At 63.4% G+C, this 55,818-nt stretch carries 55 protein-coding genes and 1 tRNA gene (1 of these 56 only partly in view); 29 read left to right on the forward strand and 27 right to left on the reverse strand.

Annotation, left to right across the window (positions count from 1 at the left end):
• Nucleotides 1-125 precede the first annotated feature (125 nt).
• A protein-coding gene (locus tag J2X09_RS19000; RefSeq protein ID WP_374726520.1) for an IS3 family transposase occupies nt 126-1,216 on the forward strand; the annotation gives its coding sequence in 2 pieces (ribosomal slippage) (nt 126-318 and nt 318-1,216; 1,092 coding nt in all).
• Between the two features lie 205 nt (nt 1,217-1,421).
• Here J2X09_RS19000 and J2X09_RS19005 read toward each other — a convergent pair.
• Genes J2X09_RS19005 through J2X09_RS19015 form a run of 3 tightly spaced genes read right to left on the reverse strand, consistent with a single transcriptional unit; the run spans nt 1,422 to nt 4,812 of the window.
• Nucleotides 1,422-2,669, reverse strand: coding sequence for an ATP-binding protein (locus tag J2X09_RS19005; protein WP_310309029.1), 1,248 nt, complete (start codon nt 2,667-2,669; stop codon nt 1,422-1,424).
• Nucleotides 2,666-3,367 carry a DUF4194 domain-containing protein gene (locus J2X09_RS19010; RefSeq protein WP_204734846.1) on the reverse strand — a complete coding sequence of 234 codons (702 nt, stop codon included), beginning with the start codon at nt 3,365-3,367 and terminating at the stop codon, nt 2,666-2,668. Before J2X09_RS19010 ends, J2X09_RS19005 begins: the two co-directional genes overlap by 4 nt.
• Entirely contained in the window at nt 3,364-4,812 is a 1,449-nt protein-coding gene (locus J2X09_RS19015) for a Wadjet anti-phage system protein JetA family protein (protein ID WP_204734847.1), read from the reverse strand. The genes J2X09_RS19010 and J2X09_RS19015 overlap by 4 nt, the downstream gene beginning before the upstream one ends.
• A gap of 188 nt (nt 4,813-5,000) precedes the next feature.
• Between J2X09_RS19015 and J2X09_RS19020 the strand changes: the two genes are divergently transcribed.
• A protein-coding gene (locus J2X09_RS19020) for an IS3 family transposase (RefSeq protein WP_310309031.1) occupies nt 5,001-6,097 on the forward strand; the annotation gives its coding sequence in 2 pieces (ribosomal slippage) (nt 5,001-5,253 and nt 5,253-6,097; 1,098 coding nt in all).
• Nucleotides 6,098-6,539: 442 nt separating this feature from the next.
• Nucleotides 6,540-7,763: a DUF1996 domain-containing protein gene (locus J2X09_RS19025; RefSeq protein WP_204734848.1), complete on the forward strand. Its 1,224-nt coding sequence runs from the start codon at nt 6,540-6,542 to the stop codon at nt 7,761-7,763.
• A gap of 47 nt (nt 7,764-7,810) precedes the next feature.
• Here the strand turns inward: J2X09_RS19025 and J2X09_RS19030 are convergent, their stop codons facing one another.
• Entirely contained in the window at nt 7,811-8,530 is a 720-nt protein-coding gene (locus J2X09_RS19030; RefSeq protein WP_204734849.1) for an aspartyl/asparaginyl beta-hydroxylase domain-containing protein, read from the reverse strand.
• Between the two features lie 269 nt (nt 8,531-8,799).
• Here J2X09_RS19030 and J2X09_RS19035 point away from each other — a divergent pair, with 269 nt between their 5' ends.
• A complete protein-coding gene (locus J2X09_RS19035; RefSeq protein ID WP_204734850.1) occupies nt 8,800-9,198 on the forward strand; it encodes a hypothetical protein in 399 nt (132 codons plus the stop codon).
• A 49-nt stretch (nt 9,199-9,247) separates the two neighbouring features.
• Here the strand turns inward: J2X09_RS19035 and J2X09_RS19040 are convergent, their stop codons facing one another.
• The 8 genes from J2X09_RS19040 to J2X09_RS19075 form a co-directional block, all read right to left on the reverse strand.
• On the reverse strand, nt 9,248-10,276 hold the full coding sequence (locus J2X09_RS19040) for a DUF1996 domain-containing protein (protein ID WP_204734851.1): 1,029 nt from the start codon (nt 10,274-10,276) through the stop codon (nt 9,248-9,250).
• Nucleotides 10,277-10,343: 67 nt separating this feature from the next.
• Entirely contained in the window at nt 10,344-10,613 is a 270-nt protein-coding gene (locus tag J2X09_RS19045) for a hypothetical protein (protein ID WP_204734852.1), read from the reverse strand.
• A 42-nt stretch (nt 10,614-10,655) separates the two neighbouring features.
• The gene (locus tag J2X09_RS19050; RefSeq protein WP_204734853.1) at nt 10,656-10,829 is read right to left on the reverse strand and encodes a hypothetical protein; all 174 of its coding nucleotides are present in this window, start codon (nt 10,827-10,829) and stop codon (nt 10,656-10,658) included.
• A gap of 124 nt (nt 10,830-10,953) precedes the next feature.
• A complete protein-coding gene (locus J2X09_RS19055; protein ID WP_204734854.1) occupies nt 10,954-12,174 on the reverse strand; it encodes an MFS transporter in 1,221 nt (406 codons plus the stop codon).
• Between the two features lie 54 nt (nt 12,175-12,228).
• Nucleotides 12,229-12,678 carry a hemerythrin domain-containing protein gene (locus J2X09_RS19060; protein WP_204734855.1) on the reverse strand — a complete coding sequence of 150 codons (450 nt, stop codon included), beginning with the start codon at nt 12,676-12,678 and terminating at the stop codon, nt 12,229-12,231.
• Nucleotides 12,679-12,836: 158 nt separating this feature from the next.
• Nucleotides 12,837-14,021, reverse strand: a complete 1,185-nt coding sequence (locus J2X09_RS19065) for a branched-chain amino acid ABC transporter substrate-binding protein (RefSeq protein WP_204734856.1) — start codon at nt 14,019-14,021, stop codon at nt 12,837-12,839.
• A gap of 207 nt (nt 14,022-14,228) precedes the next feature.
• Nucleotides 14,229-14,666: a DNA polymerase III subunit chi gene (locus tag J2X09_RS19070; RefSeq protein WP_204734857.1), complete on the reverse strand. Its 438-nt coding sequence runs from the start codon at nt 14,664-14,666 to the stop codon at nt 14,229-14,231.
• 14 nt (nt 14,667-14,680) lie between these two features.
• Nucleotides 14,681-16,192, reverse strand: coding sequence for a leucyl aminopeptidase (locus J2X09_RS19075; protein ID WP_204734858.1), 1,512 nt, complete (start codon nt 16,190-16,192; stop codon nt 14,681-14,683).
• 25 nt (nt 16,193-16,217) lie between these two features.
• Between J2X09_RS19075 and lptF the strand changes: the two genes are divergently transcribed.
• The 5 genes from lptF to J2X09_RS19100 are packed head-to-tail and all read left to right on the forward strand — an operon-like array spanning nt 16,218 to nt 20,946.
• Nucleotides 16,218-17,336, forward strand: coding sequence for an LPS export ABC transporter permease LptF (lptF, locus tag J2X09_RS19080; protein WP_204734859.1), 1,119 nt, complete (start codon nt 16,218-16,220; stop codon nt 17,334-17,336).
• The gene (gene lptG, locus J2X09_RS19085; RefSeq protein ID WP_204734860.1) at nt 17,333-18,451 is read left to right on the forward strand and encodes an LPS export ABC transporter permease LptG; all 1,119 of its coding nucleotides are present in this window, start codon (nt 17,333-17,335) and stop codon (nt 18,449-18,451) included. Before lptF ends, lptG begins: the two co-directional genes overlap by 4 nt.
• Before the next feature lie 5 nt (nt 18,452-18,456).
• Nucleotides 18,457-18,822 carry a sirohydrochlorin chelatase gene (locus J2X09_RS19090; RefSeq protein ID WP_204734861.1) on the forward strand — a complete coding sequence of 122 codons (366 nt, stop codon included), beginning with the start codon at nt 18,457-18,459 and terminating at the stop codon, nt 18,820-18,822.
• The gene (locus J2X09_RS19095; protein WP_204734862.1) at nt 18,819-19,763 is read left to right on the forward strand and encodes a CysB family HTH-type transcriptional regulator; all 945 of its coding nucleotides are present in this window, start codon (nt 18,819-18,821) and stop codon (nt 19,761-19,763) included. The genes J2X09_RS19090 and J2X09_RS19095 overlap by 4 nt, the downstream gene beginning before the upstream one ends.
• 4 nt (nt 19,764-19,767) lie before the next feature.
• A complete protein-coding gene (locus J2X09_RS19100; protein ID WP_204734863.1) occupies nt 19,768-20,946 on the forward strand; it encodes a pyridoxal phosphate-dependent aminotransferase in 1,179 nt (392 codons plus the stop codon).
• Between the two features lie 3 nt (nt 20,947-20,949).
• Here the strand turns inward: J2X09_RS19100 and J2X09_RS19105 are convergent, their stop codons facing one another.
• Entirely contained in the window at nt 20,950-21,663 is a 714-nt protein-coding gene (locus J2X09_RS19105; protein WP_204734864.1) for a Rieske (2Fe-2S) protein, read from the reverse strand.
• Nucleotides 21,664-21,936: 273 nt separating this feature from the next.
• Here J2X09_RS19105 and J2X09_RS19110 point away from each other — a divergent pair, with 273 nt between their 5' ends.
• Complete coding sequence (locus tag J2X09_RS19110; protein WP_204734865.1) at nt 21,937-22,893, forward strand: FecR domain-containing protein; 957 nt, start codon at nt 21,937-21,939, stop codon at nt 22,891-22,893.
• Between the two features lie 21 nt (nt 22,894-22,914).
• On the opposite strand, the gene hrpA is transcribed toward J2X09_RS19110, so the two are convergent.
• A complete protein-coding gene (hrpA, locus tag J2X09_RS19115; protein WP_204734866.1) occupies nt 22,915-26,835 on the reverse strand; it encodes an ATP-dependent RNA helicase HrpA in 3,921 nt (1,306 codons plus the stop codon).
• 38 nt (nt 26,836-26,873) lie between these two features.
• On the opposite strand from hrpA, the gene argA reads away from it, so the two are divergent.
• The gene (argA, locus tag J2X09_RS19120; protein WP_204734867.1) at nt 26,874-28,214 is read left to right on the forward strand and encodes an amino-acid N-acetyltransferase; all 1,341 of its coding nucleotides are present in this window, start codon (nt 26,874-26,876) and stop codon (nt 28,212-28,214) included.
• A gap of 26 nt (nt 28,215-28,240) precedes the next feature.
• Here the strand turns inward: argA and J2X09_RS19125 are convergent, their stop codons facing one another.
• Together J2X09_RS19125 and J2X09_RS19130 are read right to left on the reverse strand one after the other, a co-directional pair.
• On the reverse strand, nt 28,241-28,756 hold the full coding sequence (locus J2X09_RS19125; protein WP_310309107.1) for a disulfide bond formation protein B: 516 nt from the start codon (nt 28,754-28,756) through the stop codon (nt 28,241-28,243).
• 91 nt (nt 28,757-28,847) lie between these two features.
• The gene (locus tag J2X09_RS19130) at nt 28,848-29,618 is read right to left on the reverse strand and encodes a ferredoxin--NADP reductase (protein WP_204734868.1); all 771 of its coding nucleotides are present in this window, start codon (nt 29,616-29,618) and stop codon (nt 28,848-28,850) included.
• Between the two features lie 276 nt (nt 29,619-29,894).
• Between J2X09_RS19130 and J2X09_RS19135 the strand changes: the two genes are divergently transcribed.
• Together J2X09_RS19135 and J2X09_RS19140 are read left to right on the forward strand one after the other, a co-directional pair.
• Nucleotides 29,895-30,176: an oxidative damage protection protein gene (locus J2X09_RS19135; RefSeq protein ID WP_204734984.1), complete on the forward strand. Its 282-nt coding sequence runs from the start codon at nt 29,895-29,897 to the stop codon at nt 30,174-30,176.
• A 36-nt stretch (nt 30,177-30,212) separates the two neighbouring features.
• A complete protein-coding gene (locus J2X09_RS19140; RefSeq protein ID WP_204734869.1) occupies nt 30,213-31,451 on the forward strand; it encodes an FAD-dependent oxidoreductase in 1,239 nt (412 codons plus the stop codon).
• Here J2X09_RS19140 and J2X09_RS19145 read toward each other — a convergent pair.
• Nucleotides 31,387-32,205: a hypothetical protein gene (locus J2X09_RS19145; protein ID WP_204734870.1), complete on the reverse strand. Its 819-nt coding sequence runs from the start codon at nt 32,203-32,205 to the stop codon at nt 31,387-31,389. The genes J2X09_RS19140 and J2X09_RS19145 overlap by 65 nt on opposite strands.
• A gap of 166 nt (nt 32,206-32,371) precedes the next feature.
• Between J2X09_RS19145 and J2X09_RS19150 the strand changes: the two genes are divergently transcribed.
• From J2X09_RS19150 to J2X09_RS19190, 9 genes are all read left to right on the forward strand, one after another.
• A complete protein-coding gene (locus J2X09_RS19150) occupies nt 32,372-33,163 on the forward strand; it encodes a sulfite exporter TauE/SafE family protein (protein ID WP_204734871.1) in 792 nt (263 codons plus the stop codon).
• Between the two features lie 22 nt (nt 33,164-33,185).
• The gene (locus J2X09_RS19155) at nt 33,186-34,961 is read left to right on the forward strand and encodes a nitrite/sulfite reductase (protein WP_204734872.1); all 1,776 of its coding nucleotides are present in this window, start codon (nt 33,186-33,188) and stop codon (nt 34,959-34,961) included.
• An 11-nt stretch (nt 34,962-34,972) separates the two neighbouring features.
• The gene (locus J2X09_RS19160; RefSeq protein ID WP_204734873.1) at nt 34,973-35,368 is read left to right on the forward strand and encodes a DUF934 domain-containing protein; all 396 of its coding nucleotides are present in this window, start codon (nt 34,973-34,975) and stop codon (nt 35,366-35,368) included.
• An 18-nt stretch (nt 35,369-35,386) separates the two neighbouring features.
• Nucleotides 35,387-36,010: a phosphoadenosine phosphosulfate reductase domain-containing protein gene (locus J2X09_RS19165; protein ID WP_204734874.1), complete on the forward strand. Its 624-nt coding sequence runs from the start codon at nt 35,387-35,389 to the stop codon at nt 36,008-36,010.
• A gap of 13 nt (nt 36,011-36,023) precedes the next feature.
• Nucleotides 36,024-36,986: a sulfate adenylyltransferase subunit CysD gene (gene cysD / locus J2X09_RS19170; protein WP_204734875.1), complete on the forward strand. Its 963-nt coding sequence runs from the start codon at nt 36,024-36,026 to the stop codon at nt 36,984-36,986.
• Nucleotides 36,986-38,293 carry a sulfate adenylyltransferase subunit 1 gene (locus J2X09_RS19175; RefSeq protein ID WP_204734876.1) on the forward strand — a complete coding sequence of 436 codons (1,308 nt, stop codon included), beginning with the start codon at nt 36,986-36,988 and terminating at the stop codon, nt 38,291-38,293. The genes cysD and J2X09_RS19175 overlap by 1 nt, the downstream gene beginning before the upstream one ends.
• Before the next feature lie 102 nt (nt 38,294-38,395).
• Nucleotides 38,396-38,725, forward strand: coding sequence for a ferredoxin FdxA (gene fdxA / locus J2X09_RS19180; protein ID WP_204734877.1), 330 nt, complete (start codon nt 38,396-38,398; stop codon nt 38,723-38,725).
• Between the two features lie 39 nt (nt 38,726-38,764).
• The gene (locus J2X09_RS19185) at nt 38,765-39,838 is read left to right on the forward strand and encodes an NAD(P)/FAD-dependent oxidoreductase (protein WP_310309045.1); all 1,074 of its coding nucleotides are present in this window, start codon (nt 38,765-38,767) and stop codon (nt 39,836-39,838) included.
• An 88-nt stretch (nt 39,839-39,926) separates the two neighbouring features.
• Nucleotides 39,927-40,002 (forward strand) — tRNA-Asn (locus J2X09_RS19190).
• 97 nt (nt 40,003-40,099) lie between these two features.
• On the opposite strand, the gene J2X09_RS19195 is transcribed toward J2X09_RS19190, so the two are convergent.
• Nucleotides 40,100-41,044: a hypothetical protein gene (locus tag J2X09_RS19195; RefSeq protein WP_204734879.1), complete on the reverse strand. Its 945-nt coding sequence runs from the start codon at nt 41,042-41,044 to the stop codon at nt 40,100-40,102.
• 168 nt (nt 41,045-41,212) lie between these two features.
• On the opposite strand from J2X09_RS19195, the gene J2X09_RS19200 reads away from it, so the two are divergent.
• The 4 genes from J2X09_RS19200 to J2X09_RS19215 all read left to right on the forward strand — a co-directional run bounded on the left by J2X09_RS19200 (nt 41,213) and on the right by J2X09_RS19215 (nt 44,009).
• Nucleotides 41,213-41,563: a VanZ family protein gene (locus J2X09_RS19200; RefSeq protein WP_204734880.1), complete on the forward strand. Its 351-nt coding sequence runs from the start codon at nt 41,213-41,215 to the stop codon at nt 41,561-41,563.
• 30 nt (nt 41,564-41,593) lie between these two features.
• On the forward strand, nt 41,594-42,364 hold the full coding sequence (aat, locus tag J2X09_RS19205; RefSeq protein ID WP_204734881.1) for a leucyl/phenylalanyl-tRNA--protein transferase: 771 nt from the start codon (nt 41,594-41,596) through the stop codon (nt 42,362-42,364).
• Complete coding sequence (locus tag J2X09_RS19210) at nt 42,361-43,098, forward strand: arginyltransferase (protein ID WP_204734882.1); 738 nt, start codon at nt 42,361-42,363, stop codon at nt 43,096-43,098. Before aat ends, J2X09_RS19210 begins: the two co-directional genes overlap by 4 nt.
• A 110-nt stretch (nt 43,099-43,208) precedes the next feature.
• Entirely contained in the window at nt 43,209-44,009 is an 801-nt protein-coding gene (locus tag J2X09_RS19215; RefSeq protein WP_204734883.1) for an IclR family transcriptional regulator, read from the forward strand.
• A gap of 67 nt (nt 44,010-44,076) precedes the next feature.
• On the opposite strand, the gene J2X09_RS19220 is transcribed toward J2X09_RS19215, so the two are convergent.
• The 7 genes from J2X09_RS19220 to J2X09_RS19250 all read right to left on the reverse strand — a co-directional run bounded on the left by J2X09_RS19220 (nt 44,077) and on the right by J2X09_RS19250 (nt 53,407).
• A complete protein-coding gene (locus tag J2X09_RS19220) occupies nt 44,077-45,252 on the reverse strand; it encodes a serine hydrolase (protein ID WP_204734884.1) in 1,176 nt (391 codons plus the stop codon).
• A gap of 178 nt (nt 45,253-45,430) precedes the next feature.
• A complete protein-coding gene (locus tag J2X09_RS19225; protein ID WP_204734885.1) occupies nt 45,431-46,972 on the reverse strand; it encodes a 2-isopropylmalate synthase in 1,542 nt (513 codons plus the stop codon).
• Nucleotides 46,973-47,012: 40 nt separating this feature from the next.
• On the reverse strand, nt 47,013-48,701 hold the full coding sequence (gene leuA / locus J2X09_RS19230) for a 2-isopropylmalate synthase (RefSeq protein WP_204734886.1): 1,689 nt from the start codon (nt 48,699-48,701) through the stop codon (nt 47,013-47,015).
• Between the two features lie 189 nt (nt 48,702-48,890).
• Nucleotides 48,891-49,700, reverse strand: a complete 810-nt coding sequence (pssA, locus tag J2X09_RS19235) for a CDP-diacylglycerol--serine O-phosphatidyltransferase (protein WP_204734887.1) — start codon at nt 49,698-49,700, stop codon at nt 48,891-48,893.
• Between the two features lie 159 nt (nt 49,701-49,859).
• Nucleotides 49,860-50,876 carry a ketol-acid reductoisomerase gene (ilvC, locus tag J2X09_RS19240; protein WP_204734888.1) on the reverse strand — a complete coding sequence of 339 codons (1,017 nt, stop codon included), beginning with the start codon at nt 50,874-50,876 and terminating at the stop codon, nt 49,860-49,862.
• Between the two features lie 143 nt (nt 50,877-51,019).
• On the reverse strand, nt 51,020-51,511 hold the full coding sequence (gene ilvN, locus J2X09_RS19245; RefSeq protein WP_204734889.1) for an acetolactate synthase small subunit: 492 nt from the start codon (nt 51,509-51,511) through the stop codon (nt 51,020-51,022).
• Nucleotides 51,512-51,631: 120 nt separating this feature from the next.
• Nucleotides 51,632-53,407 carry an acetolactate synthase 3 catalytic subunit gene (locus tag J2X09_RS19250; RefSeq protein WP_204734890.1) on the reverse strand — a complete coding sequence of 592 codons (1,776 nt, stop codon included), beginning with the start codon at nt 53,405-53,407 and terminating at the stop codon, nt 51,632-51,634.
• 283 nt (nt 53,408-53,690) lie between these two features.
• On the opposite strand from J2X09_RS19250, the gene J2X09_RS19255 reads away from it, so the two are divergent.
• The 3 genes from J2X09_RS19255 to J2X09_RS19265 are packed head-to-tail and all read left to right on the forward strand — an operon-like array spanning nt 53,691 to nt 55,250.
• Nucleotides 53,691-54,239, forward strand: a complete 549-nt coding sequence (locus J2X09_RS19255) for an RDD family protein (RefSeq protein WP_204734891.1) — start codon at nt 53,691-53,693, stop codon at nt 54,237-54,239.
• Between the two features lie 13 nt (nt 54,240-54,252).
• Entirely contained in the window at nt 54,253-54,642 is a 390-nt protein-coding gene (locus J2X09_RS19260) for a diacylglycerol kinase (protein WP_204734892.1), read from the forward strand.
• Nucleotides 54,643-54,662: 20 nt separating this feature from the next.
• Nucleotides 54,663-55,250 (forward strand): LOG family protein, encoded by a 588-nt coding sequence (locus J2X09_RS19265; RefSeq protein ID WP_204734893.1) that lies wholly within the window; start codon nt 54,663-54,665, stop codon nt 55,248-55,250.
• Nucleotides 55,251-55,260: 10 nt separating this feature from the next.
• Here J2X09_RS19265 and J2X09_RS19270 read toward each other — a convergent pair whose 3' ends face one another.
• Both J2X09_RS19270 and J2X09_RS19275 read right to left on the reverse strand, forming a co-directional pair.
• Nucleotides 55,261-55,599, reverse strand: coding sequence for a P-II family nitrogen regulator (locus J2X09_RS19270; RefSeq protein ID WP_066265986.1), 339 nt, complete (start codon nt 55,597-55,599; stop codon nt 55,261-55,263).
• Between the two features lie 63 nt (nt 55,600-55,662).
• Nucleotides 55,663-55,818, reverse strand: the 3' end of a protein-coding gene (locus J2X09_RS19275; protein ID WP_204734894.1) for an NAD+ synthase. It continues 1,524 nt past the right edge of the window; 156 of the gene's 1,680 nt are visible here — the last part of the coding sequence; its start codon lies beyond the right edge, outside the window; the stop codon is at nt 55,663-55,665.

The following is a 55,818-nucleotide window of genomic DNA, read 5'->3' on the forward strand; positions in this document are numbered from 1 at the left end:
CTGCGTCAACAGGCCGGATATAAGAATGCAGCCCGCCAATACGGCCAACACACAAAGCGCTTGCAACTTGGGAGGCGTCCATATAGGAGCAGATCATTGGCTTCCTGCGCGAGGCCGATGCGGGCATGAAGGTCAAGGACCTGTGTCGCAAACACGGATTCAGTGAGCCGAGCTACTACGCCTGGAAGGCGAAGTTCGGGGGGATGAACGTATCGGACGCGCAGCGCCTGAAGGGCTTGGAGGCGGAGAACACGAAGCTCAAGAAGCTGCTGGCGAACTCGATGCTGGAGATCGATGCGATGCGGGAGGTGCTCAAGGGAAAGTAATGGCCGTGGCGGCGAAGCGCGATTGCGTGCGGCAGCTGCAGGCCAAGGGCCTGAGCGAGCGGCATGCATGCCGGTTGGTAGGCATCAGCACGAGCGTGCTGCGTTACCAGCCGCGCGAAGACGGCAATGAGCCCTTGCGCGAGCGCCTGAAGGAGTTGGCCGGCCAGCACCGCCGCCACGGCTACCGAATGCTACACAGCCGCCTTCGCAACGATGGCAGGCCGATCAACGTCAAGCGCACCTACCGGATCTACCGAGAGGAAGGCCTGATGGTGCGCAAGCGCCGCCGCAAGAAGCTGCCGGTGCCGGACAGGCAGCCGCTGCTGCGACCCCTGCAACCCAACGAGGTATGGAGCATGGACTTCGTGTTCGACGAGCTGGCCAATGGTCGCAAGGTCAAGACGTTGACGGTGGTGGACGACTGCACGAAGGAAGCCGTGCAGATCGCGGCCGACACGTCGATCCCGGCGCTGTACGTCACGCGCGTGCTCGATGCCGTGAAGGCCGAGCGGGGCCTGCCCAAGGTGCTGCGCACCGACAACGGCCCGGAGTTCGCTGGCCGCACGATGCAGGACTGGGCGGCGAGAAACCAGGTGGAGCTGCGATTCATCCAGCCGGGCAAGCCGGTGCAAAACGCCTACATCGAGAGCTTCAACAGCAGGTTTCGCGACGAGTGCCTGTCGCAGCACTGGTTTGGCAGCCTGGGGCACATGCGCAGCGTCATCGACAACTGGCGCGACGACTACAACCACCACCGGCCGCACAGCACGCTTGGCTACGTGCCCCCGGCTGTGTTCGCCGCTCGATGCCGGCAGCATGCTGCCGGCATCGAGCAACACGATCCATCGACTACGATGACAACCCCGGACTCTGGATCAGCGTGTTGCTAAAGCTGGGGGCAGCGCACGATTGCTTCAGCGGCCGAAGCCGTCCGGCAGGGCCGCTACGGTCGGGCACCAAGCAGCGGCTTCCGAAAGACCACCGTCTTCAAGCAGTGGGCTGAGATTTTGGCGGCGATTGACGCTGGCGAACGAAGCCTCCTCAGGTCCCTTCAAGACATGGGATATGCCACCCGTCGCAAGCGTTGAACGGAGTTCACACGCGAAGCGACGCTAGGTCCGCCCACTCCTGGTCAACAAAACGACCGGCGCGCGCCAAAGCCGGTAGCAGAGTCGCATCGGCAAAACTGCACCCGGTACTGGCGACTACTCGTTGCCCGGTCTTGTCCGCAGCGGCTGGCAGGTGTCCGCCACCTTCCTCCAGAACGTTCAAGAGCGCTCGGTACCCCGGCTCCCATGCAACAGCCTCAGGAAAACTCATTCTTAGGCTGGCCAGAATCTGCATGCCCGACCAGTCCAAGTCGCCCCAGAACGCGACAGGCGTGTGCTCAAGCGGACCATCCCGGTACAGCCAGGCCCGCAGCGCCGCGCGCACCTCGCGGGTGTTCGGAGAGGCGTCTGAGAGGTAGAGCGAAGAACCCTCAGGCCGGCGCAGGCGTGCCGCGCTTGCCTTGAATCCGGCCGAATAGAGGAGAACCAGGCCCTGAAGCCCCTCAAACCCGCCGCGGCATGCACGCTCGAAAGTGGCCTGGTTCTCGATGAACAGATAGCCGCGAACAGCTTGGACGGGCAGATGGGCCAGGAGTTGGATGGGCGACTCTGGGAAGGGACACTCCTCCGCTTGCAATAGCGCACACACCAGGTCCTGTTTGCCGTCCAAGACCTTGGACATGCCCCAAAACAACCTAGAGGAGACCTCGCGCAGCAACAAGGGGCTGTCACCCAACCCGCGAAGCTGCGCCAGGCGCCGAACAATGTCTTCTGGTGCGTGACCAGCTACGTCGAGGGGGTAGTCACTGACACGAATTCGCACGTCATCCGGAGCATCCAGATGGTCGGATACGGCCTGTCGCCAACGCTCAAGCGAGCTCAGAGCTCGCAGCGGTCGACCTACCGCGGTACGCACAGCCAGGACATCCACGATAGAAACGCTCACGGCCGTAAACGGTCTGGCCCCAACTTCGCCCGGGTCAGGGTGGAAAACGGCAGCCAGATATCCCTGAGCTCCCGCAGGTCGGGAGAACTTCGAACCTTCTGCGCCAACGATGTAGCTCTCCATCGTTCTCTTGGTCTTCGAGCGGGCGGCACCCTGATTCACTTCATCCTGCGCGGGGTTGAAAACCGCAAGGCTCTTGTGATACCCCGTCATGAGGGCTTGCAACGCATCCAGCAGCGTGGATTTGCCTGCCCCAGTTTCGCCCAACAGCAGCGTCATCTGCCCCAAGGGGTAGTCACCGGGGGCCATCTGGCCCCAGTTCACCAACACCAGCTTGTCGACCTTCATTCTTCGACTCCCTTGTCAGACTCGACAGTGGCACTGTCGGCCGCATCCCGAAGGGCTGCTTCGTCGACACCCTCTTCCTCCACCACGGCGGCAAGCGCCTCGTTCGTCACCACACCAAGAATGAGCGGGCGAATAGCCAGCACCGCGTCGGCATCCGTGGGCGAGAAGCCCGGGGAGAAACGCAGGATGCGGTGTCGCTTGAGCTCTTGCAACAGCGCCATGCGCTCACCCAGACTTGCCGGCAAGGCGCGTTTGAGCTGGGACTGCATGGCAGCGGCAAGGTCCTCGAAACTCAAGAACACCTCGCCGCGGTCGTCCACGCGTCCTTGCGTGAGCCGCTCCTGGTAGATGAAGCGCAGTGCGAGCGCGGCGGCGACGAAATCTACGGAGAGCTTGGCTCGAAGCGATGGGGCCGGAGCGGCATCCCCCTCCCTTACCCCGTCCGCAACCGCGCCTGGCGCGTACAGCCTGAAGTAGCCAGCATTGAGGTCGTGGTGGAGCACCATGCCCGCGACATCGAAATACTCGACGAGAAGCCGCTCGACGCGGCGCGCGTCGTCATAAAGCAGCTGCTCGGTACGGTCCTCGTCCCGGACCACAACGCCGTAAGCCAAGAGTCGGTCCACCAACTCGCGAAAGCGCTCAAAAGGGATGTTGGCAAGGGATAGCTGCTCGCGCAAATACGTGTTCAGGCTCATGAAGTCTTTCTGAATTCGATTTCGTAGTCGTAACCCACGAACACTCCGTTGTCGACCCGACCGGGCAGACGGGTAGCCCGCAGGTCACTGGCACTCGGGCTTCGCACAGCCTCCACCATCTGCATGGCTGCGAGGACATCCAGGGCAGTAGCCACCGGCAAGCCGGAAAGCTTCACCGGGTGTTGGAAAACTCGCAGTTCGGCGCGCATCTTTTGAATGAGCGATATATGGGATACCTCAAAGGCCGTGGCCTGCGCGGTCTCCAACGCGGCCGCCAGGCGTGCTTCGCGAGGTGGGCGCGGTCGCACAGAAACCAGGGAGGCTTTGCGGCGCTGTCCGACGGTTCTCAGTTTGAAGCTGAAGGGGTCGAGCAGACGAACTTCCGCGCTGGCGATGCGTTCCCCAATCCGCGCAAGGATACGGTCCTGACTCGAAGTATCTTGGGAGGCAATGAGAGTCACTGCTCGCATGTAGGCGTGGCGGTCCGAGCCCGTGCGAAGCATCATGGACTGCTGGATGAGGCCCGTGATGCGATTGACGTAGGTGTTCATCGCTCGCAACACACTGGGCTGCTTGAGTCGGTGGGCAGCGTTGACCAGTTCGTCTATGCGCTCAAGCATCCAATCAGTGACGCTTTCACCGCTGTGCTCGGCCACCGCCCATGCGGCCACGTCTTGCAGCTGTTGCTCCAGGCGCTCGAACTTGGCCTGAGACATCTGGGTACGAAGGAGCTCAACCTTGGCGACGATGGCGTTTCGGTTCAAGGTAGCACTGTCAACTGTGAGCTGCTTGGAGAACTCTCGCTGAAAGCGCTTGAGGAACTCCAAGAAATCCTCCCACTGTGCCGTCTCCGCGGACTGCACCATGACCAGTCGGATACGTTCGTTGATGAACTCCAGGGTATCGTTCAGGTCCGAAATCACCCGTTCGGCGTACTCGTAAGCATCCACCAGGTCGTGGGCGTCTCCTCCATCGGCCAACAGCGCGTCAAGTGCGTTGCGGCAGCTGCGCATATTGCGCTGACGGCTTCTGCTGGGACGGTTGAGCGCCCACAAAGCTTCGGCGAAGAGCTTGCCTGGGCGGGTGAAGCGAAAGGCAACCACCAGGCCATTGCGGTCGGGGAACTGCTCAAGCCAACCGTCCCCTAGCAGCACGCGAATGATGAGAGCTACCAGTTGAACGGGGTCTGCGGCCTCTTCCGAGCTCAGTTCGTCACGGTCCTCTGCGTCGAGTTGGTCTAGGTTGCGCTCGTGGTGGTCACGGACGATGGACATCAAGGCATCGCGCAAGCTCTCTCGATTGAGCGTTTCACTCACATCGGCGCCGGGGCCGTGAAGCCGGTCGTACAGCGCACGCAGGCAATCGGCAATCAGCTCCCGGCGAGAGCTGTTGAGGGGTCGAAAGAAGCGCTTGCGTTCGGAGACGAAGAAGATGGATTCGCTCATCAGATGGGGTCCAAAAATCAGCCGCGTCACTCGTTATCCAGTGCGCAAACGGCTCGATGGTCTCCAGTCGTGTGAAGGGCGTTAAGCGCTGAAACTGGTCCAAACAATCTCGCGAGAAACCAGATTGAAGTCTCCTCGAAAACCTGAGCCACGCGGAAGTAGAGAATTCCCCCAGCAGGAGTCTCTACGTGAAGAAATCCAGATTCAATGAAGCGCAGATGGCCGGCATCCTCAAGGAGGTCGAGCTTGGCGCGAAGGTTGCCGAAACGTGCAGGAAGCACGGCATCAGCGAGCCGACGTACTACAAGTGGAAGAGCCAGTTCTCTGGCATGATGGTGTCGCATCTGTCCCAGCTGCGGCAACTGCAGGACGAGAACGCCAAACTCAAACGCATGTACGCCGACCTGGCGTTGATGCACCACGCGCTCAAGGATGTCGTCGACCGAAAGCTCTGACCCCGGAGCGTCGCGAGATGGTCGTTCAAACTCTCGTGGCCGAGCACGGCATGAGCGAGCGACGGGCCTGCCAGGCCAGCGGCATCGCCCGCTCCACGCTGCGTTACCGGCGTGTTGCACGCGACGACTCCGGGGTCATCACCTTCATCCAGTCTCACATGGCACTGAACCCGCGTCACGGCTTCGGGCTGCTGTACGACAGCGCCCGCCACCAGGGCAAGCCCTGGGGCAAGACAGTGCTCTGGCGCGTGTACTGCGAGCTGCGGCTGAACCTGCCTCGGCGGGGCAAGAAGCGGCTGCCAGCGCGCGTCAAACAACCGCTGCAGGCCGCAGCTCAGCCCAATCACGGCTGGAGCTGCGACTTCATGTCCGATGCGCTTTGGTCAGGCCGGCGCTTCAGAACCTTCAACGTTATCGACGAATTCAACCGCGAGGGCCTTCGTATCGAGGTCGACACCAGTCTGCCGGCGGCGCGGGTCATCCGCGCCTTGAACGAATTGGTGGAGGTGCGCGGTGCGCCGCTGTCGATTCGCCTGGACAATGGCCCGGAGTTCATCGCCAACGCACTGGCCCAGTGGGCTCAAAGCAAGGGCATCGCCCTCAATCACATCCAGCCCGGCAAGCCCACGCAAAATGCCTATGTCGAACGCTTCAACAAGACCTACCGCACCGAGGTGTTCGATTGCTACGTCTTCGACAGCTTGAAGGAAGTGCGTGACATGACAGCCGATTGGCTACACCGCTACAACCATCATCGCCCCCATGAAGCCCTCGGCCGCATCCCGCCCGTCGAGTACCGTGTCAAACTGTTCCCCAACCTCTACTTCTGACTGGCTCAGGAATTCGAGGGGACTTCAATCACCTCACAGGCCAATCATCCATTCCAGTTGTGCGTCAAGCTCAATCTCTTCTTTTCACCGCCCTTCATACGCACGCACCATTGCGCACCCTCCTCGTCCCGTTCATCGCCCAAGAGCCAACGGCCATCGATTCTTGCTCTCAAATTTGTAAGCGTTTGATGGCGGCGTGATGTCCTATTGACAGTGTGCAGTGAAGGCATGGATGAGTTTTGCGGGCGAACAATCGCTAACGAAACCACCCTCCACCTGGCTTATCGTTCGCGCGCCGTCAAACGCGGCATTCCGCCTGGCATGGGAACGAATCCTGGCCGGGCTTCGCAGTCCATCCAGCAGCGACGCACTGTCGCATGCGGAAGCGGTGCCATAGCTCCTCGACGCGGGGAATGGGCATCGAAAGACCAGATTGGAAGTCATGAAACACGCATTCCTTGCACTCGCCCTCGTGGCCACCTCCGCACTGGCAGCTGTCACGCTGGTGCCGACCCCGCCGGATGGCCGCAACTGGCAGGCCATGCGCGGGAGCACCATCGTGGGTTCGCCTGTAGCCACGGAGGCGGCCTGCATGGCCGCTGTGCGCGCAGACGCCCAGGCCCGGAAGACTTCGGCCAGCTACCGCTGCGTGAACACCGTGTCTGTGCGTGCAGACTGGACGCCGGATGTGGTGGTTCCCCCGGTCACTCCGCCCGTGACCCCGCCGGTCACGCAACCAGGTGACCCGCACCAGGGTGGCGTTCAGTCGGGCAACATGCCGCGCTACAACCCTGCCACGATCCCTTCAGCAGCAGTCGGCAACTCGGCTTACGACCTGCGTCCGTCGTCGCAGCAGCCGGTCCGCGATCCGGATGGCACGGGCGCCTTCCGCACGGTGTGCACACCATCGCACTACAACCGCGATGACAGCCTGCTCTACCCGGGCCAGGTGGGCCGCGCGCATTTGCACATGTACTTCGGCAACACGGGCAGCAACGCGAACAGCACGCCCGAAAGCATCCGGACCAGCGGAAACAGCACGTGCCGTGGTGGCATCGCCAACCGGTCCACCTACTGGGTGCCCGCCATGATCGACACGGCGGACGGCCACGTGGTCGCCATGGACCGTGCCGATGTCTACTACAAGACGGGTTACCACGGTGTGCGCAACGAGCAGGTGAAGCCGATCCCGCAGGGCCTGCGCATGATCGCCGGCGACATGATGAACTCGGCCAAGGCCTCGTACTTCAGCTACACGGATTTCCGATGCGGTGGCAAGCGCGAGACCGCCATTCCGAACGGCTGCACGTCAGGCACGCTGGAAGTCCAACTCGTCTTCCCACAGTGCTGGGACGGCCGCAACCTCACGTCGCCCGATCACAAGAGCCACATGGCCTATGGCAACAATGGCTGCCCGGCCTCGCACCCGGTACCGCTGCCAGTCATCACGTACATCCTGCACTTCCCGATTCCTCCGGGTCGCAACACCTCGACCTGGCGCCTGTCGAGCGACAACTACGTGGGTGGCCAGGGCGGCAACTCGATGCACGGCGACTGGATCAACGGCTGGGATCCCGCCCTGCCGCCGATCTGGACTTCGCTCATCATCAACCGGGGTCTGTCGAACCAGTCGGTGATCATCGGCGATGGTCGAGCGATGAACTGACCCCCGGGCGCATGACAGGCGGCACTGCGGGTTTCGCGGTGCTGCCGTCAACCGTAGAAGGTGGCTTCCCAGCGCGCCTGATTGCGTGCGGCCACGCGCACGAAAGGTGTGGCGCGGATGATCGCCACCATGCCGTTGTTGAGCCACCTCGGCACCAGCGGCAACGGCCGCAGGAAATCGACGAAGAGCACGATGCGCCAGTGCGGTGTGCGGTTCCAGGCTTCATGCTGGTAGGTGTCGTCGAACACCAGTGCCTCGCCCTCGGCCCATGAGCGCTGGATGCCATCGACGCGGATGGCGCAGGTGTCGTCGCTGGCGGGTATGCGCAGTCCCAGGTGGTAACGCAGAACGCCGTTGTAGGGTCCACGGTGCACCGGCAATTCCTTGCCTGGGGCCAGTATCGAGAAGCACGCCGTGGTCATGCCCGGGATGAGATCGATGGCTTGCGCGGTGCGGGGGCAGCGCTTCCGGTTGCTTTCGCTTTCCACGCCATAGCCCGCAAAGAAGAAGGTCTTCCAGCCCGCGTCGGTCGTCAACATGGTCTGGTCGGGCGAGATGTCCTGGAAGTTCGGCAAGCGCTGCACCTGGGGCAGCAGGGCATCCAGCTCCTGCTGGATCGCCGCTGTGTGTTTGGCGATCTCACGCGTCCAGGGAAAGTCGTCCGGATTGAAGAATGGACGATCTCCCTGCAGGGAATAGCGGCGGTTGAGCCGCTCCATTTCACGAAGCAATCGGAAGAGCGTTCTGCTGACGAGGTTTCGAAGCATGATGGTCTTATGGGAACGCCAAAGGCGACCCGGCCGAATATCCCGCGAAACCTGCATCGCAGGGTGTGCTTGCCGCTGTTTCAATGGGGAAAAACCCAAAAAAGCTCACACTTGAAGGAGCCCGCCGGGGACGTCAAAGGTGGCATGGCGCGTCTGGAAGCTGCTTCGGGCCGCTTCGCCTCCTACAGGGCTCCACGCACTTTTCCTACGAAAAGCACGGGGGCAGTGGGTGAACATAAAGGTTCTTGAAACCCGTTTGGAGGCACATCATGTACATCAAGACCGTCACCGCCATCGCCTTGTGCGCCGCATCTGCGTTCGCATCGGCACAGACCATGACCAAATCCGAATACGACGCGGCCAAGGACCGCATCGAAATGAATCACAAGACCGCCAAGAAGTCCTGCGACGCCTTGAAGGACAACGCGAAGGACGTTTGCAAGGTCGAAGCGGACGGCAAGGAAAAGGTCGAGAAGGCCGAGCTTGAAAACAAGTACAAGGCCACGCCGGGCAACGCCCGCAAGGTCGAGGAAGTCAAGGCGGACACGGCCTACGACATCGCCAAGGAGAAATGCGAAGACCAGGCGGGTGACGCCGAGAAGGTCTGCAAGGCCGACGCGAAGGCGGCTCACGAGCGGGCCAAGAACGCCGCCAAGGGCAAGGCCTGATCGGCCTCCACTCCCCGTCAAAGCCGCCCCGAGGGGCGGCTTTTTTGCGTCATTCCATCACGCGCCCGTCACCGAGCATGTGGGAGCCGCCCGACAACCCGCGATTGATGATGCGTGAAGTCCAGATCGGGGGCAGCTCGGGGTCCCAGCCGTTGATCCAGTCGCCATGCATGGAATAGCCACCCGGCCCGCGCACATAGTTGTCGCTCGACAGGCGCCAGTTGGAGGTGTTTCGCCCCTGCTGGATCGGGAAATGCAGGGTGTAGGTGATCTCGGGCAGCGCGACGGGATGCGAGGCAGGGCAACCCTTGTTGGCGTAGCGCATGTGTGACTGATCGTCGGCGTAAAGGCGCTTGCCGTCCCAGCACTGGGGAAAGAGAAGGATCACCATGAGCTCGCCCGACGTACACCCACCGGGGACGCTGAAAGAGCGCTTGCCGTCGCAGCGAAACTCATAGGGGCCCCACTGCCATTCCCTGGTGCGCAGCATGTCGCCAGCGATCATCCGCAACCCTTGCGGAATGTCCTTCACGTCCTCGTTGCGCACACCGCGGTAGCCGGTCTTGTAGTACACGTCGGCATGGTCCATGTCGATGATCGATCCGTCGGTGGTGTCGATGACCGCCGGTACCCAGTAGGTGGACCGATTGGCAATGCCGCCACGGCAGGTGCTGTTTCCGATGGTCCGGATGCTTTCAGGCGTGCTGTGGGCATCGCTGACCGTGTTGCCGAAATACAGGTGCAGGTGAGCCCTGCCCGGTTGCCCTGGGTACAACAGGCTGTCGTCGCGGTTGTAGTGGGAACGCGTGCACACCGTGCGGAAAGCACCCGTGCCATCCTCGTCGCGGTACGGCCTGGCGTCGGCAGCGCGCACGTTGTAGCCGGAGGAGCCGACGGCTGGCGAAGGGATCGTTGCCACGTTGTAGTGCGGCATATTGCCTGCGTGGTGCCCACCCTGATGCGGATCGGTCGATGCGATGCCCGCCGGGGCCGTCACCGGCGCCTCTGTCTGGGATGACGTGACTGTGTGGGCGACCAGCCCGACGGCAAGGCAGACGAGAAAGGTTGTGCGCTTCATGAATGACCCCGTTGGGGTCGAAGTATGCAGGAGTCATTCCAGTCGGCGCAGCGCGGCCGATCGACTGTCAAGCCGGCGGCGCAGCCCTGCCCCGCCAATGGCGCACCGTGAATGGCAGCATGGGGCGGTGGTCTTTCAAGGCCAGAGCGGCGTCGGGCGTGTGGCCGAGATCGCCCCAACCCACCGCATCCGGGTGTTCACCCCAATGGCGAAAGCCGTGCTGGATGACGCTATGGCTGGCGCCCGGGATGCCCAATGCGGTGGTTTCGTAGACACCCTCCCGGACAGGTGTTCCGTTGTTTTCGATCGTGAACCAGGGCGTGATCTCTGTGGACATGGCTGACCTCTGCAAGATTCGAAGTTTCGACGCGCCAGACGCTCAGCACATCTGGCGGCTGCCCAGTTGCGCGCGTGGTATGCGCTGGTCTCTCGGGGTGTCGTCAGGCTGCTCCCTGGACATCGACTGCTGCCGCCTGCGAAGCGGCCCCCCGCGAAACGGCTGGGCGCCGGGGGCATGGTGCTCGGGCCTGAAGAGGCGTTGAGGTGTGAACATGGCGGTCTCCTGAGAAAGAGCGCTCGTGCAAAGCGTTGGAACAGTCTCACCCCAACGCCATCCCACGTCTGTTGGATGGATAACAGAAAGCTCCTCAGGCCGCCAAGCCTTCACGGAAGGCTGTTCAGGCCTGGGGAGCTGGAACGGGCGACGCGGTCTTGCTGCGCCGTTGCTGCCAGATCGAGGCCGCGAAGACACACAGCCCACCCCCAGCCAGCAAGGCACCCACCCAGCCGGTGGAGGTCCAGCCCAGCCCTGCGGCAATGGCCACGCCACCCAGCCAGGCGCCGAGCGCATTGGCCAGATTGAATGCCGAATGATTGAGGGCCGCAGCAAGCGCCTGTGCATCCCCGGCCACATCCATCAGGCGGATCTGCAGTGCCGGCGCCAGCGCCACCACGGTCCCGACCAGCAGGACATTGAACGCAACAGCAATGGCATGAGGCGCGGTCACCAGCATCAGCAAGAGCACCACCGCCGACCACACGAGCGTGCCGCCAATGGTCGGCAACAAGGCTTTATCCGCCAGACGCGCCCCCAGGAGATTGCCAGCGATCATGCGCACGCCGAACAGCGCCAGCACCAAAGGCACTGCCCCCAACGACAGGCCTGTCACCTCAAGAAGCGTGGGCTTGATGTAGCTGAAGACCGCGAACATGCCGCCGAAGCCGATGGCGCCCGTGCCGAGCGTGAGCCAGACCTGCGGGTTGGTGAGTGCCCCCAGTTCGCGCAGAGGACTCGCCCCGGTGGGGGCCGGCAACCGGGGTAACGCGCGATGAATCCACACGCTGGCCAGCAATGCGATAACCCCCACCAGGAGGAACGCACTGCGCCATCCCCAATGCTGGCCCAACCACGCTGCGATGGGCACGCCAACCAGCGTGGCGCCTGTCAGGCCCAGCATCATCAAGCCCACCGCTTGCGCCCTGCGCCCCGGCGGCACCAGGGAAGCCACCACCAGGGACGCCACGCCGAAATAGGTGCCGTGAGGCATGCCCGCCATGAAGCGCAGCAGATTCAGGCTCAGGTACCCGGGGGCGACAGCGCTCGCGATGTTCCCCAAGGCAAATAGCGCCATCAGCACCACCAGCAGCAGGCGCCGGGGCCAATGGGCCGTGAGCACGGCCAGGAGAGGCGCGCCAACCACCACCCCAAGCGCATAAGCACTGATGACATGCCCAGCCTGGGGAATGCTGATCGACAAGGTTCTCGCAACCTCGGGCAGGAGACCCATGATGACGAACTCGCCCGTGCCAATGGCAAAACCGCCCAGCCCGAGGGACCAGACGGTGGCGCGAAAAGAAGGATCGGGTAAGGAATCGCTGGCGGCTATGGAGGCAGACATCCCTCCATTTTGCTGCGGCGCAACATTCTTCGCATCACCCAGGGTTTACGGTGATCACGCAACGACCGATCGCATGCGGTCCAGATCGCGGCGGTACCGTGTGGCGAGGCTGACCTTCTGCTTGTCGCTCAGGATCTTGCCGGACAGCTGGAAGAACTTGCGTTCCTCCTCCCGCAGATGGTGATGCACCTCGTGAGACAGCTTGCGAGCCAAGGCCATCCATGCTTCCGGCTTGCCTCGCGCCTCTTCCATGGCCTCCACGCATTCATCGATCTCGTGGTGCTCGGCCAGTGCATGGCGCGATGAACTGAGTCCCATGTCATCGAACAGGATCTGCGCATACAGGTAGCGCTCCTCAGCCGCGGCATGTGCCGCCAGCTCAATACGCAGCGTGTCGAATATCTCCTGTGCCTTGGGATCATCCGGCTTGGTGCGAAGAAGGCGCCGGCAGAGGGTGCGTTGGGTTTCGTGGCTTTCGCGGAGGGCTTCGTAGATGTTGTCCATGCGCACAGTCTAGGAACAGCGAATGCGCGCGGATGTCGGCAGAAACCTGCAGCCTCTGTAGGAAGAAGCCCACGCATGCCACAAAAAAAGCCACCGCAAGCGGTGGCTTTTTGTACCGGAGCGCCTGGTAAGAAGCGCTCAGGAACGGGTGCGGTCCATCAGCGGATCACAGCCAGGGTCGTGCGGTTGCCGCCCTTGTAGGTCATGAGCGTCAGCGCGCCGTTCTTGATGTCGCCCTTTTCGTCGAAGGCGATGGTGCCGGTCACGCCCTTGTAGTTGGTGGCCTTCAGTGCGGGCAGGTAGACCTTGGGATCTGCGGAGCCGGCGGTCACCATGGCGTTGGCCATGACCTTCACAGCATCGTACACGTACGGGGCATACACCTGCACGTCGGCGCCGAACTTGGCCTTGAAGTCAGCACGGAACTTGTCCATGCCTTCCTTCTGTTCACCTTCCACACCACCGGCTTCTGCGCAGAAGACCTGGTCGTCGGCCATGCCGTCGGCAGCCAGCTTGGGCAGTTCGGTGGAGCAGATGCCGTCGCCGCCCATGAACTTGGCGTTGATGCCCAGTTGCTTCATTTGCTTGAGCATCGGACCGGCCACAGCGTCCATACCGCCGAAGAACACCACGTCAGGCTTCTTGGCCTTCAGGGTGGTCAGGATGGCGTTGAAGTCGGTTGCCTTATCGTTCGTGAACTCACGGCCGACCACGGTACCACCGGAGGCCTTCACACCCTTCTCGAACTCGTCGGCAACGCCTTGGCCGTAAGCGGTACGGTCGTCGATCACGGCCACATTCTTGGCCTTGAGCGTTTCCACGGCGTATTTGCCCAGCGTGCCACCCAGGTGCACGTCGTCAGCCACCACGCGGAACGCGCCGGCGTAGCCCTGGCGGGTGTACTTCGGGTTGGTGGCGGAAGGAGAGATCTGGGGAATGCCTGCGTCGTTGTAGATCTGCGAGGCGGGGATGGTCGTTCCGGAGTTCAGGTGGCCGATCACGCCAGCAACCTTGGCGTCCACCAGCTTGGTGGCAGCAGCGGTGCCCTGTTTCGGGTCGGCGGCGTCGTCTTCGGCCAGCAGTTCGAACTTGGCGGGTGCACCACCGATGGTCAGGCCTGCCGCATTGAGCTCTTCGATGGCCATGCGGGCACCGTTCTCATTGTCCTTGCCGAGGTGGGCGATGGCGCCGCTGGTGGGACCAACGTGACCGATCTTGATGACCTGGGCAGCAGCCGCAGGAGCAGCAGCAGGAGCGGCGGCGGGAGCTGCCTCTTCTTTTTTGCCACAAGCGGCGAGTGCGACAGCCGCCGCGATGACGGCCAGTTTGGTGTTCAGTTGCATGGTTTTCCTCGGAAAGGATAAAAAGTTGAAATGCGGAGCGGAACTTTATTTCTCCACGTCCATAAAGATACTCCAAAAACCCAGCAAATTCCGCACCATGCAACCCCTGCGGGGAGGTACCGAGGGTTTTCCCAAGACTCACATCATGCGGTTGCATACCGCATAAGCGCAATGCATGTCGCAATGCGGGGGGGGCAGCGCGCCGGGCTAGGCGTCTTGCGGGGCAAGGCGGAGGTCGTGCCGCTGAGGCTCGATGCCCTGTGTCTTGTAGTGCTTCCAGCGCTCCCGCGCGAGACCACGATCATTCTCATCGCCCGTTACCACTTCAATCACCCGGGCGAAACGCTCGTACCCGATGGGCATCCCGGCCTTGAGGTTCACCAGCACCGTGGCACCGTTGTGAGGCGTTGCCTCGCTGGCCAGGTGAATCGGTGAGCGGCTCTGCACATGAGGAGGATCGTTCGGACCACTGTGGGGAATGAACTCCCCCACCACCTGGGTCCAGAGCGCCGCATCCAGTGCGCCGCGATCACCCTCCTCCACCAACGCGACCACGCGCGCACCACGCAGGTAGGCCTTGCGCAGCAGCCGGCAGGCATACGACAGCTTGTCCGGCGCGTTGAAGTGGAAAGCGACCTCGGTCATGTGGCGGCCCAGCGTCAAGCCTTGCGCGAGCGGGTGGACTTGCCGGCCTTCGCGGTCGGCCTGGCCTTGGTCGCCCCGGCAGCAGCCTGATCGATCAGGTACTGCAGGAGCAGCGGCACTGGCCGGCCAGTGGAGCCTTTGGCGGCCCCACTCTTCCAGGCCGTGCCGGCAATGTCCAGGTGAGCCCAGGCAAGTTCGCCGGTGAACTTCTGCAGGAACTTGGCGGCGGTGATGGCACCACCAGCGCGTCCGGCGACGTTGCCCATGTCCGCGAAGTTGGACTTGAGCCCTTCGGCGTATTCATCGTCCAGCGGCATGCGCCAGCACAGATCCTGGGCGGTTTCTCCGGCACTCTGCAGCGCCTGCGCCAGATCGTCCCTCGTGGAGAAGAGGCCCGAGCGGATGCCCCCCAGGGCGATGACACACGCACCGGTCAGCGTGGCGATGTCGATCACGCTGTGCGGCTTGAACCGGGCGGCGTAAGTCAGCGCATCGCACAGGATCAGACGCCCTTCCGCGTCGGTGTTGAGAATCTCGATGGTCTGGCCGCTCATGCTCGTGACCACGTCACCGGGTTTGACCGCCATACCGTCGGGCATGTTCTCGCAGCTGGGAATGAGCCCCACCACGTTGATGGCTGGCTTGAGTTCCGCCAGGGCGGCAAAGGTGCCCAACACGCTGGCGGCGCCACCCATGTCGAACTTCATTTCGTCCATCTCCGCAGCGGGCTTGATCGAGATGCCACCGGTGTCGAATGTGATGCCTTTACCCACCAGCACCACCGGAGCACTGCCCTTGGGCGCACCGCTGTAGTGCATGACGATGAACCGCAGGGGCTCGGCCGAGCCCCTCGCGACGGCCATGAACGAGCCCATGCCGAGCGCTTCCACCTGCCTGGGACCGAGCACTTCGGTCTTGATGCCAGGCTTGCGGCCCAGTTTGCGGGCCGCCTCGCCCAGCATGGTGGGTGTGGCATGGTTGGCAGGCCGGTTGGCCCACTCCTTGGCGAACTCGACCCCGGTCACCAATGCGGTGCCGATATCGAATCCCGCGCGCGCGACGGCGGCATCGGTCACGCCCACCACCACTTGCTGGAGCGTCCGCGCCTTGGCCGAGGGTTTTGTGGTGGTGTAGGTGTAAGTGGCATCGGCACAGGTCTGCACGGCAGCGCGCACCGCATCGCTGCTGGCACTCATCAGGCTGAGAACCAGGCCCAGCTTCTTCACACCGGGCAGTTTGAGCGAGGCAATGCCCGCGCCCACAGCCTTGCGGACAGACGCGGCGGAACCGTCGCCTGCGCGCACCAGCACGACGCGCACCGCCTTGAACCCTGCCGGGCGGTAACACGCGAGCTGCTTGGCCAGGCCCGACTCCAGATCCCCCTGCTGCGAGGCACTTGCCACCAGCTGGAGCAATGGGCCGCCAGCGGCCTGGCCCGTGAGGTCGTCCGGCACCAGCACCAGCAATGCATCTGCAGACAATTGGGCGGCCTGGGCGGGTGAGAGGGATTTGAGTTCAAAGTCCATAATCGTGCTTTCCTGTTCTCGATCGATGTTATTCCATTCTTCCATTCGCAAAGAGCTGGCACGCAGCTTCGGCGCCACCCTGGTGGTGCTGTTCACCATCGTGCTGACCATGCTGTTGATCCGCACGCTGGGGCTGGCCTCGCGCGGCAGCGTCGACCCGCAGGAGATCGCGCTGGTGCTGGGTTACACCGTCATCGGCCGCATGCCCACCATCCTCACGCTGGCGCTGTTCATCGCCATCGTCTTCACGCTCTCGCGCATGTACCGCGACAGCGAGATGATCATCTGGTTCTCCAGCGGCCGCTCGCTCGGGGCTTTTCTGAGGCCGGTGGTCCGATTCTCTTGGCCGATCCTCATCGTCATCACCCTGATGGTCTTCTTCATCTGGCCCTGGGCCAACCAGCAGACCGACAACCTGCGTGACCGTTTCGAACGCCGGGGCGATCTTGAACGCGTCGCACCCGGGCAATTCCAGGAGTCCTCCAGCGGTCGGCGTGTGTTCTTCATCGACAAGGACACGGCCGACGGCACCGAGGGCCGCAACATCTTCATCTCCAGCACGGAAGACGACGGCAGCGAAACCGTGACGTCGGCACGTTCGGGCCGCATCGAATGGCTCGACGAACAGCAGTTCCTCATGCTCAACAACGGGCAGCGCCTCGAATCGGCCGCAGACCAGAGCAGCCTGAAAGTGAGCGAGTTCGAGGAGTACGGCACGCAGATAGGCTCTGCAGCCATCAGCCAGCGCGGCGAAGCCCTGAAGGCCCGCAACAGCTGGGATCTGATCCAGGACCCCAGCCGCGCCAACCTGGGCGAACTGGGCTGGCGCATCGGCATGGCGCTGACCGCGATGAACTTCGTGCTGATTGCCGTCGCCACCACGACAGGCAACCCACGGGCAGGCCGGGGTGGGAACCTGTTCTTCACCCTGTTTGCCTTTGTGTTCTATTACAACCTGCTCAACCTGGGGCAGAGCTGGGTGGCCAGCGGTCTGTTCAGCCTGGGGGGCTATATGGTGAGTCTGCACGGTGGGGTGTTCGCCCTCACCCTGCTCTGGTTCTACAAGCGCCATCACAACTTCAGCGTGCGCGGCTGGCTCAGTGCGAAGCGCGCGCAACGTGGCGCTGCGGGAGCCGGCGCATGAAGACCATCCGCAGACTGATCTATGGCGAGGTTTTCGCCGCTGTGGCCTTCGTTCTGCTGGCTTTCCTGTCCCTGTTCTTCTTCTTCGATTTCGTGGACGAGCTGCCCGCCCTGGGCAAACCCTCGGCGCTGGACCCTACGCTGTTCTACGAGGTGCCTCACGCCCTGCTCTACGTGGCACTTCTCATGCCCAGCCGGGTCTACGAGTTGCTGCCCATTGCGGTGCTGATCGGCTCGGTTTTCGTGCTCGCGCGCCTGGCGCAGGGCTCTGAATACACCATCCTGCGCACCAGCGGGCTGGGGCCATGGCGCGCCCTGCGCACCATGCTGGGGCTGGGCGTGGTGTTCGTGCTGCTCACCTTCGCCATCGGCGACTATCTCGCACCCTTTTCCGACAAGAACGCCCAGCTGCTCAAGGCCCGCTACCAGGGCAACATCAGCCTCGGACAGACAGGCGCCTGGCTCAAGGAAAAACAGCCCTACAGCAATTTCTCGGTCAATGTGGGCTCGATGTCGCCGCAGGGTGAACTGGGCAACGTGCGCATCTTCGAGTTCAACAACCAAGGGCTGCTGGTCTCCACACTGCATGCCGGCACCGGTCAGATCGAACAGGACGACTCCTGGACGCTGCGGCAGGTGCAGCGACGCGAGTTCGATACGGCGGGCCAGGCTTCCGGCCGCATCCAGCGCGAGCAGCTCGATTCGCTGCGCTGGCCCAGCGGCATCAACGCCGAGATGGTGTCGGTGGCGCTGCTCAAGCCAGAACGCATGCGGACGGCCGACCTGTTCGGCTACATACGCCACCTCGAAGCCAATGGACAGACCGCCCAGCGCTACGAGATCGAGTTCTGGCGCAAGGTCTTCTACCCACTGAGCTGCCTGGTGATGGTGGTTCTCGCGCTGCCTTTCGCCTACCTGCATTTCCGTTCGGGCAGCATCACCGGTTACGTGTTCGGCGGTGTGATGATCGGCATCAGTTTCTTCCTGCTCAACAACGTGTTCGGCTACATCGGCAACCTCAACCAGTGGCAACCCTGGCTGGCGGCGGCGTCGCCAGCGTTGATCTACTCGGTGTTCTCGCTGGGCGCCTTCGGGTGGCTGGTGCTGCGAAGGTGACCGCCATGCTCGGTGTCATCGTGTTTGCACACGGCTCGCGAGACCCCCTCTGGCGCCTACCCATCGAATCGGTGGCACAGCATATCGTGCGACAGGAGCCGCAGGCGGCGGTCTCCTGCGCCTACCTCGAACTCAGCGAGCCCGACATCGCGACAGCGGCCCGCCAACTGGTGGAGCGCGGTGCCACGCGGGTGCGCGTGCTGCCGCTGTTTTTCGGCATGGGCAAACACGCCCGCGAAGACCTGCCCGTGCTCATGGCCCAGCTCACCGCCTCACACCCTGAGGTGACATTCGAACAATTGCCCGCGGCAGGCGAAGACCCCCGCCTGACCGCCCTGCTTGCGCAGATCGCACTGGAGACCACCGGATGAACCTGCACCAGTTCCGTTTCGTGCAGGAGGCGGTGCGCCGCAACCTGAACCTCACCGAAGCCGCCAAGGCGCTTCACACTTCGCAACCCGGTGTGTCCAAGGCCATCATCGAGCTCGAGGACGAACTCGGCATCGAGATCTTTGCGCGCCATGGCAAACGCATCAAGCGCGTCACGGAGCCCGGCCAGCAGGTACTCAAGAGCATCGACATCATCCTGCGCGAGGTGAACAACCTCAAGCGGATCGGCGAACAGTACTCCGCGCAGGACAGTGGCACGCTGTCCATTGCCACCACCCATACCCAGGCGCGCTACGTGCTGCCCGGCCCGGTGGCCGCGCTGCGCCAGGCCTATCCGAAGGTCGGCATCAGCCTGCACCAGGGATCGCCCGATCAGGTAGCCAAGATGCTCATGGAGGAAGTCGCCGAGATCGGCATGGCCACCGAATCCCTGGTGAACTACCCGGAGCTGGTCACACTGCCCTGCTACGAGTGGCAGCACGTGCTGGTGCTGCCGTTCGACCACCCGCTCCTCGAACGCGAACGCATCACGCTCGACGACCTGGCCCAGGTGCCGCTGGTCACGTACCACCCGAGTTTCACCGGACGCACCCGGATCGACCAGGCTTTTGCCCTGCGGCACCTGCAACCCAACATCGTGCTCGAGGCGATCGACTCGGACGTGATCAAGACCTATGTGAAGCTGGGCATGGGCGTGGGCATCGTGGCCGAGATGGCCATGCAGGGCGAAAACCAGACGCCCGATCTCGTCGCGCGCCCCGCGGCCCAGCTGTTCGGCCACAACCTGGCGCGCGTCGCCTTCAAGCGGGGTACCTACTTGCGTCACTTCGTTCTGCGTTTTGCCGAGCTGCTCAGCGACCGTCTCTCGCGCGACCTGATCCTGCGCGCCATGAGTGGGACCCCGGACGACTATGAGCTGTGACACCATGACATCGATTGCTCCGCACACGCCCGCTCTCACCTCTCGCCTGCCCAAGGTCGGCACCACCATATTCACCGTCATGTCCGCGCTGGCCACCGAGCACGGTGCGGTGAATCTGGGGCAAGGCTTTCCCGACTTCCACTGCGACCCGGCGCTGCTCGACGCGGTCACGCAGGCCATGCAGGCCGGCCACAACCAGTACCCGCCCATGCCGGGAGCCCTGGCTTTGCGCCAGGCCATGGCCAGCAAGATGCAGGCGCTCTACGGCCTGGCCTGCGACCCGGCGACCGAAATCACCGTGACGGCGGGTGCGACGCAAGCCATCCTGACCGCCATTCTGGCCGTGGTGCAGCCCGGCGACGAGGTCATCGTGCTCGAGCCTTGCTATGACAGCTACGTACCGAACATCGAGCTTGCGGGCGGTGTGGCGGTGCGCGTGCCGCTCACACCCGGCAGCTTCCGGCCGGATTTCGACCGCATTGCTGCGGCGATCACGCCGCGCACCCGCGCCCTGCTGATCAACAGCCCTCACAACCCCAGCGGCATGGTCTGGAGCGAGACCGACATGCGGCGCCTCGAGGCGATGCTGGCGCCCACCGACGTGCTGCTGATCAGCGACGAGGTCTATGAACACATGGTGTTCGATGGCCAGGCGCACCAGAGCGCGGCGCGCTTTCCCGGCCTGGCGGCGCGCGCCTTCATCGTCAGCAGCTTCGGCAAGACCTACCACGTGACCGGCTGGAAAATTGGCACGGTGGTGGCGCCCGCCCCGCTCACGGCCGAATTCCGCAAGGTGCACCAGTTCAACGTGTTCACCGTGAACACGCCCATGCAGCACGCACTGGCCGCCTACATGGCCGACCCGGCGCCCTATCTCGAGCTCGCGGCCTTCTACCAGCGCAAGCGCGACCTGTTCCGAGAAGGACTCGCCACGACGCGCTTCCGGCTCCTTCCCGGCGAAGGCACCTACTTCCAGTGCGTGGACATCTCAAACCTCGCGGTGCCCGAGCGCGACCTGCCCGAAGGGGACTTCTGCCAGTGGCTCACGCGGGAGATTGGCGTGGCCGCCATTCCGCTGTCGGCCTTCTATGGTGATGGCTTCGACCAGCGCGTGGTGCGCTTCTGCTTTGCCAAGAAGGACGAGACCCTGCGCGAGGGCATCAAGCGCCTCGCCAGTCTCTGAATCTCAGCACCTGACCGGGTTGCGACAGTAGCGGTCGAGCTCGCGCACGGAGGTCTGCCGCGCCACCGCCTGACGTGCATTGGGTACCTCGAGGCTCAGCTTCATTTCGTACTTCTTGAAGAAGTCATCGAACAACTCGCCGCCCAGCGTGCCGGTGGCGGTGAGGGTGTCGCTCTTGAGGTCGTGTTCCATCAACACGGCACACAAGGGCTGCTCTGCCGGACCGTTGAGCACCTGCGCGCCACGCGCCGGGTCGTACTGACTGTGGTCTGCGCAGCAGTGGATCAGGTCATTGCCCTTGCTCGGTGTCTGCGGGTTGATGACCGCACCCCTGCGAAAACTGATGAAGCTCAGGTCCTTTGTCGGGTACACGAGCTTGTGCGCACAGATGGCCGAAAACGCCACCAGGCTGCGCCGGGGCCCGACGCCACCGGGCCATTCGTAGCGCTGTTTGTCGCGCGTCTGCAGCGGGGTGGGCAATGCCGCCTTTCCCAGGTCCAGCAGAAAGACGGGGGTGGCCTCGAACGGGTAGTGAAAGATGTAGTTGGTCTGCGGCTTCAGGCTGGAGGCCTTGAGCGGCTTACCGAACTCATCGAGCAACTGCACGCGCCCATAGGACCTGGGCCTGGCGTCGGCCGCCCAGGCACTGCTGGCGAGGGCGGCCGCCAGGGATCCGCCGCTCAACGCACAAGCTTCCACGAATTCGCGCCGATCCATCCTTCCGTCTCCTATGCAATCACTGACATGCGATTTTCTCCAGTGAAACGCATCTGACCTGCCGTTGTCAACACGCGAGCACCGCCACGAATTGGCATCAGCGGTGCAGCTCGCACGGTGTGAAGCGGGCCGCACAAGCGCACGACCGTGGTGCAACCCTTGCGCGACAAGGGTCAATACATCGTCCAGACGGCCGATTTGCCTGCCATCACCGGGTGCCCGGATGTCCTCTGCGTACCTGCCTTTTCTGTTTTTCTTTTGGAGATGCATTTCATGAAGGTCCCGTTCACCTCCCTTCGCACCGCAGGTGTGCGCCGCCGTTCCCTGCTCTGGCAGGTCGGTGCTGCGCTGGCCCTGGGGGGAGTCGTCTGGAGCGTCAGCCCGCACGTGCACGCCGCACCCAGTGCCACTGTGGTCGAGGCGGTCCAGTTGCCGGCCTGGGTCGAACGCAACGGCCAGCGCCGCCCGGCCGAACCGGGTGCGACGCTGCGCGCCAATGACAAGGCCATCACGGCCAGCGGCTCGCGCATGCTGCTGCGCATGGACGACAAGAGCACGATCAAGCTGGGTGAACAGAGCGAGTTCCTGATCCAGTCGATCGACACCGCCCGCGAAAGCGCCACCGCGCCCAGTGAACAGAAAAGCGCGTTCAAGCTGGTCACCGGCGTGTTCCGCTACGCCACCGACTACACCAGCAAGGCACTGGGCAACAAGCGCGAGCTCAACCTGGAAGTGGCCACCGCCACCGTGGGTATTCGCGGCACCGATTTCTGGGCCATGACCGACGCCGCGCACGACGCCGTCTGCGTCTTCGACGGCAAGGTCGAAGTGGTGCGGGATGGCAAACCGGGCATTGAACTGGAAAAGCCCGGTGCGTTCTGGGTGGTGTTCACAGGCCAGCCCGAGAAACCCGCTGGCCAGGCCACGCCCGAGCAGCTGGCGAAGTTCATCGGTCAGGCTGAAATGCATCCCGGCCATGGCGTGCTGCTGCAAGGCGGCCGCTGGCGCGCCGTGGCAGGCACGCTGTCGAGCGTGAACGAGGCTGCTGCGCTGCGCACACGGCTGCAGGCAGCGGGCTACCCGGCGGAAATGGTGGCCCGGGACGGCCGCCACGAGGTCCGCATCAACCGGTTCGCGACCCGTGAAGACGCCGAAGCGGTTGTCAAGCGCCTGCAGGCCGACGCCGCGCTGGGCGTTCGTGAAGGCCGCGCGACGCTCGCAACGAACTGACCCCGGTTTCTGCGGCCCGGCTCACGCGCTGAGCTGGGCCCAGGCCTTGTCCAGTCGCTTCACGCTCACGGGCTGCGGCGTGCGCAGCTCCTGCGCGAAGAAGCTCACCCTCAGCTCCTCCAGCAGCCAGCGCAGCTCCTGCAGACGGGCATCCTGCACGCCCTTGCGCTCGGCCACCAGCCGCCAGAAGCGCTGGTCCTGCGGACGCAGTTCGGCCAGCCTGGTGGCATCGCGTGCCGGATCGGCGCGCAGCTTGTCCAGCCGCAACTGCACCGCCTTGAGATAACGCGGCAGGTGCTGCAGTTGCGCGTAGGGCGTCTGCAACAGAAAACGTTTGGGCATGAGGCGTTGCAGCTGTTGCGTGATGTCAGTTGCCACCTCGGCGTGGGGCTTGCTGTCCTTGAGCTTGCGAGCAGCCGCGGCGTACTCGGCCAGCACGGTGCCCGCCATGCGCGCGATCTCGTTGGCGATCAGCGTGAGGCGGCCCCGCCCTTCTTCCACCCGCCGCTTGAACGCGGCTGCGTCGGTGGGCAGCGGATTCCCAAGAAAGGCCCGATCCAGCGCAAGCTCGAGGATCTGCGACCGCAGCTCCTCCAGGGTGCCTCCCCCGCCTGACTCCTTGCCCACCTGCATGTAGGCCACGCCCATGGCCTGAAGGCCAGGCAGGTTTTTCTCCAGGTACTTCAGGGCGTCGCGAATCTGCAGCGCGAAGAGGCGGCGCAGTCCCTCGCGATGACGGGCCTGCGCCACGTCCGGTTCGTCGAACACTTCGATACGCACGGCATCGCCGTCGTCCACCAACGCGGGGAAGCCGATCAGCGTCTGCTGCCCCTGACGGATTTCCATCAATTCGGGCAACTCGCCAAAGTCCCAGGTCAGGTGGCGCTGCGCGGCGTTCACGCTCGCGGCCGGCGGAGCGGCGGCCTTGGACGCAACCGGTGTCGCGCTGCGCTTCGCTGGGCCAGCGGGGACGTCGGCCGGCGCGGCCCGCAAGCCCTCCATCTTGAGCGAAGCAAGTGCCTGGAAGGCCCCCCTTGCCTGCGCCCCGAGCTCTGCCTTGAGCGCTGCCAGATTTCGGCCCTGGCCCAGCTGTCGACCATGCTCGTCCACCACGCGCAAATGCATGAAGTGGTGGGGGCTCAGCATGTCCACCTTGATGTCGTTGCGCTGGATGTCGAGTTGGGTGGCCTCGCGCACCAGCTTCAGAACGGCATCCATCAAGTTGCCGGACGCAAAGGCGGCGGGCTCGCACAGCTTCTGGGCAAAGCGTTCGGCCGTGGCCGGCAGCGGCACCAGCCGCGATCGCGGCCGCTGGTGCAAGGTCTTCAGCAGCGCCAGCACCTTTTCCTTCAGCATGCCCGGCACCAGCCAGTCGCAGCGGTCTTCGCTGGCCTGGTTGAGCGCGAAGATGGGCAGCGTGACCGACAGGCCGTCGCGAGGATCGCCCGGTTCATGCAGATAGGCGCAGGCGCAGTCAACACCGCCCAGGCGAAGGGTTTTCGGGAAGGTCTGCGTGGTGATGCCCGCCGCTTCATGGCGCATCAGCTCTTCGCGGGTGAGCAGCAGGAGCTTGGGGTTCTGCCGCACCGCATCGCGGTACCAGCGTTCGAAGCTGGCGCCGGTGCAGATGTCCGCCGGCACCTGCAGGTCGTAGAAAGCGTAGATCAGCTCGTCGTCGACCAGCACGTCTTGCCGGCGCGACTTGTGCTCCAGTTCCGCCACCTGGCGCACCAGCTTCTGGTTAGCCGCCAGAAACGGCAGGCGCGTGTCCCATTCCCCGGCCACCAGGGCCTCGCGGATGAAGATCTCGCGTGCCCCGGCCGGGTCCACGCGGCCGTAGTCGGTGCGGCGGTTGTTGTAGACCACCAGCCCGTACAGCGTGGCGCGCTCCAGCGCCGTCACCTGCGCGGCCTTTTTCTCCCAGTGCGGATCCAGCAGCTGCTTCTTGATGAGGTGCCCGCCCACCTGCTCCAGCCAGAGCGGCTCGATGGCGGCGATACCGCGTCCGAACAGGCGGGTGGTTTCCACCAGTTCGGCGCAGACGATCCAGCGCCCTGGCCGCTTGCTGAGGTTGGCCCCGGGATGGCGGTGGAACTTGATGCCGCGGGCGCCGAGGTAGACGTCTTCGGTCTCATGCTTCTGGCCCACGTTGCCCAGCAAGCCCGACAGCATCGCCAGGTGCAGGTGTTCATAGCTGGCGGGGCTGTCGTTCAGACGCCACTTGTGCTCGGCCACGACGGTGTGCAGCTGGCTGTGGATGTCGCGCCATTCGCGCACGCGCCGCACGTTGATGAAGTTCTCGCGCAGCACGTTCTCGTACTGGCGGTGACTGAGCTTGTGGTCCTTGCCGTGGCCACCCTTGGTGTCTTCCAGCCACTTCCAGAGCTTGAGGGTGCCGCTGAATTCGCTCTTTTCATCGTCGAACTTGGCGTGGGCCTGATCGGCCTGCGCCTGCTTGTCGAGCGGACGGTCGCGCACGTCCTGCACGCTCAGTGCCGAGGCGATCACGAGCACCTCGTCGAGCGCGCCACGCTTCTGTGCCTCCAGGATCATGCGGCCCACACGCGGATCCAGCGGCAGGCGCGACAGTGTCTGTCCGATCAACGTGAGCTCGTTGGTCTCGTCCACGGCGTTGAGCTCGGCCAGCAACTGATAACCATCCACGATGGCGCGCCGCTGCGGTGCCTCGATGAAGGCGAAGTCCTCCACCGCGCCCAGGTGCAGGGCCTTCATGCGCAGGATGACGCCTGCCAGTGAGCTGCGCAGGATCTCGGGATCGGTGAACGCCGGGCGGGCACCGAAGCCGGCCTCGTCGTACAACCGGATCGCGATACCGTCCGCAACGCGACCACAGCGCCCGGCACGCTGGTTGGCTGCAGCCTGACTGATGGGCTCCACCAGCAACTGCTCCACCTTCTGGCGAAAGCTGTAGCGCTTCACGCGCGCGGTGCCCACGTCGATCACGAAACGGATGCCCGGCACGGTGAGCGAGGTCTCGGCGACGTTGGTCGAGAGCACGATGCGGCGCCCGCTGTGGTCCTGGAAGATGCGGTCCTGCTCGGCCTGCGAGAGCCGGGCGAACAGCGGCAGCACCTCGGCATGGCGAAGTGTGGGCACATGGCTCAGGTGCTTGCGCAGGTGGTCGGCGGCCTCGCGGATTTCGCGCTCACCCGGCAGGAACACCAGGATGTCGCCGCCGGCAGGGCCCCGCCAGAGTTCGTCCACCGCGTCGGCAATGGCGTTGTTCAGATCGTAGTCGCGGCTTTCCTCGAACGGGCGCCAGCGCACCTCCACCGGGAAAGTGCGGCCCGACACCATGAGCACCGGTGCCGGCCCCTTGGCCGAGGCGAAATACTGCGCAAAGCGGTCGGCATCGATGGTGGCGGAAGTGACCACGACCTTCAGGTCGGGCCGGCGGGGCAGCAGTTGCCGGAGGTAGCCGAGCAGGAAGTCGATGTTCAGGCTGCGCTCGTGCGCCTCATCGATGATGATCGTGTCGTACGCCCGCAGCTCGGGGTCCGTCTGCGTCTCGGCGAGCAGGATGCCATCGGTCATCAGCTTCACCGAGGCGTCTTTCGACAGACGGTCCTGGAAGCGAACCTTGTAGCCCACGACCTCCCCCAGCGGTGTCTTGAGTTCCTCGGCAATGCGCTTGGCCACGCTGGAGGCTGCAATACGCCGGGGCTGGGTATGACCGATGAGTTGCCCGCGCTGACCAGGCTTGGCGTTGCAGCGCCCCCGGCCCATGGCCAGTGCGATCTTGGGCAGCTGCGTGGTCTTGCCCGACCCGGTCTCGCCACAGACGATGACCACCTGGTGGTCGCGCATCGCCGCCTCGATCTCGTGGCGGCGGGCCGAGACGGGCAGCGTTTCCGGAAATTCGATGTGCAGCGGCGTGGAGGACAAGTGAGGAACTTCGGTCAAAATCGGGCAACCGGTCATTATCCGCGCCCGGCCCATTGCCCGCCTGCCATTCGCCCATGTCCACTGTCTTCAACTTCACCTTTGTCCCCTGGTTCCGCTCGGTCGCACCGTATATCCACAAGCACCGTGGCAACACCATCGTGGTGGGCATCGCGGGTGAAGCCATTGCCGCCGGCAAACTGGAAAAGCTGGCACAGGATCTCGCACTGATCCAGAGCATGGGCGTGGACATCGTGCTGGTGCATGGCTTTCGACCTCAGGTGAACGAGCAATTGCGCCTCAAGGGCCACGAGGCTAAGTACTCGCACGGCATGCGCATCACGGACGAGGTGGCGCTGGACTGCGCCCAGGAGGCGGCAGGCCAGTTGCGCTACGAGATCGAGGCCGCCTTCAGTCAGGGCCTGCCCAACACACCCATGGCAGGCGCCACCGTGCGGGTGATCTCCGGCAACTTCATCACCGCGCGCCCCGTGGGCCTCATCGACGGCGTGGACTTCATCCATTCCGGCCTGGTGCGCAAGGTCGATACCGACGGCATCCAGCGCACACTGGACATGGGCGCGATGGTGCTCCTCTCGCCGTTCGGCTTTTCACCCACCGGCGAGGCCTTCAACCTCACCATGGAAGACGTGGCCACTTCGGTGGCCGTGGCCCTGCAGGCCGACAAGCTGATGTTCCTGACCGAGGTGCCCGGTATCCGTGTGGACCAGAACGATCCGGAAAGCGACATCGACACCGAGTTGCCGCTGGCGGACGCCAAGAAGATGCTGGCCGCCCTGCCTTCTGCCGCCCAGCCGACCGACACCGCGTTCTACCTGCAGCATTGCATCCGTGCCTGCGAAGGTGGTGTGGACCGCAGCCATATCCTCCCGTTCTCGGTTGACGGCGCACTGCTGCTGGAGATCTACACCCACGATGGCATTGGCACCATGGTGGTCGACGAGAAACTGGAAAGTGTGCGCGAGGCGACCATGGACGATGTGAGTGGCATCGTGGCGCTGATCGAGCCGTTCGAGAAGGACGGCACCCTGGTCAAGCGCGACCGCACCGAGATCGAACGCGACGCGGGCAACTACACCATCATCGAGCACGACGGTGTGATCTTCGGCTGTGCCGCGCTCTACCCCTATCCGGAAGAGCGCACGGGCGAGATGGCGGCACTCACCGTGTCACCCCAGACGCAGAGCCAGGGTGACGGCGAGCGGTTGCTCAAGCGCATCGAGACGCGGGCCAAGGCCCAGGGTCTTCAGAGCATCTTCGTCCTGACGACGCGCACCATGCACTGGTTCGTCAAGCGCGGTTTCGTACAGGTCAGCGCTGACTGGCTGCCGGAGGCCCGCAAGCGCAAGTACAACTGGGACCGAAAGAGCCAGGTGCTGGTGAAGAAACTCAGCTGAAGACCCCTGGCCGGGGCCGCCTCAAGTCAGGCGGCGGGTCGCTTCACCCACAGGGCCACGGCCAGCACGCTGATGGCGGAGAAGCACAGAAAAGACCAGTTTGCGATCGACAGGCCGAGAAAGGTCCAGTCGATCACCGAGCAATCGCCACTGCCGCGGAAGATCATGGGGATCGCGCGGCGCAGCGGGAAGGCCTCGATCATCCCGAAGAAGTCGCGCCCGCAGCTCATGATTTCGGGCGGGTTCCACTGCAGCCAGCTCTGGCGCGCGGCGGTGAATGCACCGAAAACCGCGAGCACCCCCATCAGACCCACGCCGGCGTAGCGGGCGGTGCGATGACGGAACAGCGCTGCAATACCCGCCACCACGGCCACACCCACCAGCGCATAGCGCTGCACGATGCACATGGGGCACGGCTCGAGCCCCACCACGTGCTGCAGATACAGGCCGAAGGCCAGCAGGGCCACACAGGCGGCCGCGACAAGACCCAGGATGCGCCTGGGCTGGCTCGTCAGGGGCGAAGGTTGGCCGGGAGAGAAGATGGCAATCAAGAGAAATCCAGAAGAAGGGAGATGGGCGCCGCCGGGCGGGACAGATCACTGAGCCCGGCAGTCTGCCGCAAGTTCCCTCGCCTCAGCTGACGAAGGCGCGCTCGATGACGAAATCGCCCGGCGTGGTGGTGTTGCCCTCCTTGAAGCCGCGTTTCTCGCACAGCGCCTTGAGGTCGCGCAACATCTCGGGGCTGCCGCAGATCATCACGCGGTCTTCGGCCGGGTTGAGGGGCGGAATGCCCAGGTCCTTGGCGATCACCCCATCGCCCAGCAACTGGGGAATGCGACCCTGGTGGATGAACGGCTCGCGGGTGACGGTGGGGTAATACAGCAATTTCTGTTGCACGGCCTCGCCCAGGAACTCGTCGTGCCGCAGTTGTTCCGTGATCAGCTCGCGGTACGCCAGCTCCTTGACCTGACGCACGCCGTGAATCAGCACGACCTGCTCGAAGCGCTCATAGGTTTCCGGGTCGCGGATGATGCTGAGAAAAGGCGCCAGTCCGGTGCCGGTGCCCAGCAGGTACAGGCGCTTGGCAGGCAGCAGGTAGTCGATCAGCAGCGTGCCGGTGGGCTTGCGGCCCACGATGATGCTGTCACCGACCTGGATGTGCTGCAGCCGCGACGTGAGCGGACCATCCTGCACCTTGATGCTCAGGAACTCGAGGTGATCGGCCCAGTTCGGGCTGACGATGCTATACGCGCGCAGCAGCGGTTTCTCGTTCACCCTCAGGCCGATCATGGTGAAGTGGCCGTTGGAAAAGCGCAGCGAGGTGTCGCGCGTGGTCGTGAAGCTGAACAGCCGGTCGGTCCAGTGGTGAACGCTGAGGACGCGCTCTTCCAGAAATGCACTCATGAGAAATCCTGATGGGGTCGAACCCCGTATTGTAAAAAGTCGGGCCGGTCTGGCGGCTGGCGGGGAATCGGCTGGCCCCACCGACGTGGCGGGCACCGAAACCTTGCTACAGTGGCGGGTTGCCCGGCCCCGAGCCCGCTCCCGACATTGGCGCAATGGCGCCGACGAACCAGGAGCCCACGGATCATGCCGACGATCGGCCAGATCGGGAACGAATTATTTCTTCAGTTCGTTATAACCAATCCATCTAACCCACATTTCCAAGGAACGCCCGTCATGGCACGCACCATCCACTGCATTAAGCTCGGCAAGGAAGCCGAAGGCCTGGACTTTCCGCCCTATCCTGGGGAAATGGGCAAGCGCCTCTACGAGAACGTCAGCAAGGAAGCCTGGGCGGCCTGGCTCAAGCACCAGACCATGCTGCTGAATGAAAACCGCCTGAATCTGGCCGACGCGCGCGCGCGCCAGTACCTGGCCCGCCAAATGGAAAAGCACTTCTTTGGCGAAGGTGCCGACGCTGCCGCGGGCTTTGTGCCTCCTCCGGCCGACGGCCGCTGAGCCCTGTGGCGCGGCACGCCACCCGCGCCCATCCCCGTGACCCCATCCCAAGCACGCCATGCCCTGGTGATTGGCGCCGGTCTGGCAGGTGCCGCGGTTTGCGCCGCGCTGGCGCGGCGCGGCTGGCGACTCACCCTCCTGGATGCCGCCAGCGGCCCCGCTCAGGGCGCTTCTGCCTTGCCCGTGGGCATGCTCAGCCCACACGTCACGCGAGCGCCCACGCCCCTGTCCCGGCTATCTGCCCTGGGCGTCACCGCCACACTGGCCGAGCTGCAGCGCCTGATACCCCAAGGCCAGGGTTGGCAGGCCTGCGAGGTGGACAACCTGGGGCACGACCCTGGCCGATGGCCCGCGGCTTTGGTGCGTCCGGCGGCGCTGGTGCAGGCCTGGTTGTCGGAAGCGATGCAGCACGGCGACGTGGCCTGTCACTGGCACACACCGGTGCCCCGCCTGATTCGCACGCCTCACGGCTGGCAGGCCATGAATGCCGAAGGTGCCTGCGTGGGGCAAGCGCCCGTTGCGGTGGTGACGGCAGCCTACGGAAGCCACCACCTGCTTGCCGATGAAGCCGCGTTGATGGATCCGTCAGCCCTGCCCTTGCGCCCTGTCAAAGGCCAGATGAGTCTGGCGGCACAGCACGGCGCACCCAGGGCCGAGAGGCCACGCCGGGACAATGGCGTGTTCGTGCCGCTCTATGAAGATGCCGGGCTTGCCCCCCGATGGCCGGCCCGGATCTGGGCCATGGGATCGACGTACGACCGGGGAGCCAACGACACAACACTCAATGACCTGGCGCATGCGCGCAACGCCGAGAGCCTGGATGCGATCTGCCCCCTGGCGGCGGCGGATCTCCGCGAAGCTCTCGCGAAGGGTGAGCTCCAGGGCTGGGCCCAGGTGCGCTGTGCCTCGCTGGATCGGCTGCCGCTGGCCGGTGCCGTGCCGGACACCGATGCCTTGCAAAGGTTCATGGCAGAGGCCGGCCACCGGCGCGGCCGCGTACGGCTGGATGAGACACCACGCCATCCCGGGCTTTACATGCTCGCGGCACTGGGTTCGCGTGGCATCACGCTGGCCCATTGGTGCGCCAGCCGCCTGGCGGCCACCATGGATGGTGAAACACCCGCGTCGCAGGAAGAAGCCGAGCTGCTGAGATCCATCGATCCGGCCCGGTTTGCCTGGAAACAGGCGCGTCGCCAGCCTGCCGGTCAGTTCAGATCAGATCCAGCCACTCAGACACCTGGCGGGGCTGGAACGGGCGCTGCAGCAACGCGGTAATGCCCACACGGTGCGCATCGCGGCGCACCCGGCGCCGCCGCCACCAACCGGCCAGCGGTCCTGCCAACTCGGTTGTGGCAAGGGTCATCGCCTTCGGGTTGCGCTGGATGAAGTCCCGCATGAGCGACCAGACGTCGATCCGGTGGTCGTCCAGATTGAACACGCCGCACACATAGCGGTTGCGCTCCATGAGTTCCAGCGCGCTCTCGGTGCCGATCACTTCGTCCACCAGGCCCACGCCGGCCAGGGCCAGGCGGGAACGCAGGTAGGTGCCCTCCTCGTCTTCCGCACCCACCACCAGCGCACGCCGCACCGTCTCGGCGGGCTCCACCGAGGTCATGTCCATGTCCAGATCCAGGTCCAGCGGTGAAGGGGCGGTCACATCGAAGTCGAGCAGACCAGAGTCGACCTGCCGCGCGGCGAACACAAGGTCGAGATCGTGCAACACGGCGGCCCACTCGATGGGCCGGTCCAACACGCGCCAGGCATGTTCAGGCGCATCGGGCCCCACCCAGATCAACCGCTGCCCGGGCGGCATTTCCTTGGCATGGGACAGCACGGCCTCGAGGCTTTCACCGTCCACCAGCGCCACCTGCGCCACCCCCGCGGGTATCACCGTACCAGGCGCGGCCAGCGGCACCCAGGGGGCATAAGAAAGTTCGCGTTCCTGGGACAGCCGGAAGACGGTGTTGAGCGCATGGCGTTCCACGTCGGAGAAGCCGACCACGCTGACCAGAATGCGCTGTTTTTGCATGGCCGGGATGTTACGCCGAGCAGGCCGATGCGCGGTCGACCCCACTGGACAAGCGGGCATCTGACGTGCAATTCAACACAGCGTGCATTTTCTTATGCGCAGGAGATATATACCCATGAACAAAAAATCGTTTGGGATATATCAATGCATCCCTACAGTCATGCCCATGCCTGACATCGCCATCATCCTGGCCGGATTCGCTGTGGGACTCATCGTGGGTCTCACTGGCGTGGGTGGCGGTTCGCTCATGACGCCCATTCTGATCTTCTTTTTCGGCGTCAAGCCTTACCTCGCGGTCGGCACCGACCTGCTGTTCGCCGCATTCACCAAGATGGGCGGCACGCTGAGCCTGGCCAGGCAGAAGCTGGTGCCGTGGCGGGTGGTCGCGCAACTCAGCGCAGGCAGCCTGCCAGCCGCCGTGTTGACGCTGCTGGTGTTGCGCCACCTGGGTCCCACCAGCGCTGCGGTGCAGTCGCTGATGACCAACACCCTCGGTGTGGCGCTGCTGCTGACGGCCGCCGCCATGCTTTACAAGACGGTGCGGGGTCGCCAGTTGCCACGGCATCTGCCCCAAAGCCAGCTCGACCGCGCCACGCATGCGCGCCACTGGAGCCTGCCCGTGCTGTTCGGTGCGGTGATCGGTACCCTGGTCACGCTCACGTCGGTGGGCGCTGGTGCGATCGGTGTGTCGGTACTGTTGCTGCTTTTTCCGCTGCTTCCTTTGCCTCGCATCGTGGCGGCCGACATCGCCTACGCGGTCCCGCTCACGCTGGTGGCGGGCCTGGGCCACGCCAGTCTGGGCTCCGTGGACTGGCCCTTGCTGGTCAAGCTGCTGGCAGGTTCGCTGCCCGGCATCTGGCTGGGCACGCGTCTGATGCGCCACACACCCGAACGCCTGGTGCGTTCCGCCTTGTCGGTGTTGCTCGCCTATGCGGGCACGAAGCTGATTGCCTTTTGATTTCTGAAGACCCACGAGAACGATGTACCAATATTCCGACTTCGACCGCCAGTTCGTTCGCCTGCGCGCCGCCCAGTACCGCGACCAGTTGACCCGCTGGCAGGCCGGCACACTGGGCGATGACGAGTTCAAGCCACTGCGTCTGCAGAACGGCTGGTATGTGCAGCGGTTCGCGCCCATGCTGCGGGTGGCCGTGCCCTACGGCGAAATCTCCAGCCCGCAGTTGCGCGTGCTCGCAAAGATCGCGCGGGACTTCGACCACAAGGAAGAGAACGACGTTTCCAAAGCCAATGCCGGCCTGTCCGAAGTGCCCACGCTACCCGACCGCACGGGGCACTTCACCACGCGCCAGAACGTGCAATACAACTGGATTCCGCTGTCGCGCTCGGCCGATGTGATGGACCTGCTCGCCAGCGTCGGCATGCACGGCATCCAGACCAGCGGCAACTGCATCCGCAACATCACCACCGACGCGCTGGCCGGCATCGCTGTCGACGAGGTGGCCGATCCTCGCCCCTTCGCCGAGATCCTGCGCCAGTGGAGCACGCTGCACCCTGAGTTCGCTTTCCTGCCGCGCAAGTTCAAGGTGGCCATCACCGGCGCGCGAGAAGACCGCGCAGCCACACCGTGGCACGACGTGGGTCTGCGCCTGCTGCGCAATGTCGACGGCGAACTGGGCTTCCAGGTGCGCGTGGGCGGGGGCATGGGCCGCACGCCCATCATCGGCAGCGTGATCCGCGAGTTCCTGCCGTGGAACCAGATCCTCAATTACCTCGAAGCCGTGGTGCGTGCCTACAACCGCTTCGGCCGCCGCGACAACATCTACAAGGCCCGCATCAAGATCCTCGTGAAAGCCGAGGGCCAGGCCTTCACCGATCAGGTGGAAGCCGAGTACCGCGACATCATCGACAAGGACGGCGCACCGCACACCATCAGCCAGGCCGAGCTGGACCGCGTGACCGCCTTCTTCGTACCGCCCGCACTCAACTGCGACCGCAAGAGCGCCGACGCCAAGATCGCGCACATCCTCAAGGCGGCCGCAGAGGACGACCTGGAGTTCAGCCGCTGGCTGCAGCAGAACGTCAAACCACACCAGAACCCGGATCTGCGCGCCGTCACGCTGTCGTTCAAGCGCTTCGGCCAGGCGCCCGGCGATGCCACGGCCGAGCAACTCGAACGTGCTGCCGACCTGGCCGAGCGCTTCTCTGCCGGTGAGGCCCGCGTGACGCACGAGCAGAACCTGCTGCTGCCCTGGGTGCGTTGCGACCAGTTGCCCGAACTCTGGCGCGAGGCGCGTCGCCTGGGCCTGGCCAAGCCGAACATCGGCCTGCTCACCGACATGATCGCCTGCCCCGGCGGCGACTTCTGCGACCTGGCCAACGCACGTTCGCTGCCGCTGGCACAAGCCATTCTGGGCCGGTACAAGGATCTGGACGAACTGCACGACCTCGGCGAGATCGACCTGCATATAAGCGGCTGCATCAACTCCTGCGGCCACCACCACAGCGGCCACATCGGCATCCTGGGCGTCGACAAGGACGGCCAGGAGTGGTACCAGGTCACGCTCGGCGGCTCGGACGGCACGCGCCTGTCTGGCGAAGCCATCCCCGGCAAGGTGATCGGCCCGTCCTTCGCGGCCAGCGAAGTGCCCGATGTGATCGAGGCACTGCTCGACACCTACCGCGCCCAGCGAAAGAGTGGCGAGACCTTCCTGGCAACCCTGCGCCGCACCGGCCCCGATGCCTTCAAGACCGCCGCCAACGCGGTTCGCACGAGCACGGCCCGCGCCGCTGCCTGAGGAACAACTTCATGAGTCAGAACGCCCTTCAACTCTTCAGCGCCGATGCCTTCTCCGCCCCCGAAGCAGAAGCGCAACGCCTCGCGATCGCGAACGACGCAGATCCCCGGGAGGCGGATCTCACCGGCATCACGGTCGTCGAACTGCATTTCCCGAAGTTCAGTGATGGCCGCGCCTTCAGCCAGGCTTTTCTGTTGCGCCGCCGGCTCGGCTTCACCGGCCAGATCCGCGCAACGGGCGACGTGCTGATCGACCAGCTGGTGCAGATGCAGCGCAGTGGCTTCACCCAGGCTGTGCTGCGCGCCGACCAGAACCTGGCCCACGGCCAGGCACTGCTGTCGCACTACCCCGCCTTCTACCAGGGCGATGCCGTGCACACCACGCCGCACTTCGCCGAAGCCGCCTGAGCACCGAGAGCCGACACCATGAGCGCCATCGATCTCACACGCGTCAACAACGAGCTGGGCCGCAACGCCGCCGGACTGGTGGAGTGGGCGCTCGGTCTGGACCAGCCAGCCATCGTCACCACCAATTTCCGCCCCTTCGAGGCCGTCATCCTGCATCTGGTCACGCGCGTGAAGCCCGATGTGCCGGTGGTCTGGATGGACAACGGCTACAACACCGAAGCCACCTACCGCTTTGCCGACGAAGTGACCCGCCAGCTGGATCTGAACCTTCGCATCTACCTGCCGCGCCGTTCTCGCGCTCACCAGGAGGCCGTGGATGGTCCCGCGCCGGCGCTCGACGACCCGCGCCATGCTGCGTTCACCGAGGAAGTGAAACTGGAGCCCTTTGCCCGCGCGCTTCGCGAGACAGCGCCCAAGGTCTGGTTTACCGCGCTCAGGGCCACGGACACCGCCGTCCGTGCCCAGATGGACCCCGTCAGCATCAACCCGGATGGTTTGATCAAGGTCGCGCCGCTGCTGCACTGGTCGTCCAAAGAACTGCACCAGTACTGCGAGGCCCACGGCCTGCCCAACAACTTCGACTACCTGGACCCGACCAAGGGCGAAGACAACCGCGAATGCGGCCTCCATCTCGCCCACTGAACCCGACTGCCCCATGAACGCCCGAACCGAAACTGCCGTCATCCAGACCGCCTTGCAACGCGCCAACCAGGATCACCACCTGAGCAACGCGCACCTGGACGCACTGGAGGAAGAAACCATCTTCATCCTGCGCGAGGTCGCCGCCGCCTTCGAGCGCCCCGCGCTGCTTTTCTCGGGTGGCAAGGACTCGCTCGTCATGCTCAAGTGCGCCGAGAAAGCCTTTGGCGCCGGCCGGATTCCCTACCCGCTGCTCATGATCGACACCGGTCACAACTTCCCGGAAGTGACCGACTTCCGCGACCTGCGCGCCAAGGAACTGGGTGCGGAACTCATCGTTCGCAGTGTGGAAGACTCGATGGCGCGCGGCACCGTGCGGCTGGCCCACCCCGGTGAGAGCCGCAACGTCCACCAGTCGGTGACGCTGCTGGAAGCGATCGAAGAATTCCGCTTCGACGCGCTGATCGGTGGCGCCCGCCGCGACGAGGAAAAAGCGCGCGCCAAGGAACGCATCTTCAGCCACCGCGACAGCTTCGGCCAGTGGCAGCCCAAAGCGCAGCGCCCCGAACTCTGGACGCTGTTCAACACACGCCTGCAACCGGGCGAACACTTCCGCGTGTTCCCCATCAGCAACTGGACCGAACTGGACGTCTGGCAGTACATCGCACGCGAGAACATCGCCCTGCCCTCCATCTATTACACGCACCAGCGCGAGGTGGTGGACCGGCGTGGCCTGCTCGTGCCCGTCACCGAACTCACGCCCCCGCGCGACGGCGAAACCGTGCAGGTGCGCGACGTGCGCTTTCGCACCGTGGGCGACATCACCTGCACCTGCCCGGTGGAAAGCCTGGCCGCCACGGCCGACGACATCGTGATCGAAACCCTGGCCGCCGAGGTCAGCGAGCGCGGCGCCACGCGCATGGACGACAAAACCAGCGACGCCTCCATGGAGCGCCGCAAGAAGGAAGGTTATTTCTGATGAGCAGCATCACCAGCCCCGTGGCACAAGACACCAGCGCCGCCCTGCGCCTCATCACCTGCGGCAGCGTCGACGACGGCAAGAGCACGTTGATCGGCCGGCTGCTGGTCGACAGCAAGGCCGTGCTGCAGGACCACCTGGCCGGCGTCCAGCGCCATGGCGAGACCGACCTTGCGCTGCTCACCGATGGCCTCTCCGCCGAGCGTGAGCAGGGCATCACCATCGACGTGGCCTACCGCTATTTCAGCACCGAGGCCCGCAAGTTCATCATCGGCGATGCGCCAGGTCACGAGCAGTACACGCGCAACATGGTGACGGCGGCGTCCAGCGCCGACGCCGCGGTGGTGCTGGTGGATGCCACCAAACTGAACTGGGCCGATCCGGCGCTGCAGCTGCTGCCCCAGACCCGTCGCCACAGCCTGCTGCTGAAGTTGCTGCGTGTGCCCTCCGTGGTCTTTGCCATCAACAAGCTCGACGCCGTCGAGGACAGCGCCACGGCCTTCAGCCACATTGCTGCGGCCCTGCGCCAGTTTGCGAAGCAGGCCGGCATTGCCGTGAATGCCATCGTGCCGGTGTCCGCCCTCAAAGGCTGGAACGTGGTCGATGCCAGCGACCAGCCCGGCTGGTGCGGCTACAACGGCCCGACGCTGCTCGAAATACTCGAGGGCCTGCCTGTCACGCCAGCCGACAACACGCTGCCTTTTGCCTTCGCCGTGCAGTGGGTGGAGAAGTTCAGTTCGTCATCCGACACCTCGCAAGGCCGCCGTGTCTTCTGGGGGCGCGTGGCCACCGGCGGCGTGCAACCCGGCCAGGCCATCCGCATCCTCCCCAATGGGCAGACCGCTGTGGTGGCACAGGTTCTCAACCACGTGCGCCACCCACAGGCGGTTCTCGCAGGGCACAGCGCTGGTATCGTCCTCGACCGCGAGGTCGACGTGTCGCGCGGCGACTGGCTGCTGGCGACCGACGATGGCGATAGCCCAGATGCCCTCACGGGCAGCCGTGAAATCCGCGCGACCGTGGCCTGGCTCGACGACGAAACGCTGGTGCCAGGCCGCGTCTACTGGGCACTGCATGGTCACCGCTGGGTGAAGGCCAAGGTCAAGCGCATCGTGCACCGCCTGGACATCCACACCCTGACCGAAGAGGATGCCAGCCAGCTTGAGTCCAATGCCATCGGGCACATCGAACTGGCCCTGCAGGAACCGCTGGCCACGCTGCCTTTCGAGCGTTCGCGCACCCTGGGTTCGCTTGTGCTGGTGGACACCGCCAGCCACCGCACCTCGGGTGCCCTGCTGGTTCGCTGAGTGCCCGCTGACCCTTAACACCGACCCGGGCAAAGGGCATGCGCCCGCCTGGGCCCCAGGGAAACCCTAAAATCCCGGGTTCTACCGATTCCCCCGATCACCATGACCCACGTTGTCTCCGAAGCCTGCATCCGCTGCAAATACACCGATTGTGTGGACGTCTGTCCGGTGGACTGCTTCCGCGAAGGCCCGAACTTCCTCACCATCGACCCGGATGAATGCATCGACTGCGCGGTATGCATTCCCGAGTGCCCGGTGAGTGCCATCTACGCCGAGGAAGATCTGCCCAAGGATCAGCAGCACATGACCGCGATCAACGCCGAACTCGCGCGTCTGCCGGGCTGGAAGAGCATCACCAAGCGCAAGGACCCGCTACCGGACCACGAAGAGTGGAAAGACCGCACGGGCAAGCTGTCGGAACTGATCCGCTGACACGGCCCCGCCATGCGGCCAGCGCCCCGGCCCGATGGAATGACCACACCCGACACGCCTGACGACCTCATCGAAACCGACGCAGTCGTCGTCGGTGCTGGGCCCGTCGGACTGTTCCAGGTCTTCGAGCTGGGCTTGCTGGAAATACGGGCGCACGTCATCGACGCGCTACCCTACCCCGGTGGCCAGCCTGTCGAGTTGTACCCCGACAAGCCCATCTACGACATTCCCGCCATTCCGGTTTGCACAGGCCAGGAGTTGGTTGACCGGTTGCTGGATCAGATCAAACCCTTCGGCGCCACCTTCCACCTCGGGCAGGAAGTCTCCACGGTACATCGGCAGCAAGATGGCCGCTTCCTTGTGGCCACCTCGAAGGGCACTCACTTTCTCACCCGAACGGTTTTCATTGCTGCGGGCGTGGGTGCGTTCCAGCCGCGCAAGCTCAATGTGGAAGGACTGGACCGCTTTGCGGACACCCAGCTGTTTTACCGGGTAAAGAACCCCGCCGACTTCGCAGACAAGCATCTCGTCATCGTGGGAGGCGGTGACTCGGCACTTGATTGGGCGTTGAACTTTGCGAAGCAAGGTCCGCACCGCGCCGCCAGCGTGATCCTGATCCACCGCCGCGACGGCTTCCAGGCCGCGTCCGCGAGCGTGGCGCGAATGCGCGAGCTCTGCGAGCGGCAGGAAATGCAATTCATCGTGGGCCAACCCAATGGCTTCGAAGAAGCCGACGGGCGCCTCAATGGATTGAAAGTGATGGGCCCCGATGCGGTGACGCGTGTGGTACCGCTGGACGCACTGCTCGTGTTCTTCGGCCTTTCACCCAAACTCGGCCCGATCGCTGACTGGGGTCTCGACATCGAGCGCAAGCAACTGGTCGTCGACACGGAGAAGTTCTCCACCAGCGTCCCCGGCATCTTCGCGGTAGGCGATATCAACACCTACCCCGGCAAGAAGAAGCTCATCCTTTCGGGCTTCCACGAATGCGCTCTCGCCGCTTTTGGCGCTGCACCATACGTCTTTCCCGACAAGACCGTGACGCTGCAGTACACCACCAGCAGCACCAAGCTGCACAAGGTGCTCGGCGTGGAGTCACCAACATCCGAATAGAGACACGAAACGTGGGCCTCAACAAATTTTGAGGAAAAGTCCGGGTGAGCAGAAAATCGCGACAAACGACGCTATAATTTGAGGCTGTTCCCTGATAGCTCAGTCGGTAGAGCGACGGACTGTTAATCCGCAGGTCCCTGGTTCGAGTCCAGGTCGGGGAGCCAGAATACGAAAGCCCTTCACTCACGTGAAGGGCTTTTTCTTTGGGTAGCCCTGTTCGCCGTCCAGGGCATGCCCGCCATCAAAGTTGCGCAGCGTGAATCAAGGCTTCACCGCAGACCAGATGGCATCCACGACCTGTTGGTAGTTTTCGACGATGGTCGGAGCCACTGCCCATGCCGAATCGAACTTGAAGTTGGCAGGTGGTTTTTCGCCGAAGAGCTCGATGTACTCGGCAACACCGGCGAGGAAATACCAGGATGCGCGACCATGCGGCGCCAAATCCGTGAAGAGCACGTTTGGCGGAATGGTGCCGACCGCCGTGTCGCGGTAGGCAACCAGCACGGCCTTGTTGATGTTGTGCAAACGGATGTCCAGCGCCGGGCGCGCCGCCTTCAAACGCGAAACCAGCAACTCCATCCACCGCTGATAGTCACCCAGGCCGTAGGCCACCCACTGCTTATAGCCCTCCGCAGACACGCTCGCAGGGTCGTCATTCTTACCCCCATGCCGGCCCAGTTGTGGCCAGCCCGCATACACGACGTAACGGCGGTTCTCACCTGGCGCATTGGCCTCCCAGGCATCGATCATCCGCAGCAGCACCGTTTCATAAGCGGCGCCCATGTTCGTGTTCCGGGACGGATCCGTGCCTTGCGCATCGAAGTTATCGGGAACGAACTCCACCACATTGATGGCACCCGCCCTTTTCCAGGAGGCGCTGTACCTGTCCAGATAGGGTGACCGGACCTCTTCGTGGGCGACATGGTTCTGCGGCGGTAAAGTCCACTGCGTGAAGAAGCCGAACTGCGCGGCCAGCGTGTACACGTTCCGTGGCTGCGATTGAGCGGTCATGCGAGCCACCCAGTTACCCACCCGCGTGCTCGAATTGCTTTCTTTCGCCGCATGATTGTGAAGGCTGTTGAAGTGCGAAAACACGTTCACTGTCTTCGGCTTCGCCTGAGCTTCAGGCTGCGCATGGGCCAACGACAAAGCGCTGCCCGCGAAAAGAACGATCGCCGAAGTCAACCAGGTCCGAATCCGTTTCATGCGTCCTCCGAGGTTTGACGCATCCTACACGGCCAGACCCGCGAGTCGATGAAGCCACACCCCCATCGGTTGGAACGATCATAGAATCCAGGCTCGCGCGCCAGTGGCGCCCCGCCTCATCTGATGGCCTTCTGCGGAAGGCCTTTTTGTTTCCGAGCCTGTCGAGTCATGCCTGGCAAACTGATCAAACCGTTCTTCTGGTTGTGCGTGGCCGTGCTGACCATCGCTTCCCTGGTCCCGGTGGCTTTGCTGCCGCCCCAGGCGTTCAACATCTGGGACAAAGCCCAGCACGCCCTGGGGTTCAGTTGGCTCGCCCTCTTTGGCCTGCTTTCCTACCCGCAAAGACCAGCCCGTGTAGCCTGGCTGCTGCTGGTCTATGGCGGAGCCATTGAACTCGCCCAGGCGGCCACTGGGTGGCGCTATGGCGAATGGGCCGATCTGGCAGCCGACGGCGTGGGCATCGCATTTGGCGCCATGGTCTGGTGGTTGCTTCGGGGGATCGTGCGCCGCACAGCTTGAATCTTCGAGGCCGCCGCGCACAATATCGGCATGTCACACAGTCCACCCAATCGAGCCTTGCCATGGCTCGAACCTGGCCAGGCCTTTCCGGCCGTGGAGACCGCATGGAGTGCCACGGACCCTGCGCCCGGGCTGCTGGCCGCTGGTGGCGTGCTCGATGTGCCCACCCTGGTGGCGGCCTATTCCCGAGGCATCTTCCCGTGGTACAGCGCGGGCCAACCCATCCTGTGGTGGAGCACAGACCCGCGCATGGTGCTCGAGACAGACCAGTTCCGCCTGCACCGCTCGCTTCGCAAGACTTTGACCCGGCTGCTGAGGGAGCAGCGCCTTGAAGTGCGCTTCGACCACGACTTCGAGCGGGTGATCCGGGCTTGTGCGCACACCCCGCGCGATGGTCAGAACGGGACCTGGATCCTGCCAGCGATGGTCGAAGCCTACGTCCGGCTGCACCAGAGCGGTCTGGCCCACAGCGTGGAAACGTGGATTGATGGCGAGCTGGCCGGGGGCTTGTATTGCGTCAACCTGGGTGCGATGGTGTACGGCGAGTCCATGTTCAGCCGGCAAAGTGATGCGTCCAAGCTCGCGCTGGCCGCTCTGGTCGCCTTTTGCCGGGCCCACGCCATGCCACTGATCGATTGCCAGCAAAACACCGCGCACCTGGCCTCGCTCGGCGGGCAGCTCATGCCACGCGACGCATTCTGCCGACACGTGCGAATGGCACTGTCACACCCCACTCCGCACTGGGAGTTTCAACCCGTATACTGGCAAAACATCCTCTCTGACGACGGTCGTAGCGCGTGACCCATCTCAAAGAACTCCCGCTCCAGGCGCTGCAGTTTTACGCCACGGCACCCTATCCTTGCAGCTACCTGCCCGACCGGCAGGCCCGCTCGCAGGTCGCCACGCCCAGCCACCTCATCCACAACGACGCTTATTCGGATCTGGTCACGCACGGCTTTCGCCGCAGCGGCATGTTCACCTACCGACCGTATTGCGACGGCTGTCAGGCCTGCGTACCGCTGCGCGTGCCTGTTGCGTCGTTCAAACCCAGCCGGAGCCAACGCCGGTCCATGAAGCAGCACAGCATGCTGCAGACGCGCGTGCTCAAGCTGTGTTTCCTGCCTGAGCACTACCAGCTCTACCTGCGCTATCAGAACAGCCGGCATGCGGGGGGCGGAATGGACCATGACAGCATCGATCAGTACACGCAGTTTCTGCTGCAGAGCCGCGTCAATTCGCGACTGGTCGAGTTTCACCAGCCGTCCGGCGATGGGGGCGCACCCAAGCTCAAGATGGTGTCCATCGTCGATGTGCTCAATGATGGCCTTTCGGCCGTGTATACCTTCTACGAACCGGATGAGAAGGCGAGCTACGGCACGTACAGTGTGCTGTGGCAGATCGAACAGGCGAGAACCCTGGAACTGCCGCATGTGTACCTGGGCTACTGGATCGGACAGAGCAGCAAGATGAATTACAAAGCCAGCTTCCGCCCACACGAGCTGCTGCACAACGGTCAGTGGGACCGGCTGGACTGAGTGTCCTGGCCTGACCCGCCCGCTCTGATGAGAGGATGTCGGAGGTCTATCGCCGGTTTGAGGAAGTGGATTTCATCTTGTAAAATGAGCCGCAACCTCCGGCCCACCTCATGACCAAACGCTCCGAGACCCTTCCCAGCACGCCCACCGTTCAGGTAATCGAACGTATGTTCAATCTACTGGAGGTACTGGCTTCCCGCGAAGAACCGGTGTCCCTGAAGGAAATCAGCGAGAAAACCGGCCTGCATCCCTCCACCGCCCACCGCATCCTCAACGACCTCACCATTGGCCGTTTCGTCGACCGCCCCGAGGCTGGCAGCTACCGCCTCGGCATGCGTTTGCTGGAGCTCGGCAACCTCGTCAAGGCCCGGCTGAGTGTGCGTGATGCCGCTCTGCTGCCCATGAGGGAACTGCACAAGCTGATCCAGCAGCCGGTGAACCTCAGCGTGCGCCAGGGCGACGAGATCGTGTACGTGGAACGCGCCTACAGTGAACGCTCAGGCATGCAGGTCGTTCGAGCCATCGGTGGCCGGGCGCCGCTGCATCTCACCTCTGTCGGCAAGCTGTTCCTGGCCGATGACGAGCCCCAGCGCGTGCGTGCCTATGCCACCCGCACGGGGCTGGCGGGCAACACACGCAACAGCCTTACCCAGCTTGCCACCCTCGAGCGTGAACTGGCGCAATGCCGCCAGGCTGGCGTGGCGCGGGACAACGAGGAGCTTGAACTGGGTGTTCGATGCATGGCCGCGGGCATCTACGACGACCAGAACAAACTGGTGGCAGGCCTGTCGATCTCCGCGCCCGCAGACCGCATCGATGAGAGCTGGCTTCCCAAACTGCGTGTCACCGCGGCGGAAATTTCCTCAGCCCTGGGATGCCCCAAGGCCTCGACCCAGGCTCAGTCCCGTTGAACGACTGAGCGAGCCCCAATGCAAAACGGCCCTGAAGGGCCGTTTTGCATTGGGGAATCAACAAGGCTCAGCCTTGCGGGCGGGCAACGACGCGCATGTCGGTCTGTACTTCCACCCAGCGCCTCACGCGCTCTGCGTCCTGCATGCGTCCCACCTTGCCAGTGGCATCCAGGAACACCATGATCAACTGACGCCCGGCCACCTTGGCCTGCATCACCAGGCAGCGGCCGGCTTCCGAGATGTAGCCCGTCTTCTGCAGACCGATGTCCCATGCCGGATTCTTGATCAGGCCGTTCGAGTTGTTGTAGTGCAGCGTGCGACGCCCGAGATCCACCTCATAACTGGGCGACGTGGACAGGTTGCGCAGGATCGGACGCTGATAGGCCACCGACACCAGCGTCGCCAGATCGCGCGCACTGGATTGGTTGGCGCTGGACAAGCCGGTGGGCTCCACATAGCGCGTGTCGCTCATGCCCAGCTCGCTGGCCTTGCGGTTCATGAGTCGGACAAACTCCGTGAGGCCGCCTGGATAGGTGCGGCCCAATGCGTGTGCGGCCCGGTTCTCGCTGGACATGAGCGCAAGATGCATCAACTCACCCCGGCTCAACGTGGTACCCACGGCAAGGCGCGAGCTGCTTCCCTTGTACGTGTCGACATCGTCCTGGGTGATCGTGATCATCTCTTGCATGTTGAGATGAGCGTCGGCCACCACCAGCCCGGTCATGAGCTTCGTCAGCGAAGCGATGGGCAGTACCGCTGCATCGTTCTTGCTGAAGAGCACTTCATTGGTCTCCTGGTCGATCACCAGAGCCACGGTCGAGTTGAATTCGAGGGGATCGTCCATAGAGCGCAAACCGAGGCGCGATCCTTCGGAGAGGCGGGGTGCCACGGCAGCACGCATCACAGCCTGTGGCGCGGCAGGCTGGCGCTGCACAGCGACCTTGTGAAGCGAGGTCGACTTGCCAGCGGCCATCTGCACCTTCACACGGCCTTGCGGCTTGCTCGCCACCTTCACCGTCTTGCGGGCTGGCGCCTTCGCGACCTTCGACTGGGCCTTCCTGGTCGTGCTGGCAACGGTGCGCTTGGGCGCCTCTGCCTTGGCTTTCAGGGTGCTCTTGGTCGCCTTGTTGGTCTTCGCATTGGTAGCGGCTTGCACCGACACCGGCGAAGCCGAAATGGTCACCCAGCAGGCAATGGCTGCTACTACCAGGATTTTGCGAAAGCGATCGACCGCAATGACCATGACTCCACTCCAACAACAGGAACTGCGCAGGTGTGGAGTATAGGCATCCCGAAAAAAACTAGCAATATCAAAAGCTTGGGACACGGTCTTCAATGATCGGTGGAACAGATGCTACTTTTGGTCTCTTTTCTGCAGATCAGGAAGAAAAATTCATCAAGCCTTTGATTTCATTGAACTTTTATCCTTGGGCTGCAACACGGTCGGATTTGCTGTGAAGCTTGTTCAGTGCACTGAGATATGCCTTGGCCGAGGCCACCACGATGTCCGGGTCTGCGCCAACGCCATTGACCACGCGACCACTGTGCTGCAAGCGCACGGTCACCTCGCCCTGGCTCTCAGTCGAACCGCTCGTGATCGCGTTGACCGAATAGAGCACCAGCTCGGCGCCACTCTTCACATGGTTTTCGATGGCTTTCAATGAGGCATCCACGGGGCCGTTACCGTCGCTCTCGCCCTGGATTTCCTTGCCGTCGACCGTGAACACCACACTCGCGTGTGGACGCTCACCCGTTTCGCTGCGCTGGGAAAGCGACACCAGGCCGTACTGCTCCTTTTCTGCCGTGACGCTTTCGTCACTGCACAGCGCAAGAATGTCCTCATCGAAGATCTCGCTCTTGCGATCAGCCAGTTCCTTGAAGGCGGCGAAGGCGGTGTTGATTTCGCTTTCCGACTCCATCTCGATGCCGAGTTCCTGCAGCCGTTGCTTGAAGGCATTGCGGCCACTGAGCTTGCCCAGCACGATCTTGTTCGCGCTCCAGCCCACATCTTCGGCCCGCATGATCTCGTAAGTGTCACGGGCCTTGAGAACGCCATCCTGGTGGATGCCACTGGCGTGGGCGAAGGCATTGGCTCCCACCACTGCCTTGTTGGGCTGCACAACGAAACCGGTGGTCTGGCTCACCATTCGGCTCGCCGGTACGATCTGCGTGGCGTCCACGCCCACATCCAGGCCGAAATAGTCGCGGCGCGTGCGTACCGCCATCACGATCTCTTCGAGCGAGCAATTGCCTGCGCGCTCGCCCAGTCCGTTGATGGTGCACTCCACCTGCCTCGCCCCACCGATCTTCACGCCCGCCAGTGAGTTCGCCACGGCCATGCCCAGATCGTTGTGGCAATGCACCGACCAGATGGCCTTGTCGGAATTGGGAACGCGCTCACGCAGGGTGTGGATGAAGTTGCCATACAGCTCGGGGATGGCGTAACCCACCGTGTCGGGAATGTTGAGCGTCGTTGCGCCTTCCTTGATCACGGCCTCCAGCACGCGGCAGAGAAAGTCCACATCGCTGCGGTAGCCGTCTTCAGGGCTGAACTCGATGTCATCCACCAGATTGCGAGCGAAACGCACCGACTGCCTGGCCTGCTCCAGCACCTGCTCCGGTGTCATGCGCAGTTTTTTCTCCATGTGCAAGGCACTGGTGGCGATGAAGGTGTGGATGCGCGCCCGCTGCGCGCCCTGGAGAGCTTCGGCCGCGCGGGAAATGTCGCGATCGTTCGCACGGGCCAGCGAGCACACCGTGGAGTCCTTGATGGTGTTGGCAATCGCCTGCACGCAATCGAAGTCTCCGTTCGAGCTGGCGGCAAAACCAGCCTCGATGACATCGACCTTCAGGCGCTCCAGCTGGCGGGCAATGCGCAACTTCTCGTCCTTCGTCATGGAAGCGCCGGGCGATTGCTCGCCGTCGCGCAAGGTGGTATCAAAGATGATCAGTTTGTCGCTCATGGGAACTCCGTTGGGATTGTTCTTGTGGATGGGCACGTGGTCATACGGCCTGTGTTTCGATGTCTTGGGCCCGGGCCCTCACCACCCTGTGCAGGCCCGAAAGGATAGCCTTGAAAGAGGCAGAAACGATGTTCGCGTCGATACCCACGCCATACACCGTGCGCCGGTCATCGACCCGCATTTCGACGTAGGCCACCGCCCGCGCCTGTGCGCCGGAGCCCATTGCATGTTCCTGGTAATCCAGCACCCGCACTTCGTGGCTGTGCGCCGCATTCAGGCCATTCACGAAGGCGTCGATAGGCCCATTGCCCTGCCCGTCCACGGCCACCGGCCGGCCACCAATGTGTACCTGAGCCGCCACCCTCACACGTTGGCCGGTCACATCCTCCATCACCGGCTGCAACGGTGTATTCACCTGGTCCAGCCCATACTCGCGCTGGAAAATGTCCCACAGATCCGCAGCCCCCAGTTCCTTGCCATGGGCATCCATCACCGCTTGCACCACCTGGCTGAATTCGATCTGCAGACGACGGGGCAACGCCAGACCGTATTCGCTTTCGAGCAGGTAGGCAATGCCTCCTTTGCCCGACTGGCTGTTGACGCGAATCACCGCTTCGTAACTGCGACCAAGGTCCTTGGGGTCCACGGGCAGATAGGGGATGTTCCAGAAATCCCCTTCACGACGCGCGGCAAACGCCTTGCGGATCGCGTCCTGATGTGACCCGGAGAAGGACGTGTACACAAGATCACCCACATAGGGGTGACGAGGATGCACCGGCAACTGGTTGCAGTGCTCCACCGTGCGACGGATCTCGTCGATATCGGAAAAGTCCAACCCGGGTGACACCCCTTGCGTGTAGAGGTTGAGAGCCACGTTGACGATATCCAGATTGCCTGTGCGCTCGCCATTGCCGAACAGGCAACCCTCGATGCGATCAGCGCCGGCCATCAAGGCAAATTCCCCTGCCGCCGTACCAGTGCCACGGTCATTGTGCGGATGCACAGACAACACGATCGCGTCACGCCGTTCGAGGTTGCGATGCATCCATTCGATCATGTCGGCAAAGATATTGGGCGTGCTGTGCTCCACCGTGGACGGCAGGTTGACGATGCACTTGCGTTCAGTGGTTGGCTGCCATACCGCTGTCACCGCATCGACGACGCGCTTCGAGAAGGCGAGCTCGGTGCCCGAAAACATCTCGGGCGAATATTGAAACGTCCAATCGGTAGCGGGTTGCTCCGCCGCCAATTCGTTGAAAAGGCGTGCATGGGAGGTGGCCAGTTCGACGATCTCGTCCTCGTCCATGCCGAGCACCACACGCCGCATGACCGGCGCCACCGCGTTGTACAGGTGCACGATGGCACGTGGTGCGCCTTCCAGAGCTTCAAACGTGCGGCGAATCAGTGGCTCACGGGCCTGTGTCAGCACCTGGATCGTGACGTCATCGGGAATGAGCCGTCCATCGATAAGGCGGCGCAGAAAATCGAACTCCGTCTGCGACGCCGACGGGAAACCGACCTCGATCTCCTTGAAACCAATCTGCACCAGCAGTTTGAACATGCGCAGTTTGCGTTCGACGTCCATCGGCTCGATCAGGGCCTGATTGCCGTCGCGCAAATCCGTGCTCAACCAGATGGGCGCCCGGGTGATGACCGCATCTGGCCAGGTTCGATCTTTGAGCCCGATTGGCTGAAAGGCGGGGTACTTGCTGGCAGGTTGTTTCAACATGGTGCTCTTTCGATGTTACTGAAACCCGCAGCCCCAAAAACAGAAACGGCCCGCTGCAGGTGCAAACGGGCCGTTTTGAATGGAATGCGCGTGCGCTACCAAGCCTGCCCGTGTCGGACATCCAGTAGTAGTGCAAAAGCGCGGAAAATCATGTGGACAACTGTAGCACAACCGGAATGGCGTGCAAACTCAGTCGTGGAGCCCGCGTTCGTCGGGTTCGTCGGTGGACGTGCTGATCACACTGGTGGGACGGCCTTTGGCCTTACGCCAGCAATAGACCCCGTATCCAGACAATCCATACACCACGAACAGCGCGAACAGAACGGTTGGCGGGTGGATATTGATGACCGCGATGGCCAGCGCGACCAGCACGATGGACGCAAACGGCACGCTCTTCTTCAGGCTGAGGTCCTTGAAGCTGTAGAACGGCACATTGGTCACCATCGTCAAGCCCGTGTAAAGCGTGATGACGAACATGGGCCAGGTCACGTCATGCGGCGGAACGCCCAACTCCGTCATGAGCCAGATGAAGCCGGCCACCAACGCCGCAGCCGCCGGAGACGGCAACCCCTGGAAGTAGCGCTTATCGACAACCCCGGTGTTGACGTTGAAGCGTGCCAGCCGAAGGGCCGCACAGGCGCAATACACGAATGCTGCGATCCAGCCCCAGCGGCCGAGGTCCTTGAGCGCCCACTCGTAAGCGATGAGTGCGGGTGCAGCACCGAAGGACACCATATCGGAGAGCGAATCCATCTGCTCACCAAACGCGCTTTGCGTGTTGGTGAGCCGTGCGACGCGGCCGTCCAGACTGTCCAGCACCATGGCAACGAAAATGCCCACGGTGGCCAGGTCGTAGCGCCCATTCATGGCCATGACCACGGAATAGAAGCCGCCGAACAAGGCGGCGAGCGTGATCATGTTAGGCACCATGTAGATGCCCTTGGGGCGCCTCGGGCGTTCTTCAATGGGCGTCATAGTGGGTTCTGTTCCATCGTGCATTGGGGCCTCCATGCAACTTAGCACCAACCTGACCACGGTCCCGGCGGCAGCGTTCTGCACAGAATGCCGCAGTGTAAAGCAGTGTGTCTGTAGGAAAAGACGACAAAGGCCACCGAAGTGGCCTTTGTCGTCCGTCACGCTCCTTCCGGGAGCGCGCGATCAGTTGCGGCTCTGGTCCACCAGCTTGTTCTTGGCGATCCAGGGCATCATGGCGCGCAGCTGGGCACCCACCACCTCGATGCTGTGGTCAGCCGTGTTGCGGCGGCGTGCCGTCATCGACGGGTAGTTCAGGCGACCTTCCTGGATGAACATCTTGGCATAGTCACCATTCTGGATGCGCTTGAGCGCATTGCGCATGGCCACCCGCGACTGCTCGTTGATGACCTCCGGGCCGGTCACATACTCGCCGAACTCGGCGTTGTTCGAGATCGAGTAGTTCATGTTGGCAATGCCGCCTTCGTAGATCAGGTCCACGATGAGCTTGAGCTCGTGCAGGCACTCGAAATAGGCCATCTCGGGCGCATAGCCAGCTTCCACCAGCGTTTCGTAGCCCATCTTGATCAGCTCGACCGCACCACCGCACAGCACGGCCTGCTCGCCGAACAGATCGGTTTCGGTCTCTTCCTTGAAGTTGGTTTCGATGATGCCGGCCTTGCCGCCACCATTGGCCATGGCGTAGGAAAGGGCCAGGTCACGCGCCTTGCCACTCTTGTCCTGATGCACGGCCACCAGATGCGGCACGCCGCCGCCCTGGGCGTAGGTGCTGCGCACGGTGTGGCCGGGTGCCTTGGGAGCAACCATCCACACGTCCAGATCGGCGCGGGGCACGACCTGGTTGTAGTGCACGTTGAAACCGTGAGCAAACGCCAGCGAAGCACCTTGCTTGATGTTCGGTGCGACGTTGTTGTTGTACACCTCGGCGATCTGCTCGTCTGGGAGCAGGATCATGACAACGTCAGCCGCCTTCACGGCTTCGTTGACTTCCAGCACGTTCAGGCCCGCCTTGCCGACCTTGTCCCAGGATGCTCCACCCTTGCGCAGGCCGACCACGACCTTCACGCCGCTGTCGTTGAGGTTTTGTGCGTGAGCGTGGCCCTGGCTGCCGTAGCCGATGATGGCGACGGTCTTGCCCTTGATCAGGGACAGGTCACAGTCTTTGTCGTAGAAAACTTTCATCTGATTGCTCCAGTTGGATGTGATGGTTGTGCCGTTCCTCGCGAGCCTGTCGAAGGGCTCTCGGTACCCTGACCGGCAATGGATACCAGGCAGGGCTTCGACAGGCTCAGCGTGAACGGGCAGAAGGCTGAGCCCCGAAAAATTCAGACGCGCAGGATTCTCTCACCCCGGCCGATACCGCTGGCGCCGGTGCGCACGGTTTCCAGAATGGCGGAGCGATCGATCGCAACCAGGAAAGCGTCGTTCTTGCTCTGGTCGCCCGTGAGCTCGATGGTGTAGCTCTTCTCCGTCACGTCGATGATGCGTCCACGAAAGATGTCGGCCATGCGCTTCATCTCCTCGCGCTCCTTGCCGACTGCCCGCACCTTCACCATCATGAGCTCGCGCTCGGTGTAAGCCCCTTCGGTGAGGTCCACCACCTTGACGACCTCGATCAGGCGGTTGAGATGCTTGGTGATCTGCTCAATCACGTCGTCCGACCCCGTCGTCTGGATCGTCATGCGCGACAGGCTGGGGTCCTCGGTGGGAGCCACCGTGAGGGATTCGATGTTGTATCCACGGGCGGAAAACAGGCCCACCACGCGGGACAGGGCGCCAGGCTCGTTCTCGAGCAGGACAGCGATGATGTGTTTCATGTGCGATTCCTCTTTTCGCCGCCCTCCCCTGCGCACGGTAATGCGCAGGCTCGGCGGACAATAGATTCGTCTGGGGGATGGAGCGCCGGACCGAAGCCCGTCACTCCGCTTGGGGAAGGTTTACAGGTCTTCGGAACCCAGCAGCATCTCGGTGATGCCCTTGCCGGCCTGGACCATCGGGAACACGTTCTCGGTGGGGTCGGTGCGGAAGTCCATGAAGACGGTACGGTCCTTGAGCTTGCGTGCCTCGCGCAGGGCCGGCTCCACGTCCTGCGGCCGCTCGATCAGCATGCCCACGTGGCCATAGGCCTCGGCCAGCTTCACGAAGTTGGGCAGCGCGTCCATGTAGCTGTGGCTGTAGCGGCCTTCGTAGTCGATCTCCTGCCACTGGCGCACCATGCCGAGGTAACGGTTGTTCAGCGAGCAGATCTTGATCGGGGTGTTGTACTGCAGGCAGGTCGACAACTCCTGGATATTCATCTGCACCGAGCCTTCGCCGGTGATGGTGAACACCTCAGCGTCTGGCCTGGCCAGCTTGATGCCCATGGCGTAGGGAATACCCACGCCCATGGTGCCCAGACCGCCGGAATTGATCCAGCGGCGCGGCTGGTCGAAACGGTAGTACTGCGCGGCCCACATCTGGTGCTGACCCACATCGGAGGTGATGTACGCATCCGAATCCCTGGTCATGTTCCACAGCGTCTCGACGACATACTGGGGCTTGATGACCTCGGTGTTGTCACGGTCGTACTTGAGGCAGTCGCGCGAGCGCCAGGTTTCGATGGTCTTCCACCATTCGCCCAGTGATTTTTCATCTGGCCGGCCACCGTTATCACGCAGCATGTTCACCAACTCGGTCAGTACGTCTTTGACATCACCGACGATCGGCACATCGACCTTGACCCGCTTGGAGATGCTCGACGGGTCGATGTCGATGTGGATGATCTTGCGCTCGTTCTGCGCGAAGTGCTTGGGGTTGCCGATGACGCGGTCATCGAATCGCGCCCCCACAGCCAGCAGCACGTCGCAGTTCTGCATGGCATTGTTGGCTTCCACCGTGCCGTGCATGCCCAGCATGCCGAGGAACTTGCGGTCGGAGGCAGGATAGGCACCCAGGCCCATCAGCGTGTTGGTGACGGGGTAACCCAGCAGGTCGACCAGTGCGCGCAATTCGTTGGTGGCGTTGCCCAGCAGCACACCACCACCGGTATAGATGTAAGGGCGCTTGGCTGCCAGCAACAGCTGCAAGGCCTTGCGGATCTGTCCACCGTGGCCCTTGCGAACCGGGTTGTAGGAACGCATTTCCACCGACTCTGGATAGCCGTGGTAAGGCACCTTGTTGAATGACACGTCCTTCGGGATATCCACCACCACAGGGCCCGGCCGGCCACTGCGCGCAATATGGAAGGCTTTCTTCATCACCATGGCCATGTCGCGCGCATCCTTGACCAGGAAGTTGTGCTTGACGATCGGGCGCGTGATACCGACGGTGTCGCATTCCTGGAAGGCATCCAGACCGATCGCGGCCGTGGGCACCTGGCCAGAGATGATCACCATCGGGATCGAATCCATGTAGGCGGTGGCGATGCCGGTCACAGCATTGGTGAGACCGGGCCCCGAGGTGACCAGGGCGACGCCGACGTCACCCGTGGCACGGGCGTAGCCATCTGCGGCGTGCACGGCGGCCTGTTCATGGCGCACCAGCACATGCTGGATGGTGTCCTGCTTGTAGAAAGCGTCGTAGATGTGCAGCACGGCTCCACCCGGGTAACCCCAGATGTATTTCACGCTCTCGGCCTGAAGGGCCTTGACGAGGATTTCTGCGCCGCGGAGGTCTTGAGAAGCTGCGCCAGAGGCGGCGGCAGCCGAGGCCAGTTCGGCCTTGCTGATTTCCATGATGAACCTTTCGAGAATTTCTCTGACGAAAAACCTTGGGTGCCTCTTGACCAACTCTTGTGGAGCGGTTTCGAGACTTGAGACCAATGGCCATGAGCGGGCACATACCCCGCCGAACCCTGATCCGTTTGCCTTGTTTTGAACTGCAGCTGGCATTATCGCACTGCAACAAGAGGATTTTGGCCGATCTGCCTGGGATCGACTGAAAAAGGAGGTCTCAAGTGCGGCAATGCGACAATTCCCGCTGCTCCTTGCAGCCCGACCGACCGTCCCAGTCCTTTACATGTCCGTGCCCACGCCTTCTTCGATCTCCAGCGAAACTCCTGACAAACCCGGGCTGACTGCACCCTCGCTGCGCCGCCGCATGGCTTGCTGGCTTTATGAAGGCATGCTGATGTTCGGCGTCGTCTTCATCGCGGGGTACCTGTTCTCTACCTTGACGCAAACCCGGCATGCCCTGGACAACCGCCATCTGCAGCAGGGCTTTCTCTTCGTGGTGTTCGGCATCTACTTCACATGGTTCTGGGCCAAAGGCCAGACCCTGGCCATGAAAACCTGGCACATCCGCGTCGTCGACCGCCAAGGCCATGCGCTCTCGCAACCCCGTGCCTTGCTAAGGTATCTGCTGTCCTGGCTCTGGCTGCTGCCTCCACTGGCCGTCTCTGGTCTAGTGGGACTGCCCGGCGGTGAGTTGACGGTGCTGCTGTTCGGCTGGATCGCCATCTGGGCACTGCTGTCGCGCTTCCACCCCGAACGCCAGTTCCTGCACGACGCCCTGGCAGGCACCCGACTCGTTCACCAGGCGCCGGCTCCCAAAGCGCCCCGCAAGTAACCGCACCCGCACCATGAACGAGCAAGAACCCGTCGACGCGCAGAAGCGCCGCACCGGCCTCAATCGCATGGCACATGCGTTCGGCTATTCCCTTGCCGGGCTTCGCGCTGGTTGGGGCGAGACCGCATTCCGGCAAGAGGCTCTGGCGGCCATGGTGCTGATTCCGGCCGCTTTCTGGCTCGGCCAGAGCTGGCTCGAGACCGCCTTGCTGGTTGCTTCGGTGATCCTGGTCATGGTGGTGGAGCTCCTGAACACCGGCATCGAAACCGCCATCGACCGCATCGGCCCTGAATGGCACGATCTTTCCAAGCGCGCCAAGGACATGGGCAGCGCCGCTGTGCTGCTCAGCCTCGTGCTGTGCGCTGGCATCTGGGCTGCGGCCCTCTGGGCCCGATGGGCTTGAAACCTTTCTGAAGAATCCCCATGACATCCCCGACTTTTTCCCTGTGCGTCTACTGCGGCTCCCGGCCGGGCGTTCATCCTGAATTCTCGGAGACGGCCCGTTCGGTAGGCGAATGGATCGGCAGCCGTGGCGGCCAGCTGGTCTATGGCGGTGGCCGCAATGGCTTGATGGGCATCGTTGCCGAAGCCACCCTGGCCGCTGGCGGCCGCGTGGTCGGCATCATCCCCAAGGCGCTGGTGGAGAAGGAGTGGGCGCACCGTGGATGCACCGAACTGCATGTGGTAGACACCATGCACGAGCGCAAGCGCATGATGGCCGAGCGCGCCGACGCTTTCGTGGCCTTGCCGGGGGGCATCGGCACGTTCGAGGAATTCTTCGAGGTGTGGACGTGGCGCCAGCTCGGCTACCACGACAAACCGGTGGGACTGCTCAATGTGGCCGGCTACTACGACGGGCTCGAAACCTTCCTGCGCACAGGGGTCGAGCAGCAGTTCATGAACGCGTGGCAGATGGAGCTGATCCGCATCGGCCGCGATCCCGCCACCCTGCTGCCTGAACTGGTCCAGTCGGCCGGGCTGGCGCCCGAGCCACGCATCGAGGCGATCTGAGGCTGCGGTCTTACACCGCGGTTTCGTCTTCTTCGCCGGTGCGGATGCGCACCACGCGTTCGACCGATGTCACGAAGATCTTGCCATCGCCAATCTTGCCCGTGCGCGCGGCGCGGATGATGGCGTCCACGCAGCGGTCCACATCGTCGGTCTTGACGACGACCTCCACCTTCACCTTGGGCAGGAAGTCCACCACGTATTCCGCACCACGGTAAAGCTCGGTGTGCCCCTTCTGGCGGCCGAAGCCCTTCACCTCGGTCACGGTCAGGCCGGTCACGCCCTGTTCGGCCAAGGCCTCGCGAACCTCCTCGAGCTTGAACGGCTTGATGACGGCGGTGATTTGTTTCATTCGGGTCTCCGGGTAGCAATACGTGGAATGGGGTCTGGATTCATTATGCCCAAGCCCCTCGAATCACGCCCGGTACCTGCTCGTGATGGGGTAGCGCCAGTCCTTGCCAAAGCTGCGATGCGTCACGCGGATACCCACCGGCGCCTGACGGCGCTTGTACTCATTGATCCTGATCAGGCGAACCACCTTGTCCACGTCGGTGCGTTCGAACCCTGCGGC

The organism is Hydrogenophaga laconesensis (assembly GCF_031457235.1).
Lineage (GTDB): Bacteria > Pseudomonadota > Gammaproteobacteria > Burkholderiales > Burkholderiaceae_C > Hydrogenophaga > Hydrogenophaga laconesensis.

Bases quoted from the DNA above. Each gene is read 5' to 3' on its own strand.
- J2X09_RS19005 (WP_310309029.1), bottom strand. From the start codon at position 2,669: ATGAAGGTCGACAAGCTGGTGTTGGTGAACTGGGGCCAGATGGCCCCC.
- J2X09_RS19010 (WP_204734846.1), bottom strand. From the start codon at position 3,367: ATGAGCCTGAACACGTATTTGCGCGAGCAGCTATCCCTTGCCAACATC.
- J2X09_RS19015 (WP_204734847.1), bottom strand. From the start codon at position 4,812: ATGAGCGAATCCATCTTCTTCGTCTCCGAACGCAAGCGCTTCTTTCGA.
- J2X09_RS19025 (WP_204734848.1), top strand. From the start codon at position 6,540: ATGAAACACGCATTCCTTGCACTCGCCCTCGTGGCCACCTCCGCACTG.
- J2X09_RS19030 (WP_204734849.1), bottom strand. From the start codon at position 8,530: ATGCTTCGAAACCTCGTCAGCAGAACGCTCTTCCGATTGCTTCGTGAA.
- J2X09_RS19035 (WP_204734850.1), top strand. From the start codon at position 8,800: ATGTACATCAAGACCGTCACCGCCATCGCCTTGTGCGCCGCATCTGCG.
- J2X09_RS19040 (WP_204734851.1), bottom strand. From the start codon at position 10,276: ATGAAGCGCACAACCTTTCTCGTCTGCCTTGCCGTCGGGCTGGTCGCC.
- J2X09_RS19045 (WP_204734852.1), bottom strand. From the start codon at position 10,613: ATGTCCACAGAGATCACGCCCTGGTTCACGATCGAAAACAACGGAACA.
- J2X09_RS19050 (WP_204734853.1), bottom strand. From the start codon at position 10,829: ATGTTCACACCTCAACGCCTCTTCAGGCCCGAGCACCATGCCCCCGGC.
- J2X09_RS19055 (WP_204734854.1), bottom strand. From the start codon at position 12,174: ATGTCTGCCTCCATAGCCGCCAGCGATTCCTTACCCGATCCTTCTTTT.
- J2X09_RS19060 (WP_204734855.1), bottom strand. From the start codon at position 12,678: ATGGACAACATCTACGAAGCCCTCCGCGAAAGCCACGAAACCCAACGC.
- J2X09_RS19065 (WP_204734856.1), bottom strand. From the start codon at position 14,021: ATGCAACTGAACACCAAACTGGCCGTCATCGCGGCGGCTGTCGCACTC.
- J2X09_RS19070 (WP_204734857.1), bottom strand. From the start codon at position 14,666: ATGACCGAGGTCGCTTTCCACTTCAACGCGCCGGACAAGCTGTCGTAT.
- J2X09_RS19075 (WP_204734858.1), bottom strand. From the start codon at position 16,192: ATGGACTTTGAACTCAAATCCCTCTCACCCGCCCAGGCCGCCCAATTG.
- lptF (WP_204734859.1), top strand. From the start codon at position 16,218: ATGTTATTCCATTCTTCCATTCGCAAAGAGCTGGCACGCAGCTTCGGC.
- lptG (WP_204734860.1), top strand. From the start codon at position 17,333: ATGAAGACCATCCGCAGACTGATCTATGGCGAGGTTTTCGCCGCTGTG.
- J2X09_RS19090 (WP_204734861.1), top strand. From the start codon at position 18,457: ATGCTCGGTGTCATCGTGTTTGCACACGGCTCGCGAGACCCCCTCTGG.
- J2X09_RS19095 (WP_204734862.1), top strand. From the start codon at position 18,819: ATGAACCTGCACCAGTTCCGTTTCGTGCAGGAGGCGGTGCGCCGCAAC.
- J2X09_RS19100 (WP_204734863.1), top strand. From the start codon at position 19,768: ATGACATCGATTGCTCCGCACACGCCCGCTCTCACCTCTCGCCTGCCC.
- J2X09_RS19105 (WP_204734864.1), bottom strand. From the start codon at position 21,663: ATGGATCGGCGCGAATTCGTGGAAGCTTGTGCGTTGAGCGGCGGATCC.
- J2X09_RS19110 (WP_204734865.1), top strand. From the start codon at position 21,937: ATGAAGGTCCCGTTCACCTCCCTTCGCACCGCAGGTGTGCGCCGCCGT.
- hrpA (WP_204734866.1), bottom strand. From the start codon at position 26,835: ATGACCGGTTGCCCGATTTTGACCGAAGTTCCTCACTTGTCCTCCACG.
- argA (WP_204734867.1), top strand. From the start codon at position 26,874: ATGTCCACTGTCTTCAACTTCACCTTTGTCCCCTGGTTCCGCTCGGTC.
- J2X09_RS19130 (WP_204734868.1), bottom strand. From the start codon at position 29,618: ATGAGTGCATTTCTGGAAGAGCGCGTCCTCAGCGTTCACCACTGGACC.
- J2X09_RS19135 (WP_204734984.1), top strand. From the start codon at position 29,895: ATGGCACGCACCATCCACTGCATTAAGCTCGGCAAGGAAGCCGAAGGC.
- J2X09_RS19145 (WP_204734870.1), bottom strand. From the start codon at position 32,205: ATGCAAAAACAGCGCATTCTGGTCAGCGTGGTCGGCTTCTCCGACGTG.
- J2X09_RS19150 (WP_204734871.1), top strand. From the start codon at position 32,372: ATGCCTGACATCGCCATCATCCTGGCCGGATTCGCTGTGGGACTCATC.
- J2X09_RS19155 (WP_204734872.1), top strand. From the start codon at position 33,186: ATGTACCAATATTCCGACTTCGACCGCCAGTTCGTTCGCCTGCGCGCC.
- J2X09_RS19160 (WP_204734873.1), top strand. From the start codon at position 34,973: ATGAGTCAGAACGCCCTTCAACTCTTCAGCGCCGATGCCTTCTCCGCC.
- J2X09_RS19165 (WP_204734874.1), top strand. From the start codon at position 35,387: ATGAGCGCCATCGATCTCACACGCGTCAACAACGAGCTGGGCCGCAAC.
- cysD (WP_204734875.1), top strand. From the start codon at position 36,024: ATGAACGCCCGAACCGAAACTGCCGTCATCCAGACCGCCTTGCAACGC.
- J2X09_RS19175 (WP_204734876.1), top strand. From the start codon at position 36,986: ATGAGCAGCATCACCAGCCCCGTGGCACAAGACACCAGCGCCGCCCTG.
- fdxA (WP_204734877.1), top strand. From the start codon at position 38,396: ATGACCCACGTTGTCTCCGAAGCCTGCATCCGCTGCAAATACACCGAT.
- J2X09_RS19185 (WP_310309045.1), top strand. From the start codon at position 38,765: ATGACCACACCCGACACGCCTGACGACCTCATCGAAACCGACGCAGTC.
- J2X09_RS19195 (WP_204734879.1), bottom strand. From the start codon at position 41,044: ATGAAACGGATTCGGACCTGGTTGACTTCGGCGATCGTTCTTTTCGCG.
- J2X09_RS19200 (WP_204734880.1), top strand. From the start codon at position 41,213: ATGCCTGGCAAACTGATCAAACCGTTCTTCTGGTTGTGCGTGGCCGTG.
- aat (WP_204734881.1), top strand. From the start codon at position 41,594: ATGTCACACAGTCCACCCAATCGAGCCTTGCCATGGCTCGAACCTGGC.
- J2X09_RS19215 (WP_204734883.1), top strand. From the start codon at position 43,209: ATGACCAAACGCTCCGAGACCCTTCCCAGCACGCCCACCGTTCAGGTA.
- J2X09_RS19220 (WP_204734884.1), bottom strand. From the start codon at position 45,252: ATGGTCATTGCGGTCGATCGCTTTCGCAAAATCCTGGTAGTAGCAGCC.
- J2X09_RS19225 (WP_204734885.1), bottom strand. From the start codon at position 46,972: ATGAGCGACAAACTGATCATCTTTGATACCACCTTGCGCGACGGCGAG.
- leuA (WP_204734886.1), bottom strand. From the start codon at position 48,701: ATGTTGAAACAACCTGCCAGCAAGTACCCCGCCTTTCAGCCAATCGGG.
- pssA (WP_204734887.1), bottom strand. From the start codon at position 49,700: ATGCACGATGGAACAGAACCCACTATGACGCCCATTGAAGAACGCCCG.
- ilvC (WP_204734888.1), bottom strand. From the start codon at position 50,876: ATGAAAGTTTTCTACGACAAAGACTGTGACCTGTCCCTGATCAAGGGC.
- ilvN (WP_204734889.1), bottom strand. From the start codon at position 51,511: ATGAAACACATCATCGCTGTCCTGCTCGAGAACGAGCCTGGCGCCCTG.
- J2X09_RS19250 (WP_204734890.1), bottom strand. From the start codon at position 53,407: ATGGAAATCAGCAAGGCCGAACTGGCCTCGGCTGCCGCCGCCTCTGGC.
- J2X09_RS19255 (WP_204734891.1), top strand. From the start codon at position 53,691: ATGTCCGTGCCCACGCCTTCTTCGATCTCCAGCGAAACTCCTGACAAA.
- J2X09_RS19260 (WP_204734892.1), top strand. From the start codon at position 54,253: ATGAACGAGCAAGAACCCGTCGACGCGCAGAAGCGCCGCACCGGCCTC.
- J2X09_RS19265 (WP_204734893.1), top strand. From the start codon at position 54,663: ATGACATCCCCGACTTTTTCCCTGTGCGTCTACTGCGGCTCCCGGCCG.
- J2X09_RS19270 (WP_066265986.1), bottom strand. From the start codon at position 55,599: ATGAAACAAATCACCGCCGTCATCAAGCCGTTCAAGCTCGAGGAGGTT.